Annotated in this window: 48 protein-coding genes, 4 tRNA genes and 1 pseudogene (1 of these 53 running past the window's edge); 26 read left to right on the top strand and 27 right to left on the bottom strand. The window is 71.8% G+C overall.

Going from position 1 to position 57,671, the window contains the following annotated elements:
* From ACFQ87_RS03650 to ACFQ87_RS03630, 5 genes and pseudogenes are all read left to right on the top strand, one after another.
* Positions 1-1,064, top strand: the final stretch of a protein-coding gene (locus tag ACFQ87_RS03650; RefSeq protein WP_380608910.1) for a protease pro-enzyme activation domain-containing protein. It extends 1,093 nt beyond the left edge of the window; only the last 1,064 of its 2,157 coding nucleotides appear in the window; its start codon lies off the left edge, out of view; its stop codon occupies positions 1,062-1,064.
* Between the two features lie 313 nt (positions 1,065-1,377).
* Positions 1,378-2,391: an XRE family transcriptional regulator gene (locus ACFQ87_RS03645; protein ID WP_380608909.1), complete on the top strand. Its 1,014-nt coding sequence runs from the start codon at positions 1,378-1,380 to the stop codon at positions 2,389-2,391.
* 194 nt (positions 2,392-2,585) lie between these two features.
* Complete coding sequence (locus ACFQ87_RS03640; protein WP_380608908.1) at positions 2,586-3,056, top strand: VOC family protein; 471 nt, start codon at positions 2,586-2,588, stop codon at positions 3,054-3,056.
* A 48-nt stretch (positions 3,057-3,104) separates the two neighbouring features.
* Complete coding sequence (locus ACFQ87_RS03635) at positions 3,105-4,016, top strand: pyridoxamine 5'-phosphate oxidase family protein (RefSeq protein WP_380608907.1); 912 nt, start codon at positions 3,105-3,107, stop codon at positions 4,014-4,016.
* Between the two features lie 121 nt (positions 4,017-4,137).
* Positions 4,138-4,272: pseudogene (locus ACFQ87_RS03630) on the top strand (hypothetical protein); the annotation flags it as partial.
* Positions 4,273-4,469: 197 nt separating this feature from the next.
* On the opposite strand, the gene ACFQ87_RS03625 reads toward ACFQ87_RS03630, so the two are convergent.
* From ACFQ87_RS03625 to ACFQ87_RS03605, 5 genes are all read right to left on the bottom strand, one after another.
* Positions 4,470-5,228: a TrmH family RNA methyltransferase gene (locus ACFQ87_RS03625; protein WP_380608906.1), complete on the bottom strand. Its 759-nt coding sequence runs from the start codon at positions 5,226-5,228 to the stop codon at positions 4,470-4,472.
* Positions 5,225-6,202, bottom strand: coding sequence for a hypothetical protein (locus ACFQ87_RS03620; protein WP_380608905.1), 978 nt, complete (start codon positions 6,200-6,202; stop codon positions 5,225-5,227). The genes ACFQ87_RS03625 and ACFQ87_RS03620 overlap by 4 nt, the downstream gene beginning before the upstream one ends.
* Before the next feature lie 9 nt (positions 6,203-6,211).
* On the bottom strand, positions 6,212-7,522 hold the full coding sequence (locus tag ACFQ87_RS03615) for an HTTM domain-containing protein (RefSeq protein ID WP_380608904.1): 1,311 nt from the start codon (positions 7,520-7,522) through the stop codon (positions 6,212-6,214).
* Entirely contained in the window at positions 7,519-8,202 is a 684-nt protein-coding gene (locus ACFQ87_RS03610) for a DUF5819 family protein (protein ID WP_380608903.1), read from the bottom strand. Before ACFQ87_RS03610 ends, ACFQ87_RS03615 begins: the two co-directional genes overlap by 4 nt.
* Before the next feature lie 102 nt (positions 8,203-8,304).
* Positions 8,305-9,519 carry a rhodanese-like domain-containing protein gene (locus ACFQ87_RS03605; protein WP_380608902.1) on the bottom strand — a complete coding sequence of 405 codons (1,215 nt, stop codon included), beginning with the start codon at positions 9,517-9,519 and terminating at the stop codon, positions 8,305-8,307.
* A gap of 278 nt (positions 9,520-9,797) precedes the next feature.
* On the opposite strand from ACFQ87_RS03605, the gene ACFQ87_RS03600 reads away from it, so the two are divergent.
* A complete protein-coding gene (locus ACFQ87_RS03600; protein ID WP_380608901.1) occupies positions 9,798-12,566 on the top strand; it encodes a SpoIIE family protein phosphatase in 2,769 nt (922 codons plus the stop codon).
* Between the two features lie 15 nt (positions 12,567-12,581).
* Here ACFQ87_RS03600 and ACFQ87_RS03595 read toward each other — a convergent pair whose 3' ends face one another.
* The gene (locus ACFQ87_RS03595; RefSeq protein WP_380608900.1) at positions 12,582-13,343 is read right to left on the bottom strand and encodes a hypothetical protein; all 762 of its coding nucleotides are present in this window, start codon (positions 13,341-13,343) and stop codon (positions 12,582-12,584) included.
* 245 nt (positions 13,344-13,588) lie between these two features.
* Positions 13,589-15,358 (bottom strand): phosphatidylglycerol lysyltransferase domain-containing protein, encoded by a 1,770-nt coding sequence (locus tag ACFQ87_RS03590; RefSeq protein WP_380609122.1) that lies wholly within the window; start codon positions 15,356-15,358, stop codon positions 13,589-13,591.
* 400 nt (positions 15,359-15,758) lie between these two features.
* On the opposite strand from ACFQ87_RS03590, the gene ACFQ87_RS03585 reads away from it, so the two are divergent.
* Together ACFQ87_RS03585 and ACFQ87_RS03580 are read left to right on the top strand one after the other, a co-directional pair.
* Positions 15,759-16,409, top strand: a complete 651-nt coding sequence (locus ACFQ87_RS03585) for a response regulator (protein WP_380609121.1) — start codon at positions 15,759-15,761, stop codon at positions 16,407-16,409.
* A complete protein-coding gene (locus ACFQ87_RS03580; RefSeq protein WP_380608899.1) occupies positions 16,406-17,554 on the top strand; it encodes a sensor histidine kinase in 1,149 nt (382 codons plus the stop codon). Before ACFQ87_RS03585 ends, ACFQ87_RS03580 begins: the two co-directional genes overlap by 4 nt.
* A 116-nt stretch (positions 17,555-17,670) precedes the next feature.
* Here ACFQ87_RS03580 and ACFQ87_RS03575 read toward each other — a convergent pair.
* Positions 17,671-17,754: transfer RNA gene (locus tag ACFQ87_RS03575), tRNA-Leu, on the bottom strand.
* A gap of 433 nt (positions 17,755-18,187) precedes the next feature.
* Here ACFQ87_RS03575 and ACFQ87_RS03570 point away from each other — a divergent pair.
* The 6 genes from ACFQ87_RS03570 (at position 18,188) to pknB (ending at position 26,749) form a co-directional block, all read left to right on the top strand.
* On the top strand, positions 18,188-19,045 hold the full coding sequence (locus tag ACFQ87_RS03570; RefSeq protein WP_380608898.1) for an FhaA domain-containing protein: 858 nt from the start codon (positions 18,188-18,190) through the stop codon (positions 19,043-19,045).
* Positions 19,046-19,091: 46 nt separating this feature from the next.
* Positions 19,092-19,640, top strand: coding sequence for an FHA domain-containing protein (locus ACFQ87_RS03565; RefSeq protein ID WP_380608897.1), 549 nt, complete (start codon positions 19,092-19,094; stop codon positions 19,638-19,640).
* A 53-nt stretch (positions 19,641-19,693) separates the two neighbouring features.
* On the top strand, positions 19,694-21,370 hold the full coding sequence (locus ACFQ87_RS03560; protein ID WP_380608896.1) for a PP2C family protein-serine/threonine phosphatase: 1,677 nt from the start codon (positions 19,694-19,696) through the stop codon (positions 21,368-21,370).
* 163 nt (positions 21,371-21,533) lie between these two features.
* On the top strand, positions 21,534-22,910 hold the full coding sequence (locus tag ACFQ87_RS03555; protein WP_380609120.1) for an FtsW/RodA/SpoVE family cell cycle protein: 1,377 nt from the start codon (positions 21,534-21,536) through the stop codon (positions 22,908-22,910).
* Complete coding sequence (locus ACFQ87_RS03550; protein ID WP_380608895.1) at positions 22,907-24,364, top strand: peptidoglycan D,D-transpeptidase FtsI family protein; 1,458 nt, start codon at positions 22,907-22,909, stop codon at positions 24,362-24,364. The genes ACFQ87_RS03555 and ACFQ87_RS03550 overlap by 4 nt, the downstream gene beginning before the upstream one ends.
* Positions 24,365-24,625: 261 nt before the next feature.
* Positions 24,626-26,749 carry a Stk1 family PASTA domain-containing Ser/Thr kinase gene (gene pknB / locus ACFQ87_RS03545; protein WP_380608894.1) on the top strand — a complete coding sequence of 708 codons (2,124 nt, stop codon included), beginning with the start codon at positions 24,626-24,628 and terminating at the stop codon, positions 26,747-26,749.
* Positions 26,750-26,887: 138 nt separating this feature from the next.
* On the opposite strand, the gene ACFQ87_RS03540 is transcribed toward pknB, so the two are convergent.
* From ACFQ87_RS03540 to ACFQ87_RS03520, 5 genes are all read right to left on the bottom strand, one after another.
* Positions 26,888-27,757, bottom strand: coding sequence for a class E sortase (locus tag ACFQ87_RS03540; RefSeq protein ID WP_380608893.1), 870 nt, complete (start codon positions 27,755-27,757; stop codon positions 26,888-26,890).
* A gap of 36 nt (positions 27,758-27,793) precedes the next feature.
* Positions 27,794-28,882, bottom strand: coding sequence for a class E sortase (locus tag ACFQ87_RS03535; protein ID WP_380608892.1), 1,089 nt, complete (start codon positions 28,880-28,882; stop codon positions 27,794-27,796).
* A 5-nt stretch (positions 28,883-28,887) separates the two neighbouring features.
* Entirely contained in the window at positions 28,888-29,550 is a 663-nt protein-coding gene (locus tag ACFQ87_RS03530; RefSeq protein ID WP_380608891.1) for an aminodeoxychorismate/anthranilate synthase component II, read from the bottom strand.
* Positions 29,551-29,601: 51 nt separating this feature from the next.
* Positions 29,602-29,781: a hypothetical protein gene (locus ACFQ87_RS03525; protein ID WP_355668934.1), complete on the bottom strand. Its 180-nt coding sequence runs from the start codon at positions 29,779-29,781 to the stop codon at positions 29,602-29,604.
* An 80-nt stretch (positions 29,782-29,861) separates the two neighbouring features.
* Positions 29,862-30,623 (bottom strand): DUF881 domain-containing protein, encoded by a 762-nt coding sequence (locus tag ACFQ87_RS03520; protein WP_380608890.1) that lies wholly within the window; start codon positions 30,621-30,623, stop codon positions 29,862-29,864.
* A gap of 167 nt (positions 30,624-30,790) precedes the next feature.
* On the opposite strand from ACFQ87_RS03520, the gene crgA reads away from it, so the two are divergent.
* Positions 30,791-31,039: a cell division protein CrgA gene (gene crgA, locus ACFQ87_RS03515; RefSeq protein WP_380608889.1), complete on the top strand. Its 249-nt coding sequence runs from the start codon at positions 30,791-30,793 to the stop codon at positions 31,037-31,039.
* A gap of 352 nt (positions 31,040-31,391) precedes the next feature.
* Here crgA and ACFQ87_RS03510 read toward each other — a convergent pair whose 3' ends face one another.
* On the bottom strand, positions 31,392-32,285 hold the full coding sequence (locus tag ACFQ87_RS03510; RefSeq protein WP_380608888.1) for a rhomboid family intramembrane serine protease: 894 nt from the start codon (positions 32,283-32,285) through the stop codon (positions 31,392-31,394).
* 204 nt (positions 32,286-32,489) lie between these two features.
* Between ACFQ87_RS03510 and ACFQ87_RS03505 the strand changes: the two genes are divergently transcribed.
* Positions 32,490-33,200, top strand: coding sequence for a DUF5324 family protein (locus tag ACFQ87_RS03505; protein WP_380608887.1), 711 nt, complete (start codon positions 32,490-32,492; stop codon positions 33,198-33,200).
* Positions 33,201-33,280: 80 nt separating this feature from the next.
* Here the strand turns inward: ACFQ87_RS03505 and ACFQ87_RS03500 are convergent.
* The 12 genes from ACFQ87_RS03500 to dnaN all read right to left on the bottom strand — a co-directional run bounded on the left by ACFQ87_RS03500 (position 33,281) and on the right by dnaN (position 45,873).
* Positions 33,281-33,353: transfer RNA gene (locus ACFQ87_RS03500), tRNA-Ala, on the bottom strand.
* A gap of 167 nt (positions 33,354-33,520) precedes the next feature.
* Entirely contained in the window at positions 33,521-33,649 is a 129-nt protein-coding gene (locus ACFQ87_RS03495; protein WP_014137031.1) for a DLW-39 family protein, read from the bottom strand.
* A gap of 358 nt (positions 33,650-34,007) precedes the next feature.
* A tRNA-Ile gene (locus tag ACFQ87_RS03490) sits at positions 34,008-34,081 on the bottom strand.
* Between the two features lie 85 nt (positions 34,082-34,166).
* Positions 34,167-34,243: transfer RNA gene (locus ACFQ87_RS03485), tRNA-Ile, on the bottom strand.
* Between the two features lie 55 nt (positions 34,244-34,298).
* On the bottom strand, positions 34,299-35,633 hold the full coding sequence (locus ACFQ87_RS03480; protein WP_380608886.1) for a class I SAM-dependent methyltransferase: 1,335 nt from the start codon (positions 35,631-35,633) through the stop codon (positions 34,299-34,301).
* A 258-nt stretch (positions 35,634-35,891) separates the two neighbouring features.
* Positions 35,892-36,638, bottom strand: coding sequence for a DUF3566 domain-containing protein (locus ACFQ87_RS03475; RefSeq protein WP_380608885.1), 747 nt, complete (start codon positions 36,636-36,638; stop codon positions 35,892-35,894).
* A 145-nt stretch (positions 36,639-36,783) separates the two neighbouring features.
* On the bottom strand, positions 36,784-39,321 hold the full coding sequence (gene gyrA / locus ACFQ87_RS03470; RefSeq protein WP_380609119.1) for a DNA gyrase subunit A: 2,538 nt from the start codon (positions 39,319-39,321) through the stop codon (positions 36,784-36,786).
* 143 nt (positions 39,322-39,464) lie between these two features.
* The gene (gyrB, locus tag ACFQ87_RS03465; protein ID WP_380609118.1) at positions 39,465-41,480 is read right to left on the bottom strand and encodes a DNA topoisomerase (ATP-hydrolyzing) subunit B; all 2,016 of its coding nucleotides are present in this window, start codon (positions 41,478-41,480) and stop codon (positions 39,465-39,467) included.
* A gap of 280 nt (positions 41,481-41,760) precedes the next feature.
* Positions 41,761-42,315, bottom strand: a complete 555-nt coding sequence (locus ACFQ87_RS03460; protein WP_380608884.1) for a DUF721 domain-containing protein — start codon at positions 42,313-42,315, stop codon at positions 41,761-41,763.
* A gap of 148 nt (positions 42,316-42,463) precedes the next feature.
* Positions 42,464-43,597 (bottom strand): DNA replication/repair protein RecF, encoded by a 1,134-nt coding sequence (gene recF, locus ACFQ87_RS03455; protein WP_380608883.1) that lies wholly within the window; start codon positions 43,595-43,597, stop codon positions 42,464-42,466.
* Between the two features lie 98 nt (positions 43,598-43,695).
* Positions 43,696-44,571: a phosphogluconate dehydrogenase (NAD(+)-dependent, decarboxylating) gene (gnd, locus tag ACFQ87_RS03450; RefSeq protein WP_380608882.1), complete on the bottom strand. Its 876-nt coding sequence runs from the start codon at positions 44,569-44,571 to the stop codon at positions 43,696-43,698.
* Positions 44,572-44,742: 171 nt separating this feature from the next.
* Entirely contained in the window at positions 44,743-45,873 is a 1,131-nt protein-coding gene (gene dnaN, locus ACFQ87_RS03445; RefSeq protein ID WP_224284069.1) for a DNA polymerase III subunit beta, read from the bottom strand.
* Between the two features lie 1,082 nt (positions 45,874-46,955).
* On the opposite strand from dnaN, the gene ACFQ87_RS03440 reads away from it, so the two are divergent.
* Entirely contained in the window at positions 46,956-48,575 is a 1,620-nt protein-coding gene (locus ACFQ87_RS03440; protein WP_380608881.1) for an IS1634 family transposase, read from the top strand.
* 23 nt (positions 48,576-48,598) lie between these two features.
* On the opposite strand, the gene dnaA is transcribed toward ACFQ87_RS03440, so the two are convergent.
* Positions 48,599-50,428: a chromosomal replication initiator protein DnaA gene (gene dnaA / locus ACFQ87_RS03435; RefSeq protein WP_380608880.1), complete on the bottom strand. Its 1,830-nt coding sequence runs from the start codon at positions 50,426-50,428 to the stop codon at positions 48,599-48,601.
* A 352-nt stretch (positions 50,429-50,780) separates the two neighbouring features.
* Between dnaA and rpmH the strand changes: the two genes are divergently transcribed.
* The 9 genes from rpmH (at position 50,781) to ACFQ87_RS03390 (ending at position 57,514) form a co-directional block, all read left to right on the top strand.
* Positions 50,781-50,918, top strand: a complete 138-nt coding sequence (rpmH, locus tag ACFQ87_RS03430) for a 50S ribosomal protein L34 (RefSeq protein ID WP_030059672.1) — start codon at positions 50,781-50,783, stop codon at positions 50,916-50,918.
* Positions 50,919-50,936: 18 nt separating this feature from the next.
* Positions 50,937-51,365 carry a ribonuclease P protein component gene (rnpA, locus tag ACFQ87_RS03425; protein ID WP_380608879.1) on the top strand — a complete coding sequence of 143 codons (429 nt, stop codon included), beginning with the start codon at positions 50,937-50,939 and terminating at the stop codon, positions 51,363-51,365.
* Entirely contained in the window at positions 51,362-51,733 is a 372-nt protein-coding gene (gene yidD / locus ACFQ87_RS03420) for a membrane protein insertion efficiency factor YidD (protein WP_380608878.1), read from the top strand. Before rnpA ends, yidD begins: the two co-directional genes overlap by 4 nt.
* Positions 51,730-52,884 (top strand): membrane protein insertase YidC, encoded by a 1,155-nt coding sequence (gene yidC, locus ACFQ87_RS03415; RefSeq protein ID WP_380608877.1) that lies wholly within the window; start codon positions 51,730-51,732, stop codon positions 52,882-52,884. Before yidD ends, yidC begins: the two co-directional genes overlap by 4 nt.
* An 81-nt stretch (positions 52,885-52,965) precedes the next feature.
* On the top strand, positions 52,966-53,496 hold the full coding sequence (locus tag ACFQ87_RS03410; protein ID WP_380608876.1) for a protein jag: 531 nt from the start codon (positions 52,966-52,968) through the stop codon (positions 53,494-53,496).
* Between the two features lie 158 nt (positions 53,497-53,654).
* The gene (gene rsmG / locus ACFQ87_RS03405; protein WP_380608875.1) at positions 53,655-54,482 is read left to right on the top strand and encodes a 16S rRNA (guanine(527)-N(7))-methyltransferase RsmG; all 828 of its coding nucleotides are present in this window, start codon (positions 53,655-53,657) and stop codon (positions 54,480-54,482) included.
* 288 nt (positions 54,483-54,770) lie between these two features.
* Positions 54,771-55,715 (top strand): ParA family protein, encoded by a 945-nt coding sequence (locus ACFQ87_RS03400; RefSeq protein ID WP_380609117.1) that lies wholly within the window; start codon positions 54,771-54,773, stop codon positions 55,713-55,715.
* Complete coding sequence (locus tag ACFQ87_RS03395) at positions 55,712-56,773, top strand: ParB/RepB/Spo0J family partition protein (RefSeq protein WP_380608874.1); 1,062 nt, start codon at positions 55,712-55,714, stop codon at positions 56,771-56,773. Before ACFQ87_RS03400 ends, ACFQ87_RS03395 begins: the two co-directional genes overlap by 4 nt.
* 123 nt (positions 56,774-56,896) lie before the next feature.
* Positions 56,897-57,514, top strand: coding sequence for a GNAT family N-acetyltransferase (locus ACFQ87_RS03390; RefSeq protein WP_380608873.1), 618 nt, complete (start codon positions 56,897-56,899; stop codon positions 57,512-57,514).
* Positions 57,515-57,671 lie beyond the last annotated feature (157 nt).

Genomic DNA, 57,671 nt, shown 5'->3' with positions numbered 1-57,671 from the left:
CCGGCGACGACGGCTCGCGCGACTGCACCCGCTCCACCAGCGGCTCGACCGTCAAGGCCGTCGACTTCCCGGCGTCCAGCCCGCACCAGACCGGCGTCGGCGGCACCAACCTCAAGGTCACCAGCAGCAACACCTACTCCTCGGAGAGCGCCTGGAGCACCGCCGGCGGCGGCGTCTCCACCGTGTTCAGCAAGCCGAGCTGGCAGACCGGCACCGGCGTCAACGGCACCATGCGCACCGTGCCGGACGTCGCCTCCAACGCCGACCCGCAGAGCGGCTTCTCGATCTACACGGCCGGCGCCTGGCAGGTCTACGGCGGCACCAGCGCGGCCGCGCCGCTGTGGTCCGGCTACGCGGCCCAGTTCAACCAGAAGGCCAAGGCCGCCAGCCAGCCGGTCCTCGGCGAGGCCAGCCCCCGCCTGTACTCGGTCGCCAACAGCAGCAACTACGGCAGCACGTTCCACGACGTGACCACCGGCGCCAACCAGGACTTCTCCGCCAAGGCCGGCTACGACCAGGTCACCGGCTGGGGCTCCCCGGTCGCCGACGCCCTGACCACCGCCCTGCTCGGCGGTAGCAGCGGCACCACCCCGCCGCCCACCGGCGGCTGCACCGCCGCCCAGCTGATCGGCAACGGCGGCTTCGAGACCGGCACCGCCGCCCCGTGGACCACCTCCTCGGGCGTCATCGACAACAGCGCCTCGGAGCCGGCCCACTCGGGCAGCTGGAAGACCTGGCTGGACGGCTACGGCAGCACCCACACCGACACCCTGTCGCAGACCGTCACGGTCCCGACCAGCTGCGCCTCCGCCACCCTCACCTTCTGGCTGCACATCGACACCGCGGAGACCGGCAGCACCGCGTACGACACGCTGACCCTCCAGGCCAACAACACCACGCTGAAGACCTGGTCCAACGTGAACGCGGCCGCCGGCTACGTCCAGCAGACGGTGGACCTGACCTCCTTCGCCGGCCAGACCGTGACCCTCAAGTTCACCGGCACCGAGGACGGCTCCAACCAGACCAGCTTCGTGATCGACGACGTCGCGCTGAACGTCAAGTGATCACCGGCCGGTAGCTCCACCGAACAGCACCACCGAGACCCCCGCCGGGGCGGCGCCGAGAGGGCCCGCCCCGGCGGTGTCCGTTTCCGTCCCGGTTCGCGCCTTCCGCCCTCCCGGGTTCCGGTCGTGTTTCCGAACTGTTTCAAGATCGATAACCATCTGGTCGACCTGTCGTGACCACTGTCATACGCGCGACTGATGACGTAGCCTCTCGACCGTGCATAGGGTTCCCCAAAGCTCGGTGAAGCCGCTGGCGGCGCGCCCCGGCGCCGACCCGGTGCCACCGAACTCACCTGGTGGGGAGGGTCACCGCATGGCCGCACAGCAGCCTCAGGACGCCGCGCGGCTGCGGCTGGTCGGATCGCGTACGGAGCGTCCCGACCCGCCCGCGGCCCCGGCCACGGCCCCCGCGCCGTCCGCCGGACGCCCCGCCCCGGCCGGCGGCTTCGCGGACGCCCTGCACCTGGCCATCGAGGCCAGCGGCCTCAGCCTGGACCGGATCCGCGCGGCACTCGCCGGACGCGGCGTCAGGGTCAGCGTGACGACCCTGAGTTACTGGCGCCGCGGGCGCAGCCAGCCCGAGCGGGCCAGCTCGCTGCGCGCCGTCCATCTGTTGGAGGAGCTGCTCGGCCTGCCGCACAGCTCGCTCTCCTCGCTGCTCGGCCCGCCGCGCCCGCGCGGCCGCTGGGCCGCCGCCGCCAGCATCAGCCACCTCGGGCTGGAGGACGTCTGGCCGGGCGAGCAGGAGATCGCCGCGATCTTCGCCGAGCTGGACGCCCCGCCGGCCGGCGAGCTGGAGCGGCTCAGCATCCACGACTCGTACTACGTGGACGCCGAGCGGCGCGCCAACCTGCTCCGGATGCGCCAGGTGGTGCGCGCCACGGTCGGCGGCGTCGGCCGCTGCCTGGTCGTGCACAAGGCCGACGAGGAGGCCACCGGCTGCCCGGAGATCACCTCGGTGCGGCACGGCCGGCTGGGCCGGGTCCGCCGCCGCCCCGAGGTCGGGCTGACCGTCGCCGAGCTGATGCTGGACCGCCCGCTCGGGCTCGGCGACAGCACGGTCTTCGAGTACGAGGTGGAGATCCCGCCGGGCGGCCCGACCATGGAGTACAGCCGTCGCTTCGCCACCCAGGTGCGCGAGTACGTGCTCCAGGTGCACTTCGACCCGGCGGCCGTCCCGGTGCACTGCGAGCGCTACGACCGCGAGCCGGGCGCCGACGTCGACCACCGCCGCGAGCAGCTGTGGATCGGCGCCTCGGCGAGCGCCCACGTGCTGGCCCCGGACCAGCAGCCGGGCCACATCGGCATCCGTTGGGAGTGGGCGTAGCCGCTCTCCCGCCCCGAGCCCCACAGCCCCGTCGGACCGTCAGGTCCGACGGGGCTGTCGCGTTCCCGCCCCGAAAGACCTAACCCCTTCACGCAAGAGAACTGGTTGACGCTCCATCATCTAACTTCTACTCTCATGAGTACCGGTTAGGCAGGAGCCTCGCCGGACCGCCCCAGCCACGGGAGTGACCAGGCATGTCCAGCACCACCCTGCTCCGCACCCTGCAGACCGGCCACGTGGGCCTGAACGTCACCGACCTGACCCGATCGATCGACTTCTACCGCGCCGTCCTCGGCCTCCAGCTCGCCCACGAGGGCACCGACCCCGAGCGCCGCTACGCCCTGCTCGGCCGCGACGGCCGCCTGGTGGTCACCCTCTGGCAGCAGAGCACCGGCGCCTTCTCCACCGCGGCCCCCGGCCTGCACCACCTCTCCTTCGAGGTGGAGAGCCTCGACGAGGTCCGCGCCACCGAGCAGCTGCTGCGCGAACTGGGCGCCGAGTTCGCCTACGACGGCGTCGTCCCGCACGGCGAGGGCTCGGCCTCCGGCGGCATCTTCTTCTCCGACCCGGACGGCATCCGGCTGGAGGTCTACACCCGCACCGGGGTGGACGGGACGGACGCCGAGGCACCCACCACCGACGCCCCGACCTGCGGCTTCTTCTAAGCCGACACCGAGCGCGGACCGCCACCACCGAGCCGAGGGGAGCACGCCGTGACGATCGTCAGCACGCCGTACCACGCCGGCGAGCGGGCCGCCCAGGCCCGGGCCGGCCTGACCGAACGGGCCGACCACGCCGGCCGGTCGATCCGCAGCACCGTCCCGGCGGTCGCCGCCCGCTTCCTCACCGAGCGGCGGGTGCTGGTGGTCGGCGCCGCCGACCTCGACGGCCGGATCTGGGCCACCCAGCTGGCCGGCCCGGCCGGCTTCCTGCAGGCCGCGGACGAGCGGACGATGACGGTCGCCGCAAGCCCGGCCGGGGCCGACCCGCTGGCCGAGGCGCTGGCCCGCCCGGCCCGGGTCGGCACCATCGCCCTGGACCCGGCCGGCCGCCGCCGGATGCGGCTCAACGGCCGCTCGGCGCCGGACGGCCGGGGCGGGCTGACGGTCCACGCCGAGGAGGTGGTCTCCAACTGCCCGAAGTACATCCAGCGCCGCACCCCGCTGGACCGCCCGGGCGCGGGCGCGCCCCGTGCGGTCGCCGCCGGCCCGGTGCTGTCCGTGGCGCAGCGGCTGGCCGTGGCCACCGCGGACACCTTCTTCATCGCCACCGCCGGCCCGGACGGCAGCGTGGACGCCTCGCACCGCGGCGGCTTCCCCGGCTTCCTGGAGGCGGTCGGGCAGGACCGGGTGCGCTGGCCGGAGTACCGGGGAAACAGCATGTTCATGACGCTCGGAAACCTGGAGCTGGACCCTCGGGCCGGTCTGCTGCTGCCCGACTGGGAGACCGGCGGGGCGCTGCTGGTCACCGGCGAGGCCCGCGCCGACTGGTCCGAGCAGGCCCGCGAGTCCGCCCCGGGCGCCGAGCGGATGGTCGAACTGACCGTCACCGGCGTGCTGGAACTCGTCGACGCCACCCCGCTGACCTGGACCGATCCCGAGTATTCGCCCGCCAACCCGCGCTGAGCCGCCGTCGGGTCGGTACCGGCACCACCTGCTCAGCCCCATCCGAGTGACTCGAACGGTCCGCATCCGCCCGGCGCAATCCGCCGCGCCACGCCCCGCCCGCTTTGGGACTTTGGTCCCGATGACACGCGGATGCGACCCGGGAGGGCCACTCCTGTCCCGCCAGCGCGGCGGCGCCCGGTTCCACTCCGAGGGCCCCGGCCCGCGCTGGGGCGAGGCCGACCGCAGGGCCACCCAGGCCTTCCAGCTCGCCCGGGGCTGGCGCGGCGGCGAGGCCGACGGCATCCCCGGCAAGGACACCTGGGACTTCCTGGTCAACGGCAAGGGCCGCGACATCGACGCCGGCACCCCGCTGCCCGCCCCCGCCGCCGACTGCCCCCCGTCTTCCCGGGCGCGCGGCACTTCGGCCCGGGCCCGGACACCTGGCTCAGGCTGTTCTCCTGACGCCCCTCCTCAGCGCTTGCCGGACTGCCAGTGGAACAGGCCCATCGCGACGCTGGTCGCCAGGTTGAAGCTGGACACCCCCGGCTGCATCGGTACCGCGACCAGCTGGTCGGCGCGGGCCTTGAGCTCCGCCGAGACGCCGTGCCGCTCGGTGCCGAAGGCGAGCAGCGCGTCGTCCGGGAACGGCAGGTCCCGGATGTCCGCGCCCTCCGGATCCAGCACGTACAGCGGCCCGGCGGGCAGCTCCGGCAGACTCAGCCGCTCGACGGCGGTCGCGAAGTGCAGGCCCGCACTGCCGCGCAGCACGGTCGGGTGCCATGGGTCCAGATCACCGGTGGTCACCACCCCGGTGGCGCCGAACCCGGCCGCCAGCCGGATCACCGCCCCGACGTTGCCCAGGTTGCGCGGGTTCTCCAGCAGCACCACCGGCGCCCTGCGCGGCCGGTGCGCCAGCACCGCCCGGTTGGCCTCGACGGACGGCCGGACGGCCAGCGCGATCACCCCGGTCGGGTGCAGCCGGGGCGCCAGCGTCCGCAGCCGGGCCTCGGGCAACTCCACCGCGAGCCCGTCCAACGCCGGGACGACGTCCTCGGCCAGCTCGGCGGCGAGCGCCAGCAACGCCGCCCGATCGGCCGTCAGCACCCGGCGGACGTCACCACCGAAGCGCAGCGCGTGCTTCAGCGCGTGGAACCCGTCCAACAGCACCGCCCCCCGCTCCCGCTCGGCCGTCCGCCACGCCCGCACCAGCTCCTCATCCATGCTGCTCATGCTCCCATCCACCCGACAGGCCCCCCGCCTACCGCCCCTCCGAACTCCTTCGCAGAGCCCGCTCCAGATCCCGCAGAGCCACCCCCAGCAGCCGCGTCCCCGACCGCACCACATCCCGCTGCACCCCCGCCGGCACCTCCGCCAGCTGCTCCTCCAACCGCGCCTGCGCCACCCGCACGGCCCCGAACTCCACCGGCCGCCCCGTCAACAGCGCCCCCGCCGCCAGCGCCGTCGCCAGCCGCAGCTCCTCCGCGTACTCCGCCGCGCCCGGCACGGGACCCGCGTCGGCGGCCGGCAGGTGCGCTTCCAGCAGCACCGCCGCCCGCCCGAGGTGTCCGACCGCCGCCCGGGCCCGGTCGATCTGGCGCCGGGTCCACCTGCACGGTCGGGTCCTGCCGCAACCGGCGCGCGTAGTCGGCGAGTTCGGCGTAGGTGTCGGCGAGGGCGCCCCGCTGGGCGGTCCAACTCCCGATCGGCCACAGGGTGATGACGGCGGCCTGGACGATCCCGCCGAGCGCGGCGACCAGTCCGTGGCCGAGCGCGGTGAACGCGCTGACCGGCAGCTGGACGACGATCAGCATCACCGAGAGGGTGTTGGCCGCGACCACCCCGGCGGTCGGCCCGATCGCCCAGGCGAGCCCGGCGCCGAAGGCCCACACCGCGAGCAGCACCGGGAACAGTCCGGTGACCCCGGCGGCCAGGTAGCCGAGGAAGGTGCTGACGCCGAGTCCGAACCCGGCCGCGACGGCGAGGCTGGCCCGGGGCCGGAAGCTGCGCTGGAAGGTGGCCGAGCCGGCGATGAACGCCCCCATCGCGGCCGAGGTGGCGAGCGGGACCCCGCCGAGCGCCAGGGTCGGGAACAGCACCAGCGCCACGGCGACCGCCCCGCGCGCGGCCCGCTTGGGGTCGGTGAGCGCCCGATCCAGGGTGAGTCCGGTCCGCGCGGTGTCACGAAGGGCGGCGAACCAGGACATAACGACATCCTAGGCGGCGGGCCCCCCGCGCTTGCGCCGGGTGGAGCCGATACCCCTGATGGACCCGAGGGACCTGCCCGGTCCGATCCGCCCGAGCCGCCCCGCCACCCGGAGCAGGGCGCCGGTCGGCAGGAACACCGCGTCCGCCGCGACCATCGCGAGTGAGAACACCGGCAGCCCGAGCACCACCGCGATCCCCACGTGCTCGACCATCATCACCGCCAGCAGCACGTTCTTGACCCGCCGGTTGACCAGCGTGAACGGGAAGGCGACCTGCAGGATCACCGTGCCGTACGAGATCAGGAACACCGGCAGCAGCGCCGAGCCGACCAGCGCCGACAGCCCCGGCCAGGGGCTGAAGTAGTCCAGGTGCAGCGGGTAGTACAGCGCGGTGCCGTCCTGCCAGCGCGAGCCCTGCACCTTGTACCAGCCGGCCGTCGCGTAGATCAGCACCACCTCGGCGGCGATCACCAGCAGCGCGCAGTTGTGCACCATGTTCGCCAGCGCGTCGAGCACCGCCCGCGGCTCGCCGTCCGGCCGCAGCCGTCCCAGCGCCCACCAGACCCCGGCCACCGCCCAGAGCCCCCAGAACAGCGGCGACCAGCCCAGGTACGGGAAGGCCGGGCTGGTCCAGGTCAGGCTGTCGCCGGAGAAGTCGCCGAACTGGCAGGCCACCAGTACCGCGCCGAGCAGCGCCCAGAGCCCCACCCCGGACCACTCGGACCACCCGGACCGACCGGCCCGGGCCCGCCGGGCGTCCAGCGACCAGACCTCGGCGCAGCGGGTGAAGACCAGGTAGACCGCCATCAGGTGGACGACGTTGTCCCCGCCGTCGCCGAGCAGGACGCTGCGGTTCTGCAGCGACAGCACGGTGACCAGGAACAGCACCGTGCCCGCCCGGGTCCGCCAGCCCAGCAGCACCGCCAGGGCGGCCAGCACGGACAGGTGGTAGACCAGCTCGAACCAGAGCCGCCCGCCGAACCAGGGCAGCACGGTGAACGCCCCGGTGTCGGCCAGCAGCCGCTGGGCGAGCTCCATCGACCAGGGCGAGCGGTCGCCGTACAGCACCCGCCGGTTGGGCCACTCGCGCAGCAGGTAGGCGAGCCAGACCAGCCCGAAGCCGATCCGCACCACCGCGGCCTGGTGCCGTCCGAGCACCCGCCCGGTGAAGGCCTCCATCGCCCGCCCGAGCACCGCCCCCGGCCCGCGCGGCACCACCACCGGGAAGGGCGGCTGCCCGCCCTGCCGCGGGACGCCGTCCAACAGCGGCGGCTCCGCGGCCTCCACCGACCGCGGAGCCTGCGCCGACACCTCGTTCACCCGAGCCCCCGGTAGTCCTCGTCCCCGACCGGCCACCACGGCAGCTCCCGCACCTTGGGCGCGGGCGGCGCGGCCTCACCGCTCCAGGACGGCGGCGGCACGGTGGTCGAGGTCACCCGGAACTCGATCTCCAGGACCCGCTCGCCGTCCACCTCCCGCCCGATCCGCTGCAGCGCGATCCGCTTGAGGTACTGCTCGGCGAGCCGGCCGCGCGGGTTGGTCTGCTTCTCGTCCTGGTCGTGCGAGCCGTCGTAGAAGTCCCAGGCGCGGCGCAGCAGGTTCTGGTCGGCGTGGCTGGGCGCGGGGTTGCCCCGGATCGCGGCGAGGTCCTGCGCGGTCAGCCCGGTCCAGTCACGGGTGTGGGTGGTTCCGCCGTCGGCGACGGTGCGCACCCGGGCGTCCACGCTGACGTTCTGCTGCAGCGGGTTGGGAGCGAACAGCTTCCAGTTCTGCTCGAACTCCGGGTACACCACGCCGTCGACCTGGTCCTGGTACTGCCGGGACAGCGAGTTGGGCGGCGCCACGTGCAGGAACACCGCGCTCAGGAACAGCCCGGTGCCGCCCACCAGCACCGCCCCGGCGAGGCCGAGGACGAGCTGCGCGGGCTTCGACCAGACCCTCCCCGGGCCTTCGACCGGGAGGTGCCCCCGGGAGGCAGGCCGATCCGTGGTCCCCGTCATGGCCTCCCCCGCCCGACCGACGCTCCGCCGGCCCCGTACCGGCGCGTCGCGCACCCATCCTGCCCCAAGGCCTGTCCGACGCGGCCTGCCCCCGAACGGGACCTACAGGACGAAGGCCGCCTGGCCGGTGCTGCTGACCATCGGACGGCCCGCGCCCTCCCAGGCGTACATCCCGCCGTCCACGTTCACCGCGTCCCGGCCCTGCTGGACCAGGTACTGGACGACCTGAGCGGAGCGGCCGCCGACCCGGCAGAGCACGTACAGCTTCGAGTCGGGCAGCTCGCCGATCCGGGCGATCACCTCGCCGATCGGGATGTGCAGCGCGCCGTCCACGTGGCCGGCGTCCCACTCGTCCTGCTCGCGCACGTCCAGCAGGGCGGCGTCGGCCGGGACGGAGGCGGCGTCGGTGGTGGGGATCTGCGCGAACATCGTGTGGCTCTCCTGATGGGGGTACCGCCCGGCCGGAGGCTGGGGGAAGGTCGGGTCCGTGCCATTCTCGCCCACCGGCACCGCCGAACGGGCACCGAACAGCCGTTCCAGCTCGGCCTGCTGCGCGGCGGCCTTGGCGAGCAGCTCCTCGGCGAGCTGCTCCAGTAGCCGGTCCGGGTCCTGTGGGGCGAGGGCGAGCAGCTGGCCCATCGGGGTCTGCTCCAGCCGGACCTGCTCGGTGGCGGTCTCGGCGATCTTGGCGGTCAGCCAGTCCAGCCGGCGGCGCAGCCAGCCCAGCCGGTCGGGGGAGTCGAGGGCGGGGGCGGCCTCCGGCGCGGTGGACCACTCGGCGGCCAGGCCCTCCAGCGCGGCGGCGTCCCCGTACGCGTAGGCCTCGTTGACCCGGACCAGGAACGCCACCCGGCGCTCCTGCTCGGCCGGCTCGGTGCTCAGGTCGGGGTGGGCGCGGCGGACCAGGTCGCGGTAGACCCGCTGGGCCTCCTTCCCCGGCTTCACCCGGCGAGGCGCGGCGGGCGGCTGGGCGGCCTCGGCCTGCTCCTCGCCGGACTTCTCCCGCACCGAGTCGAACAGCGCGTCCAGGTCCGGCAGCTCCTCGACCCGCTGCCGCGCCTCGGCGGCCAGTCGGACGTCCTCGGGCCGTCCGGTGCGGGCCGCGACGGCCTCGGCGACGAGTGCGTCCAGCTCGTCCAGCCGGGCGTAGAGCGGACCGAGCAGCTGGTGGTGGATCAGGGCGAAGTTGTCGATCTCGACCCGCAGCGTCTGCACGTCCACGTCCATGCTGAGCCAGGCGAGCTCGGCCGCGGCCACCCGCTCCTCCAGCTCCTGCTGCTCCGGGTCCGTCCAGCGAACGGGGCTCTGCGCGCTCACTTCTCGCCTCTGTCTCGTCCGGCCGGCAGGGTCCTGCGGAGCCGCCGCGGGGGCGGCCCGGCCTGCCACCCTACCGTCGCGCGGGCAAGCCCCGTCCGGGTGAAGCGGGGGTACGAACCGGCGCGCGGCACGCGACACGCAACCGATCCTGATGAATCTCCCCGTTTCGGTGTCGGGCCCGGCCCGGTCCGTGCTTCGCTGGTATCCGCACAGCGTGCCTTCCTCCGGAGAGACGGCCGCCTCCAGGCGTGGCGGCTAGGCGGGAGCAGACCGAATCCATGGTGGCCGAGTCCAACTCCACACCGCGTTCGGCGGGCGCCGAAACCGCGCCGGGCGACCACCCGGGCGGGGTGGCCGCCCTCGTCCGGCTCGCCCTCGTCCTGGTCGACCGGACGGGACGGATCGCCCAGTGGAGCCGGGCCGCCGAGGAGCTGTTCGGGCACCGCGCCGAGGCCGCCACCGACCGCCCCGCCTCCGGCCTGCTGCCCGCCGTGGAATCCCGGGTGCTCGGCCGCTGCGCGGTACGCCGCCGCTGCGACGCCCTCGACACCCTGGCCGAGCTGACCGCCGCCGGCCGGCCCTGGGCCGGCCGGCTCACCGTGCACGACCGCGAGGAGCACCAGCGCGACGTGCTCTGGTGGGCCTACCCGCTGTCCGGCCCGTCCGGCGGACTGCTCGCGCTGGCCGCCGACGCCCGCCCGCTGCGCACCACCGGGCCGCGGCTCGCGCTCGGCGAGCGGCTGCTGCCGTTCGCCGCCGCTCCCGCCGCCCGGGGCGGCTTCCACGGGCTGACCGCGACGCTCGCCCCCGCCGTCGGTGGGCTGCCCGAGCCGCTGGCCCGGCTGCTGCCCGCCGCCCAGCGGGCGCCGCTGCTGGAGGCGGTGGCCCACGGCGGGGTGCCCGCCCTGCGGCTGGACGCGGCCACCGTGCTGCCGGTGCTGCCCTCCGAGCCGCAGACCGGCGCCGCGCACGCCGCCGCCGGTCTCGGCCGCCGCTACCCGACGCCCCAGCAGCGCGCCGCCCGGGTCGGCCCCCCGCCGCAGCCCGAGCAGTCCGCGCCCGGCCGTCGGCCGCCCGGCCCGCTGCCCGTCCAGCGCGAGACCGTCCAGCGCGAACAGAGCGAAGAACGCGAACCGGCCCAGCTCCCCGCCGCGGTCGGCGGCGGCCCCGCGGGCGTCCCGTCCGTCCCTCCCCCCGCCTCCGGCCGGGAGATCCCCCCACCCACCGGAGGAGGAGCCACCATCGAGCAGCAGGCCGCCGTCGAGTCGTCCGCCAAGGGCCTCCCGTCCCGCCGCGCCGACCAGGCCCCGTCCGGCACCGTCCCCGCCCCCGCCGGCCCCGAGGGCCCGCCGGGCGGACAGCTGGGCCCGTTCCTCACCAACGGGCAGGCCGGCGAGCAGCTGGCCCTGCTCAACGAGGTCGGCGGCAAGGTCGGCACCACCCTGGACCTCGGCTTCACCGCGCACGAGCTGTGCCAGGTGCTGGTCCCCCGGGTCGCCGACTTCGCCTGCGTGGACCTGGTGGACGGACTGATCTCGGACTCCGAGCTGCCGGTCGCCAGGCCGGACGACGACACCATGCTGCGCCGGGTCGCCCTGGTCTTCAACGAGGCCGGCGGCGCCTGGGACCACGTGCTCTCCGAGGGCTCGCTGGTCAGCATGCCCCGCCGGACCCCGCCCGGGATGGCCCTGCAGCTGAACCAGCCGGTGCTGGTCCCGGTGGTCAGCGACGACGTCGCGGTCGACTACGCGATCGCGCTCGGCGGCGCCCGGCTGGTCCCGGTGGTTTCCGGCCGCTCGATGCTGGTGGTGCCGCTGTCCGCCCGCGGCACTGTGCTGGGCATCCTCAAGCTGCTCCGGCTGCCCGACCGCGCCCCCTTCGACGAGAGCGACGCCGCCACCCTCAAGGAGCTGGCGGTACGGGCCGCGCTGTCGCTGGACAACGCCCGGCTGCACCGCGCCGAGGCGCGGGTCGCCACCACCCTGCAGCGCTCGATGATCCCGACCCGCCCGCCGCAGATCCCCGGCGTGCAGATCGCCCACCGCTACCTGCCGGGCGATCCCAAGGCCGAGGTCGGCGGCGACTGGTTCGACGCGATCCAGCTGCCCGGCAGCCGGGTCGCCCTGGTGGTCGGCGACGTGATGGGCCACGGCATCCATTCCGCCGCCGCGATGGGCCGCTTCCGCACCGCGATGCAGACCCTCGCCGCCCTGGACCTGCCGCCCGGCCAGCTGCTGCGCCACCTGGACAACCTGGCCCACAAGCTGGGCGACGACCACCTGGCGACCTGCCTGTACGCGGTCTACGACCCGATCAACCGCACCTGCGAGCTGGCCAGCGCCGGGCACGTCCCGCCCGTCCTGGTGCATCCGGACGGCACCGGCGAGCTGCTGGAGATCCCGGCCGGCGCGCCGATCGGCGTCGGCGGGGTGCCGTTCGTCGCCAAGACCATCGACGTCTCGGACGGCTCGATGCTGGTGCTGTGCACCGACGGCCTGGTCGAGGTGCGGGGCGGGGACATAGGAGCCGGCCTGGCCGCGCTGTGCGGCAACCTGATCGACCCGCAACAGAGCCCCGAGCAGGCCTGCGACGAGGTGCTGCGCCGACTGCACACGGACGACCGCAAGGACGACGTCGCCCTGCTGGTGGCCCGCTTCGACGGGGTCGCCCCGTCCGAGGTGGCCACCTGGGACCTCACCGTGGACCACCGCGAGGTCCGCCGGGCCCGCTCGCTGGTCCGCGAGCAGCTGGCCGCCTGGCACCTGGAGGCGCTCAGCGACACCACCGAGCTGCTGGTCAGCGAGCTGGTCACGAACGCCGTCCGGGTCGCCCGGGACACCGTCCAGCTGCAGCTGATCCGGGTGGACAAGCTGCTGGTCGAGGTCAGCGACGACAACCACAACCTGCCCTCGCTGGAACCCGCCGAGCAGCTCGGCGAGACCGGCCGCGGCCTCACCCTGGTCACCAAGCTCGCCGAACGCTGGGGCACCGCCCGCAAGGCGGTGGGGAAGGTCGTCTGGTTCGAACTCCCCCTCCCGCACGCGTGACCGATGAAGCGGTCGTCAGGGGATGACGGCCCCCGCCGGACGGCGCCGCCCGGCCTCCACCGCGACCTCCCGGGAGGCGACCGTGGCCACCGAGGTGGCCGCGCCGACCCCGGCCAGCACCCGCGGCCAGAAGTCCCCGAAGACCTCGACCGAGACGGCGATCAGCAGCGCGGTGACCACCGCGACCACGTGCTCCAGACCGGCCAGGTTCGGCAGCACGATCGCCTCGCCGACCATCAGGGTCACCACCAGGGCGGCCGTGAACCAGGCCCGGCAGCGGAACGCGATGCAGATCGCCAGCGCCACCACCGCGGCCGACGGCCCGGTGTCCCGCACGTAGGCGACCCACTTCGGGAAGCCGAACAGGTGGCCCGGCCCGATCGCCACCCCGACCCGGGCGAACAGCGTGCCCGTCATGGTGCAGGCGTAGGCGACCACCAGCGTCATCCGTCGGCCGAGCACGACCTCGGCGATCGCGAAGACCACGAACACCTGGGCCAGCGCCCCCCAGACCGGCAGGTCCAGGGCCGGCACGTACAACGACAGCGGGGTCCGCAGCAGCGAGACCTCCAGCGGCAGCGCGGCCCGCACCACTCCGATGTGGTTGACGAACCGCTCGCCGCCCGGCAGGTGCTGGACGATACTGAACAGCAGGATCAGAAACGTCGCCGCCGTGGCCAGCGGAAACGCGGCGAGCTTCTTTCGCACCACCGCGTCCCTGACCACCGCGTACAACGCTCCCCACTCGGCGACAGCGGCCGTTCTGGCTAGCGCCACCGGCCCCTTTCGCACGCCCCCCGCGTGGGTCCTGTGAATCACAACGTTTCTCCTGAATCCCCGAACTTCTCAACCACTCCAACATTAGAAGCCAGTTAACAAATCCACATCGGCATGGGTGGGGATTGAGGTCATCCTCAGGGGGGAGAACAATCCCCCCACCGGACCCCCCATCGGACCGATCGGATCCTCCACCCCCTCCCCCGTCCGACCGAGCGGGCCCCCCTCCGCCCCCCGACGGAGGGCTACCCCTCCCCGTCCCGCGCCGCCACCGGCACCCGGGGGGCCACCACGGCGGCCCCCGAGTGTCGGCGCCGGAACAGGGCGGGCAGGCTCGGCGCGACGATGAACCCCTCGGCCCGCGCGCTCGCCAGGCCGATCCGCGGGATCTCGCTGCTCTTCTCGAACAGCAGGTAGCGCGGCTCCCAGATCGGCCGGTACTTGGCGTTCGCGCGGTACAGCGACTCGATCTGCCACCAGCGCGAGAAGAACCCCAGGACGGCACGCCACAGCCGCAGCACCGGGCCGGCGCCCAGCCGCGAACCGCGCTCGAACACCGACCGGAACATCGCGAAGTTCAGCGAGACCCGCTTCAGCCCCACCTCGTCGGCGCGCTGCAGCAGCTCGATCACCATGAACTCCATCAGGCCGTTCTCGGTGTCCCGGGCCCGGCGCATCAGGTCCAGCGAGAGCCCGTCCGGGCCCCACGGGACGAAGCTCAGCAGCGCCGCGAGCTCGCCGTCCCCGTCGTGGCACTCCAGCATCACGCAGCGGCCGTCGCCCGGGTCCCCGAGCCGGCCCAGCGCCATCGAGAAGCCGCGCTCGGTCGCACCGTCGCGCCACTCGTCGGCCTTGGCCACCAGCCGCGCCATCTCCGCCTCGGAGATGTCCTCGTGGCGGCGGATCCGCACCGTGTACCCGGCCCGCTTGACCCGGTTGTAGGCCTGCCGGACCACCCGCATAGCGCGGCCGTCCAGCGAGAACTCGTCCAGCTCGACGATCGCCTCGTCGCCCAGCTCCAGCGCGTCCAGCCCGTGCCGGGCGTAGATCACACCGGCCTCCTCTGAGGCCCCCATCACGGCCGGCGCCCAGGCGTGCTCGCGGGCCTCGGCCAGCCAGGCGTCGATCGCGCCCGGCCAGGCCTCCGGGTCGCCGATCGGGTCGCCCGAGGCGAGCGAGACCCCGCCGACCACCCGGTAGGTCACCGCCGCCTTGCCGCTGGGGGAGAAGATCACCGCCTTGTCCCGGCGCAGCGCGAAGTAGCCCAGCGAGTCCCGCTCACCCTGCTTGTCCAGCAGGCCGCGCAGCTTCGCCTCGTCCTCGGGGTTGAGCAGCTCCTTGCCGCGCGGGCTGCGGAAGGCCACGTACAGCACCAGCAGGAACAGCACCGCGCCCATCGCGTTGATCGCGGCGTTCACCCAGGTCGGCGCGGCGATCACCGAGCGCAGGTGCTCGGACGGGGTGATGGTGATCATCCGGCCGACCGAGTAGCGGAAGAGGTCCCACCAGCCGGCGCCGTTCAGCTCGTTGGTCAGCCAGACCAACAGCGCGCCGACCGTGCCGCCGAACACCAACCCGCCGACGAAGGTGGCCGCCGCGGTCTTCGGGTTGGAGCGGTCGCCCTTGGACGTGAACTCCTTGCGCCCGATCAGCAGCGCCAGCACGAACAGGCAGGTCAGGATGGTCGAGATGTAGTTGAGCGGGTGCTTGTTGAACCGCTCCCCGGGCAGCACCATGACCGTCAGGTACAACAGCGCGAACACGCTGCTGAGCGCCGCGTTGAAGATCCACGCGGCCCGCTTGCGGCGCCGCATCGCAACGGCGAGGAAGACCGACAGCACTGCGGCGGCCAGGCCCGAGGTCATCAGGTACGGGGTGAAGTACTCACCCTCGTTGTGCTCGGAGACCTGGTTCCCCCACGGCACCAGCAGCACCGTGGCCAGGTTCAGCAGTGCCAGCAGCCGCAGGTACCAGACGGTGGCCACGGCGGCCCTCGGACGCCAGCTCTCGAGCAGCCCGGCGGGCCGGGGCCCGGTCGAGGTGGCGGACGGCTCCGGCTTCACAGTGGACGACACAGCTCAATTCCAAACGATCAGATGGTGGGGCGCATCCGCACACGGCCCGGCGCCGGGCGCCCGCACGGGCCCGACGGACTGACCGGCCACCCCCGCCCACCGGCCGCCCGCAGGGAACGGCGGGCCGGAAAAGGCGGCCAACTCCATGGTTCCCCACCATTCCTGAGAATTACGTGAACCGGGTAGCGGATTCCCACCCCCGCCGAACGGCGGGGGTCGGCACCCCCCATGAGTTCGGCGCCCCGCCGTCGCTACCCCTACCCTCAAAAGCGACCCCCGCGGACCGCCCGAACCCGGCCGCCCGAACCGAGGAGGCACCATCACCACGACCCGCGTGCTGATCGTCGACGACGAGATCCTGGTCCGCTCCGGCCTGGGCCTGATCGTCGGCTCCGCCCCAGACCTGGAGGTGGTCGGCGACTGCTCCGGCGGGCAGGCCGAGGAACACGTCCAGCGCCTGCGCCCGCACGTGGTGCTGCTCGACATCCGGATGCCGGACCTCGACGGCATCTCCGTGCTGCGCCGCCTGCGTGCCCTGACCGACCCGCCCGCCGTGGCGATGCTCACCACCTTCGACACCGACGAGTACATCGGCACCGCGCTGCGGGCCGGCGCGGCCGGCTTCCTGCTCAAGGACACCGCCCCCGAGCAGCTGGTGCACGCCGTCCGGGTGCTCGCGGCCGGCGGCAACATCCTCTCCCCGACCGTCACCCGCACCGTGATCGGCGGCTACGTCGACGGCGGCGGCCCGGACGCCGAGGCCACCGCGCTGGCCCGCGCCCTCACCGGCCGGGAGCTCGACGTGCTCGCCCTGCTCGGCGAGGGCCTGTCCAACGCCGAGATCGCCGACCGGCTCTTCCTCGGCACCGGGACGGTCAAGGACCACATCAGCGCGATCCTCGGCAAGCTCGGCGCCGCCAACCGGGTGCAGGCCGCCGTGCTCGCCCACCGGGCCGGCCTGGTGCGGCCCAAGCCCGGCGACGGGGCATGACGGCCGTCGACCAGCTGCCGTCCCGCCGGCTGCCGGCCTGGTGCACCGCACCCTGGCTGATGCTGCTGCTGCCCGTCCTGTACTCGCTGCTGGACGCCGCGCTGGTGGCCCGGGACGCCACCTGGTGGCAGCTGGCGCTCTCCACGCTGGCCGCCGTCTCGCTGTTCTGGCGCCGCCGCTTCCCGGTGGCGGTGTTCCTGCTCACCATGCCCGGCAGCTGGGTCGAGGAGATCTGGCTGGCCCCGATCACCGCCGTCTACACGGTGGCCTCCGAACGCCCCGGCCCGAAGGTCCTGATCCCCTGCGGGACCCTGTTCACCCTGGTCTCCTTCTTCCACTGGCCGCTGCCCGACAACGTCATCGACCTGAGCCGGGCCACCGCTCTGGACGCCATCCAGGCCGTGATGCTGGCGGCCGGCCCGGCGGCCACCGGACTGCTCGCCCGCACCCGGCGGGAGCTGGCCGCCCGCCTGGAGGAGCTGACCCGCGGCCAGGAGCGGGAGAGCCGGCTGCTCGCCGAGCGGGTGCTGCTGAGCGAGCGCGGCCGACTGGCCCGGGAGATGCACGACGTGGTCTCGCACCAGGTCAGCCTGATCAGCATCCAGGCCGGCGCGCTCCAGGTGAGCACCGCCGACCCGGCCGCCGCGACCGTTGCCCGCACCATCCGCGAACTGTCCGTACGGACCCTGGACGAGCTTCGCCAGATGGTCGGGGTGCTGCGCGGCACCGGCGCCCCGTTCCCGGCCGCCCCGCTCGCCCCGCAGCCCCGGCTGGCCGACCTGCCCCGGCTGATCGAGGAGAGCGGCCTGACCGCCGACGCCGAGCTCAACCCCGGCGACCGCCCGTGGCCGGAGGCGGTCGAGCGGGCCGCCTACCGGACCGTCCAGGAGGCGCTCACCAACATCACCAAGTACGCCCCGGAGGCGGTGGTGCACGTGAAGGTCCGGGCGAAGGGCCGCCGGCTGCGGGTGGAGGTCCGCAACGAGGCGCCGCCGGTCCACCCGGCCGAGACCCTGCCGGGCGGCGGCCACGGGCTGGTCGGCCTGCGCGAGCGCGCCCAGCTGCTGGGCGGCACCCTCACGGCCGGCCCCACCCAGGACGGCGGCTTCGAGGTCCGCGCCGAGCTCCCCGCCACCCGCTCCTGAGCCGACCGCCCCGCTCACGGACCGCGCCCGGTCGGGGTCCGTGAGCCGGACCCGGGGGAAACGAACCGGGAGAACGAGAAAGCCCCGCAGATCCGAAGATCTGCGGGGCTTCACTGTGCGCGAGGGGGGAGTTGAACCCCCACGCCCTTTCGGGCACTGGAACCTGAATCCAGCGCGTCTGCCTATTCCGCCACCCGCGCATGGGTGTTGTCTTCTCTGCCGACCTTCCCTCAGAAACGCTCGGTACCATGTGGTCTTCGCGCTTCCTCGGTCCGGCTTCCCTTCCGGGCGGCCCTTCCGACGTGGAAAACAGTAGCACGACCTGGGGGGCAGCTCCGAATCCGTATCCGAGGGAGACCGACCGCGCCCGAACGGACGAACGACGAACGGGTGAGCGGAGGAGGGAGGCCGCTCCGACCGGCACACCTGGCGTGCCGTACCCGGCATGCGTCACCCTGTGTGTCCGAGCCCACCCCCGGGCACGACGCGGTCCGGGAACCGTACGGAAGGGCCCGGCGTGGATACGATCAGTACGGAAGTACCGCAAGTAGGCACGACCGACTCCCCGGAGAACCGCTCCTCGGAGAGATCCGGCCGGCAGGCAGGCGAACGAACCCTGGAAGGGGGTGCCCCATGGGGATGCTGAAGAAGTTCGAGCAGCGACTGGAGGGTCTCGTCAACGGCACCTTCGCCAAGGTGTTCAAGTCCGAGGTCCAGCCCGTGGAGATCGCCGGCGCTCTGCAGCGCGAGTGCGACAACAACGCGAGCATCTGGAACCGCGATCGCACCGTCGTGCCGAACGACTTCATCGTCGAACTCAGCCCGCACGACTTCGAGCGGCTCAGCCCCTACTCCGGCCAGCTCGGCACCGAACTGGCCGGGATGGTCCGCGAGTACGCCGAGGCCCAGCGGTACACCTTCATGGGCCCGCTCCAGGTGAACCTGGAGAAGGCCGACGACCTGGACACCGGCCTGTACCGGGTGCGCAGCCGCACCCTGGCGGCCGAGGAGCCCCAGCAGTACTCCCCGCCGCAGCAGCAGCCCGGCTACGACCGCCAGCCGGCCGCCCCCGCCCCCGGCGCGCCGTGGCAGCAGGGCGGCGCCGGGCAGTACAGCGCGCCCCCGCCGCCGGCCGCACCCCCCGCGATGCCCTCGGCCCCGCCCGCCGGCGGCAACGTCCGCGCCTTCCCCGGCTCCGGCCACGGCGCCTCGGTGCGCCGCTGGATCGAGGTGAACGGCGCCCGCCACCAGATCTCCGGCGCGGCCTGCGTACTCGGCCGCTCGACCGAGGCGGACGTGCGGATCGACGACCCCGGGGTCTCCCGCAAGCACGCCGAGATCCGCCCCGGCACCCCCTCGATGGTGCTCGACCTGGGGTCCACCAACGGCATCGTGGTGGACGGGCAGCACACCCAGCGCGCTACGCTCCGCGACGGCTCCCGAATCGTCGTGGGCTCCACCACCATCGTCTACCGGCAGGTCGAAGGGTAGTGTCCGAGTTGTTCGCGCGCCTCGCTCACCGACTGGCGGGACGGCCATGTCAGAACTGACCCTCACGGTCATGCGGCTGGGTTTCCTCGCCGTGCTGTGGCTGTTCGTCATCGTCGCGATCCAGGTGATCCGCAGCGACCTGTTCGGTACCAAGGTGAACCCCCGCACCTCCCGCCGCGGCGCCAACGCCACGTCGGGCGGTGCCGCGACCACCGCGGCCGCCGGACGTCCGACGCCCGCCGCCGGCGGGTCCACCGGGTCCGCCGCGGGCCAGACCCAGGGCGGCGGCCGCCGTCGCGGCGCCCCGACCCAGCTCGTCGTGGTGCAGGGCTCGCTGGCCGGAACCACGGTGGCGCTGCAGGGCCAGACCATCACGCTGGGCCGCGCGCACGACTCCACCATCGTGCTGGACGACGACTACGCGTCCTCCCGGCATGCCAGGATCTATCCGGATCAGACTGGGCAGTGGACGGTCGAGGATCTAGGCTCCACCAACGGCACCTATCTGGACCGGCAGCGCCTGACCGCGCCCACCCCGCTCCAGCCTGGCATGCCGATCCGTATCGGCAGGACCGTCATCGAACTGCGGAAGTAGTAGCGCATGAGGGCAAGCATCCCGTCCAAGACCCAGAGGGGGGCACAGGTCGCATGACCCTGGTGCTGCGCTTCGCCGCCGGCTCCCACAAGGGACTGATCCGGGAGGGGAACGAGGACTCCGGCTACGCCGGGCCGCGGCTGCTGGCCGTGGCCGACGGCATGGGCGGCGCCGCGGCCGGCGAGGTCGCGTCCTCCGAGGTGCTCGGCTCGATCGTCCGACTGGACGAGGACGTGCCGGGCGCCGACCTGCTGACCCTGCTGGGCGACGCCGTCCAGGGCGCCAACGACCGGCTCCGGCAGATGGTCGAGGAGGACCCGCAGCTGGAGGGCATGGGCTGCACCCTGACCGCCATGCTGTGGACCGGCCAGCGGATGGGCCTGGTGCACGTCGGTGACTCCCGCGCCTACCTGCTGCGCGACGGCTCGCTGGTGCAGATCACCCAGGACCACACCTGGGTGCAGCGCCTGGTCGACGAGGGCCGGATCACGCCCGAGGAGGCCGAGACCCACCCGCAGCGCTCGCTGCTGATGCGGGCCCTGGACGGCCGCGGCCAGGTCGAGCCCGACCTGTCGATCCGCGAGGTCCGGGCCGGCGACCGCTACCTGATCTGCTCCGACGGCCTCTCCGGCCCGGTCAGCCACCAGACCCTCCAGGACACCCTCGGCAGCTTCTACTCGCCCGAGCAGACCGTGCAGGAGCTGATCCAGCTCGCGCTGCGCGGCGGCGGTCCGGACAACATCACCTGCATCGTGGCGGACGTCATCGACGTCGGCGCCACGGACACCATGAGCGGCCAGTTCAACGACGTCCCGGTGGTGGTCGGCGCGGTCGCCGACACCCCGCCGTCCTCGGCCGCCGCCGACCGCTCGATCGCGGACACCCCGGCCGGCCGCGCCGCCGGCCTGGGCCGCGGCCCGCAGGGCGCCTTCGGCCCGGCCGAGGGCTACGAGGGCGGCTACGACGCCGCGCAGGGCGGCTTCGGCCCGGCCGAGGGCTACGAGGGCGAGGCCGGCTACGGCTACCCCTCCGCCGATTCCTCGGTGTACGGCACCGAGGACTTCGACGAGGAGCAGCCCCCCAAGCGCAAGCGCCGGGGCCTGACCGTCTCGCTGGCCGTCCTGGTCACCCTCGGCCTGCTCGGCGGCGCCGGGTACTTCGGCTACCAGTGGACCCAGGACCAGTACTACATCGGCGAGGACGGCGACCACGTCGCGATCTACCAGGGCATCAACCAGAACCTGGCCGGCCTGAGCCTGTCCTCGGTGGACACCTCGTACAACGACGTCCCGCTGAAGTGGCTGCCGCAGGACCAGCGCACCCACGTGAACAAGACCATCTCGGTCAACAGCCGCACGGACGCCGAGAAGACGGTGCAGGACCTCAGGGGCTGGGCCCAGCTCTGCCAGAAGGTCGCCGGCGTCCCCACCGGAACGGCCCCGCAGGGCACCCAGCCGGGAACCGCCCAGCAGGGCACCGCGCCGACCCAGGCCAGCAAGGCCTTGTTCGTGGCCGCCACCCCCGTCCCGGGCGAGAAGGAGAAGACCCCGCGCGGCCCGGCCGCGGTCGCTCCGACCGCCACGCCGACCCCGACCCCGACCGCGCCGAGCACCTCCGCCCCGACGCAGAACGCCACCCCGCCGGCGGCGGCCGCCCCGAGCGAGCAGGCCCAGCAGCCCCAGCTGAGCGACGACGACCGCAGCCGGGCCGAATCCTGCCCGAAGCAGTGACGCCCGTGATCCGACATAGGTCCGCCCGGAGCGGGCTTGCCGGCCGGCAGGAAGCGGTCACCACGTGAGCAGCTACGACCTGAGCGGCGACACCGGCCGCGCCGGCCGTCGGCGCCGGGCGGCAGCCGGGCGTGCCGCGCCCAGGCTCCGGGGCAACACCACCATCTCGCTCCAGGGCGCACCGAACCGGCGCAACACCGAGCTGGCGCTGCTGGTCTTCGCGGTCCTGCTGCCGATCCTGGCGTACGCCAACGTGGGGCTGGCGATGGACTCCCGACTGCCGGCCGGCATGCTCGGCTACGGCCTCGGGATGGGCTCGCTGGCGCTGGTCGCGCACCTGCTGGTGCGCCGCTTCGCGCCGTACGCGGACCCGCTGATACTGCCGATCGCCACCCTGCTGAACGGGCTGGGCGTGGTGATGATCTGGCGGCTGGACAAGGCGGGCAGACTGCTCAGCGGCAACTTCCCGGCGGCGAGGAACCAGCTGGTCTGGTCCGCGCTCGGGGTCGCGCTGTTCATCGGCGTGATGGTCCTGCTGAAGGACCACCGGGTGCTCCAGCGCTACACCTACATCTCGATGGTGGTGGCGCTCGTCCTGCTCGCCGCGCCGGCCTTCTTCCCGGCCCGGGCGGAGGACTTCGGCGCCAAGATCTGGATCCGGATGGGCAGCTTCTCCATCCAGCCCGGCGAGTTCGCCAAGATCATCCTGACCGTGTTCTTCGCCGGCTACCTGATGGTCAAGCGGGACGCCCTGGCACTGGCCAGCCGCCGCTTCATGGGGCTGTACCTGCCGCGCGGCCGCGACCTCGGCCCGATCATCGTGATCTGGCTGCTCAGCCTGCTGATCCTGGTCTTCGAGAACGACCTCGGCACGTCCTTCCTGTTCTTCGGCCTGTTCGTGGTGATGCTCTACGTCGCCACCGAGCGGACCAGCTGGATCCTGTTCGGCCTGCTGATGTCGATCGGCGGCGCGGTCGCGGTCGCCATGACCACCAGCCACGTGAAGGTCCGCATCGACGCTTGGCTCGACCCGATGGCCGCGTTCTCCGCGAACCCGCCCAAGGGCTCGACCGAGCAGATCGGCCAGTCGCTGATGGCGCTCGGCTCCGGCGGGGTGACCGGCTCGGGCCTGGGCCAGGGCCGCTCCTGGCTGATCAACTTCGCCGCGAAGAGCGACTTCATCCTGGGCTCCTTCGGCGAGGAGCTCGGACTCACCGGCCTGATGGCGATCTTCCTGCTGTACGCCCTGCTGGTGCAGCGCGGCCTGCGCACCGCCCTCGCCGCCCGCGACCCGTTCGGCAAGCTGTTCGCCGTCGGTCTCGCCTCGGCGATGGCGCTGCAGGTCTTCGTCGTGGCCGGCGGGGTCACCGGGCTGATCCCGCTGACCGGTATGACCATGCCGTTCCTCGCCCAGGGCGGTTCGTCCGTGGTCGCCAACTGGGCGCTGGTCGCGATCCTGCTGAAGATCAGCGACAGCGCCCGCCGACCCGGGGTCGAACCGGCCCCGGCCACCGAGGGCCAGGGAGGACCCGTCCGATGAACAAACCGATCCGCCGGGTCTCGATCTTCTGCCTCGTGCTGATCCTGGCCCTGATGGCGCGCACCAACTGGGTGCAGGGCGTCCAGGCCGAGTCCCTGGCGTCCAACAAGAACAACAAGCGCCAGCTGTACGACCGCTACGCCCACCCCCGCGGCAACATCATCGTCAGCGGCCAGCCGGTGACGAAGTCCGACTTCGTGAACGGCCTGCGCTACAAGTACAAGCGCTCCTGGGTCGACGGCCCGATGTACGCGCCGGTGACCGGCTACTCCTCGCAGGCCTACGGCTCCACCCAGCTGGAGAACCTGGAGGACGGCATCCTCTCCGGCACCGACGACCGGCTGTTCTTCCGCAACACGCTGGACATGATGACCGGCGAGCAGAAGCGCGGCGGCGACGTCGTCACGACCATCAACGCCAAGGTCCAGAAGGCCGCCTTCGACGGCCTCGGCGACAAGAAGGGCGCGGTGGTCGCGCTCGACCCGAAGACCGGCGCGATCCTGGCCCTGGTCTCCACGCCCTCGTACGACCCGAGCACCTTCGCCGGCGGCGACAGCGGCGACACCAAGTCCTGGCAGGACCTCCTCGCGGACCCGAACAAGCCGATGCTCAACCGGGCGCTGCGGGAGACCTATCCGCCCGGCTCGACCTTCAAGCTGGTCACCGCGACCGCGGCGTTCGAGAACGGCCTGTACCAGAACATCAACGACACCACCCAGACCCCGGACCCGTACGTCCTGCCCGGCACCCAGACCGTGCTGAAGAACGAGAGCCCCAACGAGCGCTGCGAGAACGCCACGCTCAAGTCCGGGATGGACCAGTCCTGCAACACGGTCTACGCCAAGATGGGCGCGGACCTCGGCAAGGACAAGATGCGGGCGCAGGCCGAGAAGTTCGGCTTCAACAGCACGGTGGACACCCCGATCCGCTCCGAGAAGAGCATCTTCCCGGACAGCCCCAGCCTGGACGGCACCGCCCAGGACTCGATAGGACAGCACGACACCCGGGCCACCCCGCTGCAGATGGCCATGGTCTCCGCCGCGATCGCCAACAACGGCAGCCTGATGCAGCCGTACCTGGTCGACCAGGAGCGCTCGGCCTCGCTGACCACCATCTCCAAGCACACCGAGAAGCAGTTCTCCCAGGCGATGAGCCCGGCCACCGCGCAGAAGATGCAGGACCTGATGGTCTCGGTGGTCGAGAACGGCACCGGCACCAACGCCAAGATCCCCGGCTTGCAGGTCGGCGGCAAGACCGGCACCGCGCAGCACGGCGAGGACAACGCCGGGCTGCCGTTCGCCTGGTTCACCTCCTGGGCCAAGACCCCGGACGGCCAGTCGGTCGCCGTCGCGGTCGTGGTCGAGGACGGCTCCAACAACCGCGACGGCATCAGCGGCGGCCGCCTGGCGGCCCCGATCGCCAAGGCGGTGATCCAGGCCGCGCTCGGCAAGTAGGGGAGCGCCGCCGACGGTGAGGCGAATGTCACGATCGACACCCCGGTCCGGATACCGGTCTGATATCGGCCGACGGCTGACTCCGGTCCGGCGGGGTGCGACCGGTAGCGTATCCGCCAGCAGCGGGTGTGCCCGTTGCCGCCCGCGAGGCGACGCACGGCCCGGCCGGAGAACCGGTCACGGCGCGCGCGGCGTCACCCAGAGCGTGCGGGGACACCTACGTCACAACCTCACCGGCGGGTGAGGGAGAGGGTCGGAACTATGGAAGAGCCTCGCCGCCTAGGCGGCAGGTACGAGCTCGGCGGCGTCCTCGGGCGCGGCGGCATGGCCGAGGTGTACCTCGCCCATGACACCCGGCTCGGCCGTTCCGTCGCAGTGAAGACGCTCCGGGCCGACATGGCCCGGGATCCGTCGTTCCAGGCCCGCTTCCGCCGCGAGGCACAGTCGGCGGCGTCCCTGAACCACCCCGCGATCGTCGCCGTGTACGACACCGGCGAGGACTACATCGACGGCATCTCCATCCCGTACATCGTGATGGAGTACGTCGAGGGGTCGACGCTGCGCGAGCTGCTGCACTCCGGCCGCCGGCTGCTGCCCGAGCGGGCGCTGGAGATGACCATCGGCATCCTCCAGGCCCTGGAGTACTCGCACCGGGCCGGCATCGTGCACCGCGACATCAAGCCGGCCAACGTGATGCTGACCCGGCAGGGCAACGTCAAGGTGATGGACTTCGGCATCGCCCGTGCGATGGGTGACGCCGGGATGACCATGACCCAGACCTCGGCCGTCATCGGCACCGCCCAGTACCTCTCCCCCGAGCAGGCCAAGGGCGAGCAGGTCGACGCCCGCTCCGACCTGTACTCCACCGGCTGCCTGCTCTACGAGCTGCTGACCGTGCGCCCGCCGTTCGTCGGCGACTCCCCGGTCGCGGTGGCCTACCAGCACGTCCGGGAGGAGGCGCAGCCGCCGTCCGTCTTCGACCCCGAGGTGCGCCCCGAGATCGACGCGATCGTGCTGAAGGCGCTCGCCAAGGACCGCGACTACCGCTACCAGAGCGCCGACGAGATGCGCGACGACATCGAGCGCTTCCTCGACGGCCTCCCGGTCGCCGCCGCCCAGCAGGCCGCCGCCTACGGCATGGGCGCCGCCGGGTACGGCTACGACCAGAACGGCTACCCGCAGCAGCACGACCCGTACGGCCAGACCAACGTGCTGCCGCAGCAGCCCGGCGGCGGCCCGACCACCGTGCTGCCGCAGGCCTCCGCGCAGCCCGGCTACGGCCAGGGCGGCTACCAGGACGACGGCTACGGCCAGACCTACGCCGGCGCCCCGGGCGGCGGCCACGACGGCTACGACGACGGCTACGGTGAGGGCGGCCGCGGTCGGCGCGGCGAGGACCGGCCGAAGAAGAGCAACACCTCCTGGATCGTGCTGGCGGTGGCCGCCGTGCTGGTCCTGGTCGGCACCTTCTTCGTGGCCCAGGCGATGTTCAGCGACAAGGGCACCAAGGACGCCGCGAAGGTGTCCGTGCCGAACCTGGTCGGCAAGAGCCTGGCCGACGCGAAGACCGCCGCCGGTGCCAAGCTCCAGGTGACCGAGGGCGACAAGATCGCCTGCCCGGACACCAACGTCAAGAAGGACCAGGTCTGCACCCAGAACCCGGTGTCGGGCGGCCAGGTCGCCGAGAACGCCACCATCACGGTGCAGATCTCCTCCGGCCCGGCCAAGGCCCAGGTGCCGAACGTGGTCGGCAAGACCAAGGACCAGGCCACCAAGGCGCTCGCCGACGCCGGCTTCACCAACGTCACCACCGAGTACAAGGACGACGACACCGCTCCGCAGGAGAACGTCACCGCCCAGGACCCGGCGGCGAACAACACCGCCGACCCGAGCGCCCCGATCAAGCTGACGGTCTCGCAGGGCAAGACCAAGGTGAACGTCCCGAACGTGGTCGGCGCGCAGAAGGAGGACGCGCAGAACCAGCTGCAGGGCCTCGGCTTCCAGGTCGACGCCTCGAAGACCACGCCGACCAACGACCCGACCAAGGTCAACACGGTCGCCTCGCAGTCGGTCGCGCCGAACACCAAGGCCCCGGCCAACACCAAGATCTCGCTGACCGTCTACAAGGCGCCGGACAAGGCCACCGTCCCGCCGCTGCAGAACGCCAAGCTGTCTGACGCCATCGCCCAGCTGCAGAAGGTCGGCCTGGGCTACACCGTGGTCGGCCCGCAGGACGCGAACGCGATCGTCCAGATGAGCAACCCCGGAGCCGGCACCCAGCTCGACCCGAACACCCAGGTCCAGCTGTTCACCAAGGCGGCCGATCCGCCGAAAGGGGGCGACCCCTTCCCCACACCCCCCGCCCCCGGCAAAGGGAACAACTAAGCCCTGGCTCCCCTGGTTCTGAGGCTTGACCGTCCCGAGCAGCAACGCCCGAGGGCCCGTCGCGGTGATCGCGACGGGCCCTCGGGCGTTGCTGCCGGGGAGGAGTCCGAGGAGGCCCCAGGAGGTTCCGACGGTCCCTCAGGAGTGCCGCAGCTCGGGCGGCGGGGTGCGCTTGGCGTCCATGTCGTCCACCCGCACCAGGCTCCCCCAGACCGCCATCCGGTACCGCGAGGTGTACACCGGCGTGCAGGTGGTCAGGGTGATGTAGCGGCCGGGGGCGCCGTAGCCGGAGCCGACCGGGACGGGCGCGATGATGCCGGTGTCGTACTTGGAGGTCTCCGGCAGGGTGCTGTCGACCTTGTAGACGTACCACTTGTCCTTGGTCTCGACCACGATCGCGGCGCCCTTGTGGACGGCGTCCAGGTCGTGGAACTTGGCGCCGTGGCCGTCCCGGTGGGCGGCCAGCGCGAAGTTGCCCTCCTGGTCCCAGGGCATCGCGGCCTTGTAGGGCTGCTCGTAGACGCCCGCCACGCCCTCGTCCAGGACCTCGGTGGAGGTGCCCATCCGGATCAGCACCTGGAAGTCCTTGCCCATCGCCGGGACGTGCAGGAAGCCGACGTCGTCCCCGATCGCGGGTGCCGCCGCCGGGGCCCCGCCGGGCGCCGGGGGCTCGCCGGGCACGGGGGCCCCGCCGGGCACGAGGGTGGCGCCGGGCGCGGCCGAGGGGCCGGCGGTCGGGCCCGCGGCCCAGGAGCTGCGGAGCTTGTCGGAGGCGTCCGCCGCGGAGCGGTCCGCCTGCACGTTGGTCCACCACAACGAGTAGGCCACGAACAGGGCGAGCACCAGGCCCAGGGTGATCAGCAGCTCGCCGAAGACGCCGAGCGCGGCCAGCGCCCGGCTCCGCCCGCGCCGCGCCCCGCCCGAGCCTTCGGGCGCGGCGCCGTCCCCGGGCTTGGGGAAGGCCTCCTGGGCCGGCTCTGCCGACTGTGCGGTCCCGTCGTGCTGCATCTGCGGTGCTCCCCCTCCGAACGGGCCTCCGGGCGGCTATCCGCCCGTGATCGCGGCCGGCTTGCCTTGGCTGCGCGGCCGTTCCTCGATCATCTTGCCAAAGACGATGAGACGGAACTTGGAGGTGAACTCCGGCGTACAGGTGGTCAGCGTGATGTAGCGGCCGGGGCCGGTGTACCCGGAGCCGTTCGGCACCGGCTTGATCACGCTCACGTTGCTGGGGGAGGTCTGCGGGATGCCGCCGGTGATCTCGTAGGTGTAGTAGCCGGCGGCGGTCTCCACCACGACCTTGTCGCCCTTGCCCAGCTGGTTGATGTACCGGAACGGCTCGCCGTGGGTGTTGCGGTGGGCGGCCAGCGCGAAGTTGCTCGCCTTGTCGCCGGGCATCCCGGTGTTGGTGTAGTGGCCGACCAGGCCCTTGTCGAGCACCGCCGACTTGTCGGTGCCCTCGGCGATCGGGAACTTCAGCCCCAGCTTGGGCAGGTAGATGATGGCGAAGCCCCTGCCGGGCGCGAACGCCTCCGGCTTGTTCGGGTCCGGCGCCGGCTGGCCCGGCTGGGCGGGCGGTTGGGCGTCGAACTGCTGCTCCAGCTGGTCGCGGGCGCTGCTGGCGGCCTCGTCGGCCTGCACGTTGGTCCACCAGAGCTGGTACGCGACGAACAGCAGCATCACCACGCCGAGCGTGATGCACAGCTCGCCGACGAACCGGGCGCCCACCACGACCGCGGACTCCTTGGGGCGCGTCCGGCCGGCCGCCCGGCCCTTCGCCCGGCGCCGCCCGCCGCCCGCACGGACCGAGGTCCGGCCCTGGGCGGCCCGTCGGCGCTCGGCCCGGCCGCCGGTCGGCGGGGCGGGCTCCGCGGCCGGCTCGCCGCCGTCGGCGGGCAGGCGCAGCTGGAGGGTCTGGTCGGGCAGCCACGGGTACTCGGGCCCGCCCGCGGCGGGCTCCTCGGCCTGCTCGTACACGCCCCAGGCGTCCTCGGGCGCGCCCTGGACCGGGTGCTGCTGCGGGTACGGCCCGTCGACCCGGCCGCCGTCGTACGGCGCGCCGGCGTACTGCTGATGCGCGCCGCCGTAGGGGCCGGCCTCGGGCTGGTAACGCCCCTCCGGGCGCACCGCGGTCACGCCGCTCAGCCCCGGCCGATCACCGGGGCGAGCCCGGCCGACCGGTCCACGGCGTGCGGGTCGCCGCACTCCGCCAGCCAGTTGGCGAGCATCCGGTGCCCGCCCTCGGTCAGCACCGACTCGGGGTGGAACTGCACGCCCTCGACGGGCAGTTCACGGTGCCTCAGGCCCATGATCACGCCGCTCCCGGTGCGCGCGGTGACGATCAGCTCGGCCGGCACGGTGGCCGGGTCGACTGCCAGCGAGTGGTAGCGGGTCGCGGTCAGCGGCGAGGGCAGGCCCTCGAACACACCGCCGTCCTCGTGCTCGACCGACGAGGTCTTGCCGTGCAGCAGCTCCGGCGCCCGGTCGACCACCGCGCCGTACGCCACCGCGATCGACTGCAGACCCAGGCAGACGCCGAACACCGGCAGCCCGATCCCGGCGCAGTGGTGCACCATCTCGATGCAGACCCCGGCCTCCTCGGGCGCCCCGGGCCCGGGGGAGAGCAGCACCCCGTCGAAGCCCTCCTCGCCCGACCGGCGGACGGCGTGCTCGACGGTCACCTCGTCGTTGCGCACCACCTCGCAGGTGGCGCCGAGCTGGTACAGGTACTGGACCAGGTTGAAGACGAAGCTGTCGTAGTTGTCCACGACCAGGATGCGGGGCGGGGTCGGCTGGGTGGTCATTCGCGCGTGGTCTCCGTGGGTGCGGTGCTGGGGGGAACTGCCGGGCCCGGGTCAGCCGGCCGCGGCGCCGTCGCCGCCGTCCACTGTGACGTCACCGAAGGGGAGCAGCGGTTCCGCCCACGGGAAGACGTAGGTGAAGAGAAGGTAGACGATCCCCAGAATCAGGAGCAGCGAAATGACGGCCTTGACCAGGGTGTTCCCCGGGAGGTGACGCCAGATGAAGCCGTACATGGTGCTCCCTCGACGTAGCGGACTGGGGTCAAGAGTAGACCCGAGATCCACAGCCGCGGGGCCGGTCCGCCACTCAACCGCTACTGTCCGCCCGCCGACCGGAGTTCGGTGGTGCCGGAGTAGCCGGGCAGGGTCAGGTCGCCGCTCTCCTGGACCTTCCAGCCCAGGCCGTACGCCTGGACGTACTGCAGGTAGTTGCGGATGGTCGGGTCGGCCTCGACGGCCGCCCGCAGGGCGTCCGTCCTGCCCACCGCCTTGACCACGTACGGCGGGGAGTAGACCCGGCCCTGGAGCAGCAGGGTGTTGCCCACGCAGCGCACCGCGCTGGTGGAGATCAGCCGCTGGTCCATCACCTGCACGCCCTCGGCGCCGCCCCGCCACAGCGCGTTGACCACCGCCTGGATGTCCTGCTGGTGGATGACCAGGTCGTTGACGCCGGGCTCGGGCACGCCGGGGATGCGCGCGGTGGCGTTCGGCGGGGCGTCGTTGAGGGTGACGCTCAGACCGGCGCCCTGCAGCGGTTCCAGGGCCGCGCCGAGCCGCAGGCCGTCCAGCCGGGCCGCGTCGGCGGGGTCGTTGCCCTGCTGCTCGGTGAGCTGCTGCGCCCGGGCCTGGAGGTCGGCCAGCTGGGCCTGCGCCTGCTGGTTCTGGGAGCTGCGCTGGCGGATCACGTCGCCGAGGCTCAGCAGCGAGTTGTCGGTCCGCAGGTCGGTGCCGCGGGCGGTCTGCGCGCTGATGTAGAAGAGCAGACCGGCGAGGGCGAACACGGCGCAGGTCAGGGCACGGCCGACAATTCGGATGCCGGATCGGCGGGTACCGGCCTTCCCGGGGGGAATCGACAAATTAGTCACCGTACCCTTATCTCCTTGAGACCCGCCGAGCCACTACGCTAACGGACGCCGGTGGCAGGTCGGGGAGCGGTCCCAGAGCGTTCTCCACGTCCCGTCGTCGGCGTCTCACCCGCTGCACCCCTGCGCGGTCTCACAGCGCATCGACAGGAGAGCTCCTCGTGCCGAAGTCTCGACTCCGCAAGAAGTCCGACTACACCCCGCCGACGACGGCTGTGGTGAAGATCAGCTCGGGCCGCGGTTGGGTCGCGCCGCTGATGCTGGCACTGTTCCTGATCGGCCTGGTCTGGATCGTCACGTACTACGTGACCAGCGGCAGCTACCCGGTCGAGAGCTGGCGGAACTGGAACATCCTGGTCGGCTTCGGCTTCATCGCGGCGGGGTTCGGCGTCTCCACCCAGTGGAAGTGACGCTCCGCTCGTCCTGAGGCTCGCATTCGAGCCGTTTCCGCCGCTTCGGATCGCGGGTCCCGAAGCGGCGGTTCGGCGTGCCCGGGCACGGGTCGAAGCCCCGTCGGCCATCCCCGCCATCACACGGTCCCACCATCAGACAATCGGGCTTATCCACATGGTTATCCACACTGGGGAAAAGTCCCCACAGCCTGTGGATAACTTTTCCGTCCGGGACTGTCCACAGCTGTGCACAGCCGCCCGGGAACGGGAGAACCGCACAGGGGGACACGCGTAGAACAGCAGTCCACAGCCGGGCCGGGGCACAGCCTGTGCACAACCCCCCACCCGCTGTGGACAAACGTCCGGGGCGTCACGCGCCGTAGAGGGCCATCCCGGTCAGCAACATCGCCGCCTCCACGGCCGCCGCCCCGACCACCGTCAGCGCCTGGACCAGTCCGCGGCGCTCGCGGGGGGCGTACATCAGGCCGAAAGCCGTCAGTGCGCCCAGGGCCAGGCCGCCGAGGTGCGCGCGCCAGTCGATGCCCGGGCGGGAGAAGGTGACCACCAGGTTGAAGACCAGGAAGGCCACCGCCGGGGCGAGCGGGCCCCGGTTCCGCAGCTGCATCACGATCGTGGCGCCGATCAGGCCGAAGACCGCCCCGGAGGCCCCCAGCGAGTTCATCCAGTCGCCGGCCACCAGGAAGGCGAAGGTGCTGCCGCCGAGGCCCGCGAGCAGGTAGAGGGCCAGGAAGCGCAGCCGGCCGAGCGCCCCCTCCAGCGGCGGGCCGAGCCAGAGCAGCACCAGCATGTTCATCCCGATGTGCCACCACTCCAGGTGCAGGAAGGTGGCGGTCAGCAGCCGGTACCACTGGGCCGGACCGTCGGCGATGCCGTACGGACCGCCGAGGACGTCCCGCCCGGCGCTGACCAGCGACCAGACCTCACCCAGCCGCGGCCTGAGCACGTAGGCGGCCAGCAGCCAGACCACCAGGTTGATCCCGACCAGCACCCGGGTGACCAGCCCGCCGTCGACGGTCAGCGCGCCGCCGAACCGGGTGGTCGCCCGCCGCGCCCCGGCGTGCCCGTCACCGACGCACTCCGGGCACTGGAAACCCACCGAGGCGGCCACCATGCACTGGGGGCAGATCGGCCGGTCGCAGCGGGTGCAGGAGATCCCGGTGGCGGTCTGCGGATGCCGGTAGCAACCGGGCGGCCCACCCTCCGGGGAAGGCTCCGTCGACTGCCGCGGCTCGTCCGGGAGCATCAGCGCCCTCCCCTTCCCGTACCCGACCACCGGAGCCGCCAGCGTACTGCGGTGCCCCTCGCCCCCGGCGCCTTCCCGCGCCCGGGCCCGCCCCGGAAGGGGCCCCGCCCGGCCCACCCCGGAGTGCCGGTGGGCAAATCCGGATGCATGATCAGCATTCAGGTGGATATGCGCATAAAGGATGCCGCCCAGGAGGAGAGACTCGTGAGCTTTTCGGATTCGGCCCGTGAGACGGCCGCCAGGACCCGGGACACCGCCTCGCACTTCGCGGGCGGCGCCAAGCAGCGCCTCGGGCCCGCCTTGGACGCGCTCGGGCCGAAGGCCTCCCAGGCCGCCCACAATCTCCGCGTCCAGTACGACAGGCACCTCGCCCCACAGTTCGGCCAGGCCTTCGCCAGCCTGCCGCCCGAGGCCCAGGAGAACGCCCTGAAGGCCCTCCACCGGGCCCAGGAGGCCGCGCTGGCGGCCCGCCTCTCCGCCACCCGCGCCGCCGACCAGGCCCGCGCCACGGTGGGCCCCAGGGTCGCCCAGGCCGTCGAGGACGCCCGCGCCGCGGTCTCCCCGGTTGCCCACGAGGCCCAAGCCCGCGGCGCCGCCGCGCTGACCGCCCTCCAGGGCCACGTGAGCTCGGCCGAGATCAGCGAACTCGCCGCCCGCAACGCGAAGCGGGAGCGGTGCCGCGGCGGCTGGTCCACCGGCCTCGCGGTGGCGGGCGTACTGGCGATCGGCGGCGGCATCGTCGCCTGGCAGTGGTGGCGCCGGCACAGCAACCCGGAGTGGCTGGTCGAACCCCCGGCCCCGGAGGCGCCCCGGCCGGGCGGCGCCCACGGCGCCACCGCCCCGATGAACGGAGCCGCCCCGGACGACGCGGGCGGGTCCGCGGAGCCCACCGAGGACGACCGCCCGCAGCCCTAGCGGACGGCCCGGGGGAAAGGGCCCGGAACAGCTGAACGGCGGCTGACCCGGAGAACAGGTCAGCCGCCGTTCAGGCGCTGTGGAGCATAGGAGACTCGAACTCCTGACATCTGCCTTGCAAAGGCAGCGCTCTACCAACTGAGCTAATGCCCCTCGACGGCACGGCGCGTGCCAACGGGCACTAGCGTACCGGGTTCCGACGCGATTCCGAGCGCCGTCCCCTTGAAGGAACCGGTCGGTCCGGTCGAGTGACCGGGCCGACCGGTTTCGGGAGGCGCGATCAGCGCCTCCGAAGATCGTCGATCGTCAGATCGTCCGGGTCAGCGACCGGCCGGAACCGGGTCGGTGGCCTCGGTCCACAGGTCCTGCTCGGCGCGGTCCGCCTGGACCTGACGGTAGACAAAGAAGCCGCCGAGGGCGACCAGGGCGACCAGGAGGAGCTTCTTCACCGCGGGACCTCGTCCTTCTTGCGTTGGTGGACTCAGGAGCCGGTGCTCCGGCCGGACTGAAACGGGCCGACGAGTCCAGATGTGTTTCGAGCGCGAACGGGCTGCCGAGTGCCAGACTGCCCTTGCGGCCGATGATACACACCAGTGTCCCAATCGTGACCAGCCACCGGCGCTTCAACCCGAAGGCCCGCTTGGAGGATTGACGCCGCACCTCCCGTCCTGCGGTTCGTCCGCACGCAGCCGGTCCGGGAAGCCCTCGTCAGAGCCGGTCCGGCCGGCGCCCCGGCCGCGACGGCCCCGGATCCGCGGCGAAAACGACGAGGGGCCCGGAGTGATCACTCCGGGCCCCTCGTTGCGGTGGGCCTAACAGGACTTGAACCTGTGGCCTCTTCCTTATCAGGGAAGCGCTCTAACCGTCTGAGCTATAGGCCCGCGCTGTTCAGAGAGCGTACCGGAAGCCACCCCGATCTGCGAAAACGACAAGAGGCCCGGAGTGATCACTCCGGGCCTCTCGCGGTGGTGGGCCTAACAGGACTTGAACCTGTGGCCTCTTCCTTATCAGGGAAGCGCTCTAACCGTCTGAGCTATAGGCCCTTGCCGCACTGAAAGATTAGCGGACCGACCGCCGATCTCCCAAATCCGTTCCGGCCTAGGTCGCGGCAGGGACCTCGACAACCCGGCGCACCAGCCACTCCTCGCGGGTCGGCGGCAGGCCGGCCGCGCCCTCCTCGGTGCTGCGGACGGCGAGGACCTGGTTCACGCCGATCCGGTTCTGCTCGAAGGCGAGCGCGGAGGCGGCCATGTACAGCCGCCAGACCCGGGCGCGGCCGCGGCCGACCAGGCGGACCGCCTCCGTCCAGTGCGCCTCCAGGTTGGCCACCCACTCGCGCAGGGTCAGCGCGTAGTGCTCGCGCAGCACCTCGACGTCCCGGACCTCGAACCCGGCCTCCTCCAACCGGGCCACGGTGGAACCGACCGGGGAGAGCTCTCCGTCCGGGAAGACGTAGCGGTTGATGAAGGGGCTGGTGCGGTGCGGCTCACCGGGGTAGTTCGGGCGGCGGGCGATCTGGTGGTTGAGCAGTCGGCCGCCGGGCAGCAGCAGCCCGTACAGGCCCTCGGCGTAGAGCCGGTACTGCTCGGAGCCGACGTGCTCGGCCATGCCGACGCTGGAGATCGCGTCGAACGGGCCGTCGCTGATCTCCCGGTAGTCCTGCAGCCGGACCTCGACCCGGTCGGCGAGACCGGCCTCCTCGACCCGCGCGCGGGCCAGCGCGACCTGCTCCTTGGAGATGGAGACGCCGACCGCGGTGACCCCGTAGTGCTTCGCCGCGTGCAGCAGCAGCGAACCCCAGCCGCAGCCGACGTCCAGCAGCCGCATCCCGGGCCGCAGGCCGAGCTTGCGGCAGATCAGGTCGAGCTTGGCTTCCTGGGCCGCCTCCAGGCTCTTCGACTCGGGCGTCCAGTAGGCGCAGGAGTAGACCATGGACGAACCCAGTACGAGCCCGTAGAAGTCGTTCCCGACGTCGTAGTGGTGGCTGATGGCCGCGCGGTCTCGGCTCCGGCTGTGCAGCCGCCCCTGAGCCCTGCGGACCTCCTCCGGGGGCGGGGTGGGCTCCGGGCCGATCGCCCCGGCCCGCACGGCGGCGGCGAGGACCTTGCGGCCCCTGGCGCCGAGCACGTCGCGCGGCCCGATGGTCATGGTGCGGATCTCCGGCCGCTCGGCGAAGCGGGCGACTGCGGAGAGCGTCTCGTACAGGTCGGTGCCGGGGGCGAGCTCCAAGTCCCCCGAGACGTACGCCCGGGCCAGGCCCAGCTCGTCCGGCTGCCAGATCAGCCGGCGTAGCGCCCGGCGGTTGCGCAGCACCACCGTGGGCGTTCCCGGCGGTCCGGCGACGCTGCCGTCCCATGCCTGGACCCGCAGTGGTGCCGGGATCCCCAACAGCCCTTCGAGGGCTTCCACCAGTTGACCTGCGAGCTTCGCCATCGCGCGCCTCCGTCCAGTCGTCCTGCTGAACCTCTCCTGACCCGGTCGACCAACCGGGGCGGCCTGTGGCACTCCCAGGCGCGGGAACGGGCGGCGTCCAGCTAATCCCACCGCGGCCGACCCGTTTCCGGGCGGCGCGCCGCGGGCGCCGGCTGTCACCCGAATGCCGACGGGCCCCGCAGGCGGCAACAGCCTGCGGGGCCCGTACATTCCGTCCTCGGACGGAGAACTGACCGATGATCAGCATTCGGCCAGGGGTCAGTCCTCTTCGGCCAGGGTCAGCTCGACGCCGCCGGTGAAGCCGGCCGCCGCGTTGTAGATGAAGGCCGACAGCGTGGACAGCGCGGTCAGCAGCACGACGTCGACCACGGCGATCAGCGTGGTGAACATCATCACCTTGCCGAAGCCGATGTAGTCCATCAGGTTGAGCTGGCTGCTGGTGTTCTCGGCGCCGCCGCCGGTGACGTCCTTGAGCGTCTTGGTCAGCGAGTCGAAGACGCCGAGCGAGTCCAGCGTCATCCACAGCACCGCCGCGGCCACGATGATGATGATGCCGACGGCCAGCGACAGCAGGAAGCTGACCTTCATCACCGACCACGGGTCGACCTTGGTCACCCGCAGCCGGGCCTTGCGGGTCCGGCCGAGGGTTCCGACGCTGGCCGAGGGCCCGCCGGAGGGGCGGCGCGCCGCCCCGGGGACGGGGGTGCCGCCGGCCGGGGTGTTGCCGCCGGTCCGGGTGCCCCGGGCCGGGGTCGGCTGCCCCTTGGTGTAGGTGGTCGGCGTCGAAAAGCCGCCCGCGCCGGGGGCCGGGCTGCTCGGCGGCGGCGGCGTCTGGCCCCCGTAGGTCGCACCGGCCTGGCCCGCTCCACCGACCGGCGGCATCAGCGAGGTGGACGCGGCCGAGTGCTCGGTCGGCGGCTGTCCCGGGACGCCGTACGAACCCCCGCCCTGCGCGCCCGGACGGCCGCCGGAGGGTCCTCCCGCAGCACCCGTGGCTCCACTCACCTGGTCCTCCCGCACTTCCCACCAGGGCGGCGCCCTGATCCGTCACTCGTCATCCAGCGCCCGGCGGGATTGCCCGGTACTGGTCGGCGTCCGATGCCGCCGCGCCCACTCCTATGGACGCGGCGGCACCGGTCTGCGGTTCGGTTCAGGCCTCGGCGTCGCCGCCGACCGCCGTCTCCGTACCCTCGGCCGTGTCGGTGGACTCGGTGCCCGTGACCTCGTCCTCCGCCGTCTCGTCGTCCTCGGCCTCCGCGTTGCGGGCCATGCCCACCACCGCGTCGCGCTTCCCGAGGTTGATCAGTTGGACGCCCATGGTGTCACGTCCGGTTTCACGAACCTCGGAAACCCTCGTTCGAATCACTCCACCCGACAGGGTGATCGCCATGATCTCGTCGGTGTCGTCCACCACCAGCGCGCCGACCAGCGAGCCCCGACCCTCGACGATCTTCGCCGCCTTGGTCCCGTAGCCGCCGCGTCCCTGGACACGGTACTCGTCCACGCCCGTGCGCTTGGCGTAGCCGCCGTCGGTGGCCGTGAAGACGTACGTCCCCGGACGGACGACGTTCATCGAGAGCAGCTCGTCGTCCTCGCGGAAGGCCATGCCCTTGACGCCGGAGGTGGCGCGGCCGGTGGGCCGCAGTGCGTCGTCGGTCGCGGTGAAGCGGATCGACTGGGCCTTCTTGGAGACCAGCAGCAGGTCGTCCTCGGCGGAGACCAGCTCGGCGCCGATCAGCTCGTCGTCCCGGCCTTCCTCGTCCTGGCGCAGGTTGATCGCGATCAGGCCGCCGGAACGCGGGGAGTCGTAGTCCTTGAGCGGGGACTTCTTCACCAGGCCGGCCCGGGTGGCGAGGACCAGGTACGGCTTGTCCTCGTAGGTGCGGACGGCCATCACCTGGGTGATGTGCTCCTCCGGCTGGAAGGCCAGCAGGTTGGCCACGTGCTGGCCGCGGGCGTCGCGCCCGGCGTCCGGAAGCTCGTAGCCCTTGGCGCGGTAGACCCGGCCCTTGTTGGTGAAGAACAGGATCCAGTTGTGGGTCGTCGTCACGAAGAAGTGGTCGACGATGTCGTCCTGCTTGAGCTGGGCACCGCGCACGCCCTTGCCACCGCGCTTCTGCGAGCGGTAGAGGTCGGAGCGGGTCCGCTTGACGTAGCCGCCACGGGTGATCGTGACGACGATGTCCTCCTCGGCGATGAGGTCCTCGATGGAGAGGTCGCCGTCGGACGGGATCAGGGTGGAGCGCCGCTCGTCGCCGTACTTCTCGACGATCGCGGCGAGCTCCTCGGAGATGATCTCGCGCTGGCGGATCGGCGAGGCCAGGATCGCGTTGTACTCGTCGATCTTGCGCTGCAGCTCGTCGTGCTCGTCCGTGATCCGCTGGCGCTCCAGGGCGGCCAGGCGGCGCAGCTGCATCTCGAGGATGGCGTTGGCCTGGAGCTCGTCGATGTCGAGCAGGCCCATCAGACCGGTGCGGGCGGCGTCCGCGCTCGCCGAGGCCCGGATGAGCGCGATGACCTCGTCGATCAGGTCCAGGGCCTTGAGCAGCGCGCGCAGGATGTGGGCGCGCTCCTCCGCCTTGCGCAGCCGGAAGGTGGTGCGCCGGACGATGACCTCGACCTGGTGGTTGACCCAGTGCCGGATGAAGGCGTCCAGCGACAGGGTGCGCGGCACGCCGTCGACCAGGGCCAGCATGTTGGCGCCGAAGTTGGTCTGCAGCTCGGTGTGCTTGTACAGGTTGTTGAGCACGACCTTGGCGACCGCGTCGCGCTTGAGCACGACCACCAGGCGGGTGCCGGTGCGGGACGAGGACTCGTCGCGGACGTCGGCGATGCCGGCGATCTTGCCGTCCTTGACCAGGTCGGCGATCTTCAGCGCGAGGTTGTCCGGGTTGACCTGGTACGGCAGCTCGGTGATCACCAGGCACTGGCGGCCCTGGATCTCCTCGACCTCGACCACGGCGCGCATGGTGACCGAGCCGCGGCCGGTGCGGTAGTAGTCGTCGATCCCGCGGCGACCGACGATCAGCGCACCGGTGGGGAAGTCGGGGCCCTTGATCCGCTCGATCAGGGCCTCCAGCAGCTCCTCGGCGGAGGCCTCCGGGTTCTCCAGGTACCAGAGCGCGCCGGAGGCGACCTCGCGGAGGTTGTGCGGCGGGATGTTGGTGGCCATGCCGACCGCGATGCCGGTGGCACCGTTGACCAGCAGGTTGGGGAAGCGCGCGGGCAGGACGGTCGGCTCCTGCGAGCGGCCGTCGTAGTTGGGCGCGAAGTCGACGGTCTCCTCGTCGATGTCGCGCATCATCTCCATGGCCAGCGGCATCATCTTGCACTCGGTGTAGCGCATGGCCGCGGCCGGGTCGTTGCCCGGGGAGCCGAAGTTGCCGTTGCCGTCCACCAGCGGCATCCGCATCGACCACGGCTGGGCCAGGCGGACCACGGTGTCGTAGATCGAGGTGTCACCGTGCGGGTGGTAGTTGCCCATCACGTCGCCGACGACGCGGGCGCACTTGTAGTAGCCCTTCTCGGGGCGGTACCCGCCGTCGTACATCGCGTAGAGCACGCGGCGGTGCACCGGCTTGAGGCCGTCGCGGACCTCGGGGAGCGCACGGCTGACGATCACGCTCATCGCGTAGTCGAGGTACGAGCGCTGCATCTCGGTCTCGAGCTCGACCGGCTCGATCCGCATGGTCGCCTGGGCGGTGGCCTCGGCAGCGTCGGGAGTCTCGGGCGTCTCGGGCTGTTCGCCGTCGGGACGGTTGTCGTCGACCACTGGTGGTCAGTTTCCTTTCACGCGGACTGGTACGTGCGGGGCCTGGGGGTGCAGGCGCGTCACACGTCCAGGAAGCGGACGTCCTTGGCGTTGCGCTGGATGAAGGAGCGGCGGGCCTCGACGTCCTCGCCCATCAGCACGGAGAACAGCTCGTCGGCGCGGGCGGCGTCCTCCAGGGTGACCTGGAGCAGCAGCCGGTGCTCGGCGTCCATGGTGGTGACCCTGAGCTCCTCGGCGTTCATCTCGCCGAGACCCTTGAAGCGCTGGATCGCGTCGTCCTTGGGCAGCCGGCGCCCGGCCTCCACCCCGGCGGCGATCAGCGCGTCGCGCTCGCGGTCGGAGTAGGCGTACTCGAAGTCGTCCTTGCCCCACTTGATCTTGTACAACGGCGGCATGGCGAGGTAGACGTACCCGGACTCGACCAGCGGCCGCATGAAGCGGAACAGCAGGGTCAGCAGCAGGGTGCGGATGTGCTGTCCGTCGACGTCGGCGTCGGCCATCAGGACGATCTTGTGGTACCGCAGCTTGGACTCGTCGTAGTCCTCCTGGATGCCGCAGCCGAAGGCCGAGATCAGCGCCTGGACCTCGGTGTTCTGCAGCACCTTGTCGATCCGGGCCTTCTCGACGTTCAGGATCTTGCCGCGGATCGGCAGGATGGCCTGGGTGCGCGGGTCGCGGCCCTGCTTGGCCGAGCCGCCTGCGGAGTCACCCTCGACGATGAAGATCTCGCACTCGGACGGGTCCTTGGACTGGCAGTCGGAGAGCTTGCCCGGCAGCGAGGCGGACTCCAGCAGGCCCTTGCGGCGGGTGAGGTCGCGGGCCTTGCGGGCGGCGACGCGCGCGGTGGCGGCCTGGATGGACTTGCGGATGATGTCCGCGGCTTCGTTGGGGTTGCGGTCCAGCCAGTCATTGAGCTGCTCGTGGACGACCTTCTGGACGAAGGTCTTCGCCTCGGTGTTGCCGAGCTTGTCCTTGGTCTGGCCCTCGAACTGCGGCTCGCCGAGCTTGACCGAGATGATCGCGGTCAGGCCCTCGCGGATGTCCTCGCCGGAGAGGTTGTCGTCCTTCTCGCGGAGCAGCTTCTTGTCCCGCGCGTAGCGGTTGACCAGGCCGGTCAGCGCGGCGCGGAAGCCCTCCTCGTGGGTACCGCCGCCGTGGGTGTGGATGGTGTTGGCGAAGCTGTAGACCCCCTCGGTGTAGGAGGAGTTCCACTGCATCGCGACCTCCACCGAGATCGACTTGTCCTTGTCCTCGGCCTCGAAGTCGATCACCGAGGGGTGGATGACCTCGCCCTTGCGGGAGTTGAGGTGGGCGACGAAGTCGGCGATGCCGCCGTCGTACTTGTACGTGACGGTGAGCGGCTTGCCGTCCTCGTCCACGTGCTCGGGGCGCTCGTCGGTCAGCGAGATCGACAGGCCCTTGTTGAGGAAGGCCATCTCCTGGAAGCGCCGGGAGAGCGTCTCGAAGGAGTAGACGGTGGTCTCGAAGATGTCGCCGTCGGCCCAGAAGGTCACCGTGGTGCCGGTGCGGTCGGTCTCCGCGCCCTTGGCCAGGGCGGCGGTCGGCGCGCCCATCTTGTAGTCCTGGGTCCAGATGCTGCCGTCCTTGTGGATCTCCACCGAGAGCCGGGTGGACAGCGCGTTCACCACCGAGACGCCCACGCCGTGCAGACCGCCGGAGACGGCGTAGCCGCCGCCGCCGAACTTGCCGCCCGCGTGCAGGACGGTGAGCACGACCTCGACGGCGGGCTTGTCCTGGCCGGGGACGATGTCCACCGGGATGCCGCGGCCGTTGTCGACGACGCGGATCGCGCCGTCGGCCATGATCGTGACGTCGATGGTGTCGGCGTACCCGGCCATCGCCTCGTCGACGGAGTTGTCCACGACCTCCTGCACCAGGTGGTGCAGGCCGCGCTCACCGGTGGAGCCGATGTACATGCCGGGGCGCTTGCGGACGGCGTCGAGGCCTTCCAGCACCTGGATGTTGCTACCGGTGTAGGAAGCCTGGTCGGTCTGGTCTGGGGTCTGGCTGGGGTTGCCGGAATCGGCCACGAAGCGCCCTCTCTGGCACAGCACGGGTCGCATGCCTCTCCCCGTACGGGCGGGCGTGCGACCACAGCGTTTCGACTCGGTTGCCACTAGCAACAGTGTTTGGCTTCCAGTCTACCGGTACGACTGACAGAGATGGGCGTTTGGCAGCCCTTGAAGGCAGATACGCCGCCCTGAATCCCCTCGGCACGTGTCCCGATACTCGACCGGGGGGCCCGGGGCGCCTGGAAGGGCCGTCAGGGGTTCCGGAAGATCGTGGTCCGATCCTGGCGGGGCCGACGGGGCCCAGCCCGGGCGCCGCCCGGGCCTAGCCCCAGGTGTCGCCCGGGCCCTTGCTCCCGGGCGCGCGCAGCCGGCCGTAGCCGCGGGCGGGCGCGGCCGGGCCGAGCACCTTGATGGTCCGCACCGTGCCGTGGCCCAGCTCGTGGTTCAGGCGGGCCACCAACTGCCGTGCCAGCCAGCGCAGTTGAGTTGCCCAAGCGGTGGAGTCGCACTGCACGGTGAGCACCGCTGCGGCCTCGTCGTAGGAGGTGGGGTGGCAGTGCGCGGCGATGTCCGGACCGACGATCTGCGGCCAGCGGCCCATCACCCCGCCGACCGCGGCGGAGGACTCCCAGCCGCGCTCGGTCAGCAGCCGGTTCAGCGCCGCACCCAGCGGGACCGGGTCGCGGCCGTCCGAGCGGGCACCGCTGCGCAGGCCGTGCCGCTTCGCCTCGCGCTTCTGCTGCACCTGCTCGCCGCGCTGGCGGGCCTGGGCGCGGGCCGCCCGCAGGGCGGAACGGGCGAGGTCGGCGCCGGTGGGCTCGGGGGCGGCGGGGGTGGGGCCAGGGAGGGAGTGCTCAGCCTTCGCCGGCTCGCTCACGACGATCTCCTTTCCCCAGCCTGTGGACAACCGATGAGCCGTCCAGCCTACGGGAGCGCTCGGACGCGGGACGGCGGGGCGTACCCGGGACGCGGTCGGTGTGACGAGCGGATCAGGTGACGGCTCGGGCGATTGATCGGGCTACGGATCAGGCGTCGATCCGGCGGACGGCGCCGTCGGAGACCGCGAACCGGGCGCCGGCCAGCGCCTTCGGCACGTCCTCGGCCACCGCGGCGGTGACCAGCACCTGCTCGCCGGCGGCCACCAGTTCGGCCAGCCGGTCCCGGCGGGCGGCGTCCAGCTCGGCGAAGACGTCGTCCAGGATCAGCACCGGCTCGCCGCCGTCGGCCCGCAGCAACTCGTACGAGGCCAGCCGCAACGCCAGCGCGAACGACCAGGACTCGCCGTGGCTGGCGTAGCCCTTGGCGGGCAGCGGGCCGAGCCTGAGCACCAGCTCGTCGCGGTGCGGACCGACCAGGGTGACCCCGCGCTCGACCTCCTGCTTGCGGACCGCCTGCAGCGCCTGCAGCAGCTGCTCCTCGGCCTGCTCCCGGCTGGTCGGCAGCTCGCCCTCGAAGGAGCTGCGGTACTCCAGCGCGGTCTCACCGCCGCCGGGGGCCAACTGTCCGTAAGCGGCCGTCACCAGTGGCTGCAGGGCGGCCACCAGCTGGATCCGGAAGGCCGTCAACTCGGCGCCGGCCCGCGCCAGATGGCCGTCCCAGACCTCCAGGGTGGACAGGTCGGCGCCCTTGCCGCCGCCGGCCCGGCGGGCCATCGCGGCGGTCTTCAGCAGGGCGTTGCGCTGCTTGAGCACCCGCTCGTAGTCCTGCCGGACCCCGGCCAGCCGGGGCGCGCGGGCGGTCAGCAGCTCGTCCAGGAAGCGCCGGCGCTCGCCCGGATCGCCCTTGACCAGGCTGAGGTCCTCCGGGGCGAACAGCACGGTGCGCAGCAGGCCCAGCACGTCGCGCGGGCGGACGTTGTCCGAGCGGTTGATCCGGGCCCGGTTGGCCTTGCCCGGGGTGAGCTCCAGCTCGACCAGGGTGGAGCGGCCGCGGTCCACCACCGAGGTGCGGATCACCGCCCGCTCGGCGCCGAGCCGGATCAGCGGGGCGTCGGTGGCGACCCGGTGGCTGCCCAGGGTGGCGACGTAGCCGATCGCCTCGACCAGGTTGGTCTTGCCCTGGCCGTTGGGCCCGACGAAGGCCGTCACGCCCGGGTCGAGGGGAACCTCGGCCCGGGCGTACGACCGGAAGTCGGCGAGCGACAGATGCGCGACGTGCATGGCTGTGGACTGCGCTCGCCTTCTATGAACAGACCTGTGGATGACCGGAGGGCCGGTGGAACTCCGCCCCCGGAAGGGGACTCCGCCCCGGAAGGGGACTACTTCGACTCGACCGCGTGGCCGCCGAACTGGTTGCGCAGCGCGGCGATCATCTTCATCTGCGGCGAGTCGTCCTGGCGGGAGGCGAAGCGGGCGAACAGCGAGGCGGTGATCGCCGGCAGCGGCACGGCGTGGTCGATCGCGGCCTCGACGGTCCAGCGGCCCTCGCCGGAGTCGGCGGCCCAGCCGCGCAGCTTGGCCAGGTGCTCGTCCTCGTCCAGGGCGCGGACGGCCAGGTCAAGCAGCCAGGAGCGGATGACGGTGCCCTCCTGCCAGCTGCGGAAGACCTCGCGCACGTCGGTGACCTCGGGGGCCGCCTCCAGCAGCTCCCAGCCCTCGGCGAAGGCCTGCATCATCGCGTACTCGATGCCGTTGTGGACCATCTTGGCGAAGTGGCCGGCGCCCACCGCGCCCGCGTGCACCGAGCCGAAGTCGCCCTCCGGCTTGAGCGCGTCGAAGACCGGCTGAACGCGCGCGACGTGCTCGGCGTCGCCGCCGTACATCAGCGCGTAGCCGTTCTCCAGGCCCCAGACGCCGCCGGAGACGCCGCAGTCGACGAAGCCGATGCCCTTGGCGGCCAGCGCCTCGGCGTGCTTGATGTCGTCGGTCCAGCGGGAGTTGCCGCCGTCGACGACGACGTCGCCGGGGGAGAGCAGCTCGGCGAGCTCGTCGACGGTCGCCTGGGTCGCGGCACCGGCCGGAACCATCACCCAGACCACTCGGGGGCCCTGGAGCTTGTTGACGAGCTCCTGCAGGCTCTCGACGTCGGAGATCTCCGGGTTGCGGTCGTAACCGACGACGGTGTGGCCGGCGCGGCGGATCCGCTCGCGCATGTTGCCGCCCATCTTGCCGAGACCGATGAGGCCGAGCTCCATGACCAAATCCTTACTGTGGGGACGTGCCTGCCGGCGGCGCCGTTGCCGCACGCCTCGAGCCTACGCTTCCGACGGGAACGGGCTCTGCGCAGTCGGGCCGACCGGGGGAGACGTCCACAGGCTGTGCACAGCGGGTGTGCACAGCCTGTGGGTAACGGACGCGGCCGACGGTCAGCCGGAGAGGCGGACCGGCATGATCAGGTACTGGTACGCCTTGTCCTCCTCGGCGTCCACCGAGACCTTGCCGCTGAGCAGGGCCGGCTTGGTCGGGGTGGTGAAGCTCAGCTGGGCGAAGGGGGAGTCGATGGCCTTGAGGCCCTCCTCCAGGTAGCCCGGGTTGAACGCGATCGAGATGTCGTCGCCCTCCAGGTCGGCCTCGATCCGCTCGGTGGCCTGGGCGTCGTCGCCCGAGCCGGCCTCCAGGGTCAGCACACCCTGCTCGAAGTTGAGCCGGACCGGGGTGTTGCGCTCGGCGACCAGCGAGACGCGCTTGAGCGCCTCCAGGAAGGGCTGGGTCTGGATCGCGGCGACCGCGCTGAACTCGGTCGGGAAGAGGCTGCGGAACTTGGGGAACTCGCCCTCCAGCAGCCGGGTGGTGGTGCGGCGGCCGGCGCCCTCGAAGCCGATCAGGCCCTCGCCCGCGCCGCCCGAGGAGAGCGCGATGGAGACGTTGTCGCCGCTGCCCAGGGACTTGGCGATGTCCTGCAGGGTCTTGGCGGGCACCAGGGCGACCGCGGAGATGTCCGACTGCTCGGGCTTCCACAACAGCTCGCGGACGGCGAAGCGGTAGCGGTCGGTGGCGGCCAGGGTGATCCGGTCGCCCTCGATCTCGACCCGGACGCCGGTGAGCACCGGCAGGGTGTCGTCCCGGCCGGCGGCGACCGCGGCCTGGCTGACGGCGGAGGCGAAGACGTCCCCGGAGACGGTGCCGGTGGCGGTCGGCATCTGGGGCAGGGCCGGGTACTCGTCCACCGGCAGGGTGGGCAGGGTGAAGCGGGAACTGCCGCAGACCACGCTGACCCGCTGGCCGTCGGTGGAGATCTCCACAGGCCTGTTGGGAAGGTTGCGCGAGATGTCGTTGAGCAGTCGACCGGAGACCAGGACGGTGCCGGCCTCCTCGACGTCCGCCTCCAGCTCGACCCGGGCCGAGACCTCGTAGTCGAAGCCGGACAGCGCCAGGCTGCCCTCCTGCGCGGTCAGCAGCAGGCCGGCCAGCACCGGCACCGGCGGCCGTGCCGGGAGGCTGCGGGCAGCCCAGGCCACCGCCTCCGCGAGGACGTCACGCTCCACCCGGAACTTCACCGGTAACCGCCTCCTGGATCGAGCGCTCCCGCTCGCACTCTGGTTCGTCTGATCTTGATCGTCGGTCCCGCTGTCCGCCGAGCTCTGCCGCTCCGCTTCCAGCTGCAAAGGACAGTCTGACGTACTCCGCCGACAGACGGGGCAGACGGGCGGAAGCAACCCGAACAAGTGTCGGGGCCTGCGGCCGGTTGCGTTGTCCACAGATTTCGGGCCCACCCACTTTGAAAGCAGGTTCACGGTCTATCTGTGTAGCGGTAGTAGTAGGGCCTGTGGAAACCGTGGATAACCCTGTTTCCGCAGGTCAACGCCCGATTTTTGTCCACAGACGGTGTGGACGGCAGCTGTGGACGGACAGGCCGCGCTGTGGACAGCCGAGCGTTACCCACAGGGCACGCTGTGTATCCACAGGTTATCCCCAGGGCCGTCCCCAGATCCGAGCCCGGTTATCCACCGGCACCGGTCAACTTTCCGTGACGCCTTTCACACCAGGGCATGAACGGCAGTCCACGGTTGTCGAACTGTGGACCCGGCTGTGGACAACCTGGGGATAACCACCCTGCCCCTGGGGACAACCGGTGGATAACCCGAACGGCCCATTGGTGGCCCGTCAATTGTCCACACCCTGTGGATAACTGTTGTGCACAAGTCCACAGGCACCTGACCTGCGCGGAAGAGCGTAGCGGCGACGGGCCTGTGGACGAATTCTGGATAACTTCGGACTCCCCAGCCTGTGGACTGTGCGGAAGGGGCCGGTCCTGTGGACAACGGCCTTGCGCGCCCCCGGTTTTCGAATCACCGGTCAGTTGTTCGGCGCCGGCTGCGGGCTGGCGGAACGTCCGTCGACGACATCCCTGCCCAGCCTCGGCCCGACACACACCTGTGGATGGAAAAAGGGCGTCAGGATCGCTCCTGACGCCCTCTGAAGGCCGGTCGGCCCGTCGGTGGACGGACGCTAGCCCCATCCTCCGCATGTGACCGGTTCGGATGAAGTGATGATGTGGCCGGTACTTCGGCGGGGGTGGGTCGTTGGGTAGGGCGTGTCGATACCTCGTTCGCGTCGTTCCCGGGTCCAGCGTCCTCGTATGACGGTGGAGTTGGCTCCCGTGGTGGAGAGGCGTCTGGGCGCTCTGCCCGCCTCTGCCGAGTTTCTGCGCCGGCTGGACGTGGCCGGGATCATCGACGAGCTGTGTCCGATCCGCGAGGTCGCGCACCTCACGCACGGGCAGGTGATCGAGGTCCTGGTCGCCAACCGGTTGTCCTCGCCGACCTCGATGGTTCGGGTCGGCACGTGGGCGCGGACGTGGGCCGTCGAGGAGGTCTTCGGCGTCGAGCCGGACCTGCTCAACGACGACCGGCTCGCCCGCGCGCTCGACGCGATCGCCCCGCACCTGGAGGAGATCACCGGCTCCGTCGGCGCGCAGGCCATCGCGGAGTTCGGCATCGACACCGCCCAGATCCACTGGGACATGACATCGATGTCCCTGTTCGGCGCCTACGAGGACCAGGAAGAGTGCTTCCCGCAGGTCAGGTACGGACACCCCAAGGACCGGCGGGTGGACCTGAAGCAGATCCAGGCCGGGCTGGCCGTCAGCCGCGACGGCGGGATCCCCCTCTTCCACCGGGTCTACGACGGCGGCGCGGGCGAGGTCGCGCAGGTCGTCGGCGCGATGAAAGCCCTGCGGAAGATCGCGCAGCGCAAGGACTTCCTGCTCGTCGCGGACTCCAAACTCGTCTCCTACCCGAACATCACCGCGCTGCTGGACGCGAAGGTCGACTTCATCGCCCCGCTCCCGGCCGCCCAGGTCAAGGCCGAGGTCTACGCCGCCCTCGCCGCGGAGTCCGCCGAGCTGGTCGACTACGTCAACGACCGCGACCGCGAGCGGAACACCCCCGCCGACCAACGGGAGTCCTACCGGGTCCTGGAGGACGTCCACGTCATGACCGGGCCACGCAAAAGCGACCCGCAGCACCGGCTGCGCAGGATCCTGGTCCACTCCACCGGCAACGCCAAAGGCCAGCAGACCGCCCGCGCCAAACGCCTCGCCCGGGCGACCGAGGACCTGGAAAAGCTCCAGCGCTCCGCCGGCGGCCGCTACTACAACACCGCGGCCAAGATCGAGGCCCGCATCGGCGTGATCGCCAAGACCCGCCGCGTCACGAGCTGCCTGCGCACCGAGGTCACTGTCGATTCCGACGGGCGCCCGTTGCTGACCTGGCACTTCGACCAGGACGTCCTGGAGGTCGAGGCCGCCGCCGACGGCTGGTACGCCCTGGTCACCCGGCTCACCCCAAACCAGGCCGACGCCGCCGAGGTCCTCAAGCGCTACAAGGGCCAAGGCGTCGTCGAGCGTCGCTACAACGACTTCAAGGGCCCGCTCGCCGTCGCCCCGATCTTCCTGGAACACAACCGGCGCATCGCCGCCCTGATCACCGTCATCTGCCTGGCCCTACTCGTGTTCTGCCTGATCGAACGCCAAGTACGCCAAGCCCTGGGCCCCGAGCAGACCATGAGCGGCCTCTACCCCGACAACCGCAAGGTCCGCCCCACCGGACGCATGATCCTCTACCACCTCGAAAGCCTCATGCTCCGCCCCGGCACCGCCACCAGCCCACCCATCATCCTCATCAACCAAGGAGTCCAAGCACACCTACTCGAACTCCTCGGCATCGACGAAACCCGACCCCGCTGGTTGGAAACCTAAAACCCCACCTGCGAAGTCACCGGCTAGCTCTTGATGCGGTTGGTGAGTTCGGTGACCTGGTTGTAGATCGAGCGCCGCTCGGCCATCAGCGAGCGGATCTTGCGGTCCGCGTGCATCACCGTGGTGTGGTCACGGCCGCCGAACTGCGCGCCGATCTTCGGCAGCGACAGGTCGGTGAGCTCCCGGCACAGGTACATGGCGATCTGCCGGGCCGTCACCAGCACCCGGCTGCGCGAGGATCCGCAGAGGTCGTCCACGCCCAGGCCGAAGTACGCGGCGGTCTGCTGCATGATGACCTGCGCGGTGATCTCCGGGCCGGCGTCCTCGTCCCCACCCGGGATCAGGTCCTTGAGGACGATCCCGGCCAGCTCCAGGTCCACCGGCGCGCGGTTGAGGTTGGCGAAGGCCGTGACCCGGATCAGCGCGCCCTCCAACTCCCGGATGTTGCGGGTGATCCGGGACGCGATGAACTCCAACACGTCGGCGGGGGCGTTGAGTTGCTCCTGGATCGCCTTCTTGCGCAGGATCGCGATCCGGGTCTCCAGCTCCGGCGGGGTGACGTCGGTGATCAGGCCCCACTCGAAGCGGTTGCGCAGCCGGTCCTCCAGCGTGGTCAGCAGCTTGGGCGGCCGGTCCGAGGAGAGGACGATCTGCTTGTTCGCGTTGTGCAGGGTGTTGAAGGTGTGGAAGAACTCCTCCTGGGTGGACTCCTTGCTCGCGAGGAACTGGATGTCGTCCACGAGCAGGATGTCCATGTCCCGGTAGCGGCGGCGGAAGGTGTCCGCCTTGCCGTCCCGGATCGAGTTGATGAACTCGTTGGTGAACTCCTCCGAGGACACGTAGCGCACCCGGGTGCCCGGGAAGAGGCTGCGCGAGTAGTGCCCGATGGCGTGCAGCAGGTGGGTCTTGCCCAGCCCGGACTCGCCGTAGATGAAGAGCGGGTTGTACGCCTTGGCCGGGGCCTCGGCGACCGCCACCGCCGCCGCGTGCGCGAAGCGGTTGCTGGCGCCGATGACGAAGGTGTCGAAGAGGTACTTGGGGTTCAGCCGGGCGGCCGGCTCGTCCTTGCGCGAGCCGCCGGCCGGGGGCGCGCCGGGCGGGGCGGGCACTCCGGGGACGGCGGGGCGGTCGGTGCCCCGCTCCGCGGCGGGCTTGTCGGCGGGGCGGCCGCCGGAGGGCCGGGCGCCGTGCGACCGGCGACCGGCGCCGCCGCGGGGCTGCTCGCCCGGGCCGGGGCCGTACGCGCCGCCGAACAGGTCGCCCTGGGTGGTCGAGGGCGGGCTGGGCAGCGGGCGCGGCGCCGGGCGGGGAGAGGGCTCCTCGGGCTCGCGGTAGGGCTCCTGCGGCTGCTGGTAGCCGGACTCCTGGTAACCGGACTCCTGGTAACCGGGCCAGGGCTGGCCCGGCTGGCCGCCGTACGGCGCCGGGCGCTGCTCGTAGCCGCCGGTGTCGTAGCGGGGGCGCTCGTAGTCCTGCTCGTAGGGGTGCTGGTAGTCCTGGTCGCCGTAGCCGCCGGAGTCCTCCTCGGCCGGGCCGGGGTACGGCTCGGCGGGGGCCTGGGCGGCGGGCGCGGGGGTGGTGGGCACGGCGTTGGCGTCGACCATCACGGCGATCCGGACCGGTCGGTTGAGCTCGCGGCTGAGGGCGTCGGTCAGCTGAGGCAGCAGCCGGCCCTCCAGCACCTGCTTGGCCCGCTCGTTGGGGGTCGCCAGCAGGGCGGTGTCGTGCATCATCCACATGGGCTGGGTGCGCTGCACCCACTGCTTGTCCATCTCGCCGATATCGGGGTCGCTGACCAGCCGCTCGACGACCCTCGCCCAGACCGGGACGAGGTCGCTGTTGACATCAGCCACTGGTGCACGCTTTCCAAGAACAAACCAGACAAGTCCTGCAACGGTAGTCAGCGAACGGGAACGGATCAAGTCGTTGTCCACAGGCTGTGGGTAAGTGCGCCACGTGCGGCTGGTTTGACCCTCGCACCCCGTCCCGCGTACCGTAACCAGGTCGAGTTGTCGATGGCCGCTGCCGCATGTCCGCGGGTCCACCCGCTCCATAAGGCGCGCAGCACGGGCGCCGTGGATTGCCTCAGACCCCAGCCGAACTGGGGCGATGGGCCGGATTTCCGAATCAGGGGAGATCACGCGGACGCACGGTGACGGCCAAGCGACTCCCCGTCATCCTACGATTCACCTCAGGAGCCCCCGAGTGAGCAAGCGCACCTTCCAGCCGAACAACCGTCGCCGCGCGAAGACCCACGGCTTCCGGCTGCGTATGCGTACCCGCGCCGGCCGCGCCATCCTGGCCGCCCGCCGTGGCAAGGGCCGCGCCAGCCTGTCCGCCTGATCCACGACAGAGTCTGTTGTGCTGCCCTCCGAGAATCGGCTGCGGCGGCGCCAGGACTTCGCGACCGCGGTCAAACGCGGTCGCCGGGCCGGCCGGCCCCTTCTGGTCGTCCATCTCAGCAGAGAGGCCGACCCGCAGGGGCAGACCGACCGGACCAGCGACTCCCGCCCGCACGTCGCCGAGGGGACTCCTTCGGCGCGTGCGGGTTTCGTCGTGAGCAAGGCCGTCGGCCCGGCGGTCGTCCGCAACCTGGTCAAGCGCCGGTTGCGCCATCTCGTCCGTGATCGCCTGTCCAGGCTGCCCGCCGGTAGCCTGATAGTGGTGCGTGCGCTGCCCCAGGCCGCGACCGCCTCGTACCAGGATCTCGAACGTGATCTTGACGCGGCGCTGAAGCGGTTGTTGAGGGCCGAGCCCGCCGCCACGGCGCCGACGGGAGCAGGTCGATGAAGTACCTGCTGATGGGTCTGATCAGGGTCTACCAGTGGACCATCAGCCCGCTGCTCGGTCCGGTGTGCCGTTATTACCCCTCCTGCTCGCATTACGGCTACGAGGCCGTGAAGGTGCACGGGGCGGTCAAAGGCGGCGGACTGACCGTGTGGCGCATCCTGCGCTGCAATCCGTGGACGCCCGGCGGGGTCGATCATGTCCCGCCGCGCAAGCATCCGGTGTGGCACCGGCGGTTGCGAGACCGGCTGAGCAGCCGGTCCGCCACCGGAGAGCCGGTGACCGCCACCCCCGCCGGTCCGGACCCCGAGGGCCCGGCCACCATTGGCCCGGAGCGGCCAATCCACCTGTCCAAGGAGTCTGACCGGTGACCTTCGGTTTTCTTAGCCCCCTCTACACAGCGGTGTCCTGGATCATCGTCCAGTTCCACTCGTTGTACAGCCACGTCTTCAATCCGGACGGTGGCTGGGCCTGGGGTCTGTCCATCGCCTCGATGGTCGTCGTCATCCGGATCTGCCTGATCCCGCTCTTCGTGAAGCAGATCAAGGCGACCCGGGCCATGCAGGCGATCCAGCCGAAGATGAAGGCCATCCAGGAGCGCTACAAGAACGACCGGCAGCGCCAGTCCGAAGAGATGATGAAGCTGTACAAGGAGGCGGGTACCAACCCGTTCTCCAGCTGCCTTCCCATCATCGTGCAGGCCCCGTTCTTCACCGCTCTCTACGGCGTGCTCGCCTCGGTCGCCAAGGGCAAGCCCATCGGCGTCATCCACGGCGACCTGCTGGTGAGCGCCGGTAAGGCGCACATCTTCGGTGCCCCGCTGTCCGCGACCTTCGTCAGCAGCAGCGTGACCAGCGTCAAGATCGTCACCGCGGTGATGATCGTCATGATGTCGCTGTCGCAGTTCGTCACCCAGCGCCAGCTGATGACCAAGAACGTCGACCTCACGGTGAAGACGCCGTTCATGCAGCAGCAGAAGATGCTGATGTACGTCTTCCCGGTCATGTTCGCCGTGATGGGTATCAACTTCCCGGTCGGTGTCCTGGTCTACTGGCTGACCACCAACGTCTGGTCGATGGGCCAGCAGCTGATCGTCATCCGCAACAACCCGACCCCGGGCAGCAAGGCCTTCCAGGAGCGCCAGGCGCGGCTGAAGAAGGCCGGCCGACTGCGTCCGGACGGTACGGAGATCAAGGGCGCGCTCTGGGGCGTGCTGCCCCCGTCCAAGGAGGCCCTCGACCAGGCGGCCTCGGCGGCCACCGTGGTCGAGGAGTCGGTGCAGGCGCGCCGCCAGCAGCCGCGTCGGCAGACCAAGGCCCAGCGCCAGCACGGCGGAGCCACCACCCAGGCGGCCGAGCCGGGCGAGGACACCGTGGCCGAGCAGCCGAGCGACGCCGCCCCGGCCGAGTCCGACGCCAAGTCGGCGGCCGCCAAGCAGAGCGCGGCCAAGCCCGCCGGCACCAAGCAGGGCACTCGGCAGCAGCCCAAGCGCGGCGGCCAGCGGCCGAAGAGGAAGTCCTGACCGGCCCCGGCCCGTTGTGACAGCCCCGAAGAGCTTCGTTCCCGGCCCGCCAGACGGGCCCAACTCCGAAGGAGTCCATCAGTGACGGAAGGCACCACCTCCGCCGTCGAGGCCGAGGCCGCCGCCAGCGCCGACGAGAGCCTCATCACTCGCCTGGAGCAGGAGGGTGACATCGCGGCGGACTACCTGGAGGGTCTGCTCGACATCGCGGACCTCGACGGTGACATCGACATGGACGTCGAGGGCGACCGCGCCCTGGTCTCCATCGTCAGCGACGGCAACGACCGCGCGCTGCAGCGCCTGGTCGGCCAGGACGGCGAGGTGCTGGAGGCCCTGCAGGAGCTGACCCGGTTGGCTGTCCACCGGGAGACCGGCGAGCGCAGCCGCCTCATGCTGGACATTGCCGGCTTCCGGGCCCGCAAGCGTGAGGAGCTGGCAGCCCTCGGCGCCGAGGCTGCGGAGCGGGCCAAGAGCACCGGCGAGCAGGTCAAGCTGAAGCCGATGACGCCCTTCGAGCGCAAGGTCGTCCACGACGCGGTCGCGGCCGCGGGTCTGCGCAGTGAGTCCGAGGGCGAAGAGCCCCAGCGGTGCGTGGTCGTGCTGCCGGCCTGAGGCCGACGGTCGATGACCGGCCGCTGCGGCAGCCGGTGAGCTTCACCGGACGCGACCCCGTCCGCCTCGTGCGGGCGGGGTCGTCGTCCCTTCCGGGATGTTTCACGTGAAACACTGCGTTGAGCGGGTCGGTGGATCCGGGGATCGGAGAGGTCGAGATGGACACGGAGAGCACGGCCGCCGGCCGTCCGGGGGCGGACGTGGATCCGGACGCTGAGGGGCGGGCGGCCGAGGTACCCGAGCTGGACGTGCTGGCCGAGGCGCCGGCCGCCGCCCGGGAGGTCTTCGGCGACCGCTTCGACGCCGCCGTCCGCTACACCGAGTTGCTGGCCACGGCGGGTGTCAGCCGCGGGCTGATCGGGCCGCGCGAGGTGCCCCGGCTGTGGGACCGCCATGTGCTCAATTGCGCGGTGCTGGCCGAGCTGCTGCCGACCGGCTCCACCCTGTGCGACGTCGGCTCCGGCGCGGGCCTGCCCGGCATCCCGGTGGCGTTGGCCCGTCCGGACGTCTCGGTGACCTTGCTGGAGCCGCTGCTGCGCCGGACCACCTTCCTGGAGGAGGTCGTCCGGGAGCTGGCCCTGGAGAACGTCACGGTGCTGCGCGGCCGCGCCGAGGAGATGGTCGGCAAGCTCGCGGTGGACGTGGTGACCGCCCGGGCGGTGGCGCCGCTGGACCGGCTGGCCGGCTGGGGGCTGCCGCTGCTGCGTCCGCACGGGCAGATGCTGGCGCTCAAGGGCGACAGCGCCGAGCAGGAACTGGCCGACTCGCGCGCAGGGCTGGCCAAGCTGGGCGCGGTCGAGTGGAGCGTCATCTCGGTCGGCGAGGGCACTCTGGAGACCTCGACCCGGGTGGTCCAGGTCAAGGCGGGGGAGAGCCCCGGCGGGGTGAAGGCCGCGACCCGGCGGGCCAAGGTGGCCCGGGCCGGCCGCAACGCCAACGCCAAGGGCGGCGAGCGCGGTCGGGGCGGGCGGCGCCGTAGCCGCTGAGGCTGAGGCCGCTGAGGCCGAGTGACGCCGGAAACGGACGAGAGCGGGCGGACGGTCCTCCTGAACGGGGGAGCCGTCCGCCCGTCGTCGTTCAGGTGACGCCCGGGCTGCCGTCGGGACATCGGAGTGTCGCAACGTCAGATTTCCGACATAGCGGGCATGGTGTTTCACGTGAAACGTCGCTCCTTGCTCTCGGGAATCCTTAGCCGCAGCCGGGCGGCGACTGTTGCCGCTCCGGTTTCACGTGAAACACTGACCTCCATGCAGGACTCGGAGACCATCGACCAGATCGATGACACGCCCATCGCACGGGCCGCCCAGGCTGCGGTACAGGCGATCGGCCGAGCGGGGCAGGGGCTGCCCCGACCCGCCGGCACCCGGGTGATCGTGGTCGCCAACCAGAAGGGTGGGGTGGGCAAGACCACCACCACCGTGAACATGGCCGCCTCGCTGGCGATGCACGGACTGCGCGTCCTGGTGGTCGACCTCGACCCGCAGGGGAACGCCTCCACCGCCCTCGGCATCGACCACCACGCCGAGGTGCCCTCCATCTACGACGTGCTGGTCGAGGGCAAGCCCCTGGCCGACGTGGTCCAGCCGGTCGTGGACGTCGAGGGGCTGTTCTGCGTCCCCGCCACCATCGACCTGGCCGGCGCCGAGATCGAGCTGGTCTCGCTGGTGGCCCGGGAGAGCCGGCTGCAGCGCGCCATCGCCGCCTACGAGCAGCCGCTTGACTACGTCCTGATCGACTGTCCGCCCTCGCTGGGCCTGCTGACGGTCAATGCCCTGGTGGCCGGCCAGGAGGTGCTGATCCCGATCCAGTGCGAGTACTACGCGCTGGAGGGCCTCGGCCAGCTGCTGCGCAACGTCGAGCTGGTGCGCGCGCACCTCAACCCCGCACTGCACGTCTCGACGATCCTGCTGACCATGTACGACGCCCGGACCCGGCTGGCCGCCCAGGTCGCCGAGGAGGTCCGGACCCACTTCCAGAACGAGGTGCTGAGCACGGCGATCCCGCGCTCGGTGCGCATCTCGGAGGCGCCCAGCTACGGGCAGACGGTGCTCACCTACGATCCGGGTTCGACCGGGGCGCTCTCGTACCTGGAGGCCGCCCGCGAGCTCGCGCTGCGTGCGGTGGGCACGGGCGGATCGCTGGTGGGCCAGCAGCGGGACGGCCAGCAGGGGCACGGCGCCCCGGTGGCACAGCACGGTACGACGGAGGGTAATCGGTGAGTGGTCGCAGGGGTCTGGGACGAGGGCTTGGGGCGCTGATCGGCCCCGCGCCGGCGGACGGCGGGGCGGCGCAGCCCGCCGCCGCCACGCCCGCGCCGACCTCGGTGGTAGTGACCGGCGTGACGTCGCCGGCCTCCGTGCCGGTGCTGCCGGGCGGTCGCGGCACGGTGGCTGCCAGGGCGGCCGTCGGGCGGCGGGTGGAGCAGCCGACGCCGGTCCCTGGTGCCTCCTTCGCCGAGCTGCCGCTGGACGCGATCACCCCCAACCCGCGTCAGCCGCGCGAGGTGTTCGACGAGGACAAGCTGGCCGAGCTGGTCGCCTCCATCAAGGAGGTCGGCCTGCTCCAGCCGATCGTGGTGCGTCAGGTCGAGGCCGAGCGCTACGAGCTGATCATGGGCGAGCGCCGTTGGCGCGCCTCCCGCGAGGCCGGGCTGGAGCGGATCCCGGCGATCGTCCGGGCCACCGAGGACGACAAGCTGCTGCTGGACGCCCTCCTGGAGAACCTGCACCGGGCCGAGCTGAACCCGCTGGAGGAGGCGGCCGCCTACGACCAGCTGCTGCGGGACTTCTCCTGCACCCATGACGAGCTGGCGGACCGGATCGGCCGCTCGCGACCGCACGTCTCCAACACCCTGCGGCTGCTGAAGCTCCCGCCGTCCGTCCAGCGCCGGGTTGCCGCCGGGGTGCTGACCGCCGGCCACGCCAAGGCACTGGTGGGCATCCCGGACGCGGACCGGCAGGAGGAGCTGGCCAAGCGGATCATCGCTGAGGGCCTCTCGGTGCGGACCACCGAGGAGATCGCCAAGCTGATGAGCGCCGAGCAGAAGCCCCAGCGCCAGACGCCCAAGGCGGGCAAGCTGATCTCTCCGGCCTTCAACGACCTGGCGACCCGGCTCTCGGACCGCTTCGACACCCGGGTCAAGGTCGAGGTGTCGCAGCGCGGCGGCAAGCTGGGCAAGGGCAAGGTGGTGCTGGAGTTCGGCTCGGTGGAGGACCTGAACCGGATCCTGGACAGCATGGCTCCGGGCGAGGACGGTCTGCGGCTGTCGCAGGGCTGAGCCGGCCGAGGGCAACGACCCGATGGGTGCATGTTTCACGTGAGCGCTGTTTCACGTGAAACATGCACCCATCGGCGTTCGTGGGGGAATGCTCGACCGTGAAAGGGAGGAGGAATGCGGGCCATGGGACGCCGGATAGCTCCGCTGACGCTGGACAACCTCACGGATCTGCCGACCGGCTGCCGCTCCTGTGTGTTCTGGGAGCTGGACCCGGTGAGTGCGAAGGAGGCGGTTGAGTCCGGGAAGCCGGAGCTGGAGAAGGAGCGATGGATCTCCGCGGTGCTGCTGGAGTGGGGGTCCTGCGGCCGGATCGCCTACGTGGACGACCAGCCCGCCGGCTTCGTGCTCTACGCGCCGCCGGCCTACGTCCCCCGCTCGCAGTCCTTCCCGACCAGCCCGGTCTCGCCGGACGCCGTCCAGCTGATGGTCAGCCGAGTGCTGCCGGGCTACCAGCGGCAGGGGCTGGGCCGGGTGCTGGTGCAGACGGTGGCCAAGGATCTGCTCGGGCGCGGGGTGCGGGCGATCGAGGCCTTCGGCTCGGCGGGCCGGGTGCCGACCAGCTGCGTGCTGCCGGCCGACCACCTGCTGGCGGTGGGCTTCAAGACCGTACGGCCGCACCACCGCTACCCGCGGCTGCGGCTGGAGGCACGGACCACGCTCTCCTGGCGGGGTGATGTGGAGGGGGCGCTGGAGCGGCTGCTCGGCGGCGGGCGCAAGGAGCCGGCGCTGCGGCCGTTCTGAGCGGCCGGTCCGAAAGCCGTGGGTGGAACGACGGCGGCGGGGGGGGGCGGCTGTGTGTGTGGCACCACCCCCCCCCCCCGGGCCCCGCCACACCGCCCCACCCCCCCCCCCCCCACCCCCCCCCCCCCCCCCCCCCCCCCCCCCCCCCCCCCCCCCC

The organism is Kitasatospora sp. NPDC056531 (genome assembly GCF_042794375.1).
Lineage (GTDB): Bacteria > Actinomycetota > Actinomycetes > Streptomycetales > Streptomycetaceae > Kitasatospora.
This window is presented reverse-complemented; position numbering and strand designations above follow the sequence as displayed.

Coding starts and splice junctions, on each gene's coding strand:
- ACFQ87_RS03390 (WP_380608873.1), top strand. CDS start 56,897: ATGGGACGCCGGATAGCTCCGCTGACGCTGGACAACCTCACGGATCTG.
- gnd (WP_380608882.1), bottom strand. CDS start 44,571: ATGGAGCTCGGCCTCATCGGTCTCGGCAAGATGGGCGGCAACATGCGC.
- ACFQ87_RS03530 (WP_380608891.1), bottom strand. CDS start 29,550: ATGACCACCCAGCCGACCCCGCCCCGCATCCTGGTCGTGGACAACTAC.
- gyrA (WP_380609119.1), bottom strand. CDS start 39,321: ATGCGGATCGAGCCGGTCGAGCTCGAGACCGAGATGCAGCGCTCGTAC.
- yidD (WP_380608878.1), top strand. CDS start 51,362: ATGAAGTACCTGCTGATGGGTCTGATCAGGGTCTACCAGTGGACCATC.
- ACFQ87_RS03645 (WP_380608909.1), top strand. CDS start 1,378: ATGGCCGCACAGCAGCCTCAGGACGCCGCGCGGCTGCGGCTGGTCGGA.
- ACFQ87_RS03640 (WP_380608908.1), top strand. CDS start 2,586: ATGTCCAGCACCACCCTGCTCCGCACCCTGCAGACCGGCCACGTGGGC.
- ACFQ87_RS03620 (WP_380608905.1), bottom strand. CDS start 6,202: ATGTCCTGGTTCGCCGCCCTTCGTGACACCGCGCGGACCGGACTCACC.
- ACFQ87_RS03565 (WP_380608897.1), top strand. CDS start 19,092: ATGTCAGAACTGACCCTCACGGTCATGCGGCTGGGTTTCCTCGCCGTG.
- ACFQ87_RS03525 (WP_355668934.1), bottom strand. CDS start 29,781: ATGTACGGCTTCATCTGGCGTCACCTCCCGGGGAACACCCTGGTCAAG.
- ACFQ87_RS03570 (WP_380608898.1), top strand. CDS start 18,188: ATGGGGATGCTGAAGAAGTTCGAGCAGCGACTGGAGGGTCTCGTCAAC.
- ACFQ87_RS03625 (WP_380608906.1), bottom strand. CDS start 5,228: ATGAGCAGCATGGATGAGGAGCTGGTGCGGGCGTGGCGGACGGCCGAG.
- ACFQ87_RS03600 (WP_380608901.1), top strand. CDS start 9,798: ATGGTGGCCGAGTCCAACTCCACACCGCGTTCGGCGGGCGCCGAAACC.
- ACFQ87_RS03540 (WP_380608893.1), bottom strand. CDS start 27,757: ATGCAGCACGACGGGACCGCACAGTCGGCAGAGCCGGCCCAGGAGGCC.
- pknB (WP_380608894.1), top strand. CDS start 24,626: ATGGAAGAGCCTCGCCGCCTAGGCGGCAGGTACGAGCTCGGCGGCGTC.
- ACFQ87_RS03480 (WP_380608886.1), bottom strand. CDS start 35,633: ATGGCGAAGCTCGCAGGTCAACTGGTGGAAGCCCTCGAAGGGCTGTTG.
- ACFQ87_RS03610 (WP_380608903.1), bottom strand. CDS start 8,202: ATGACGGGGACCACGGATCGGCCTGCCTCCCGGGGGCACCTCCCGGTC.
- ACFQ87_RS03550 (WP_380608895.1), top strand. CDS start 22,907: ATGAACAAACCGATCCGCCGGGTCTCGATCTTCTGCCTCGTGCTGATC.
- recF (WP_380608883.1), bottom strand. CDS start 43,597: ATGCACGTCGCGCATCTGTCGCTCGCCGACTTCCGGTCGTACGCCCGG.
- ACFQ87_RS03560 (WP_380608896.1), top strand. CDS start 19,694: ATGACCCTGGTGCTGCGCTTCGCCGCCGGCTCCCACAAGGGACTGATC.
- ACFQ87_RS03510 (WP_380608888.1), bottom strand. CDS start 32,285: ATGCTCCCGGACGAGCCGCGGCAGTCGACGGAGCCTTCCCCGGAGGGT.
- ACFQ87_RS03440 (WP_380608881.1), top strand. CDS start 46,956: ATGACGGTGGAGTTGGCTCCCGTGGTGGAGAGGCGTCTGGGCGCTCTG.
- ACFQ87_RS03580 (WP_380608899.1), top strand. CDS start 16,406: ATGACGGCCGTCGACCAGCTGCCGTCCCGCCGGCTGCCGGCCTGGTGC.
- rsmG (WP_380608875.1), top strand. CDS start 53,655: ATGGACACGGAGAGCACGGCCGCCGGCCGTCCGGGGGCGGACGTGGAT.